The 55,800-nt window shown below is 64.0% G+C and carries 60 protein-coding genes, 1 pseudogene and 1 riboswitch (1 of these 62 only partly in view); of the genes and pseudogenes, 25 read left to right on the forward strand and 36 right to left on the reverse strand.

Features of this window, described 5'->3' with window-relative positions:
• Window positions 1-85: 85 nt before the first annotated feature.
• The 3 genes from V6X63_RS07745 to V6X63_RS07755 form a co-directional block, all read right to left on the reverse strand.
• Complete coding sequence (locus tag V6X63_RS07745; protein WP_367978555.1) at window positions 86-577, reverse strand: transposase; 492 nt, start codon at window positions 575-577, stop codon at window positions 86-88.
• 1,229 nt (window positions 578-1,806) lie between these two features.
• On the reverse strand, window positions 1,807-1,998 hold the full coding sequence (locus tag V6X63_RS07750; RefSeq protein ID WP_367978556.1) for a hypothetical protein: 192 nt from the start codon (window positions 1,996-1,998) through the stop codon (window positions 1,807-1,809).
• A 254-nt stretch (window positions 1,999-2,252) separates the two neighbouring features.
• Window positions 2,253-2,759, reverse strand: coding sequence for a beta-class carbonic anhydrase (locus V6X63_RS07755; RefSeq protein WP_367978557.1), 507 nt, complete (start codon window positions 2,757-2,759; stop codon window positions 2,253-2,255).
• Between the two features lie 110 nt (window positions 2,760-2,869).
• On the opposite strand from V6X63_RS07755, the gene V6X63_RS07760 reads away from it, so the two are divergent.
• Entirely contained in the window at window positions 2,870-3,511 is a 642-nt protein-coding gene (locus tag V6X63_RS07760) for a DsbA family oxidoreductase (RefSeq protein ID WP_367978558.1), read from the forward strand.
• Between the two features lie 89 nt (window positions 3,512-3,600).
• Here V6X63_RS07760 and V6X63_RS07765 read toward each other — a convergent pair whose 3' ends face one another.
• The 6 genes from V6X63_RS07765 to V6X63_RS07790 all read right to left on the reverse strand — a co-directional run bounded on the left by V6X63_RS07765 (window position 3,601) and on the right by V6X63_RS07790 (window position 7,172).
• A complete protein-coding gene (locus V6X63_RS07765; protein WP_367978559.1) occupies window positions 3,601-4,503 on the reverse strand; it encodes a cation diffusion facilitator family transporter in 903 nt (300 codons plus the stop codon).
• Window positions 4,504-4,595: 92 nt separating this feature from the next.
• On the reverse strand, window positions 4,596-5,294 hold the full coding sequence (locus V6X63_RS07770; RefSeq protein ID WP_367978560.1) for a hypothetical protein: 699 nt from the start codon (window positions 5,292-5,294) through the stop codon (window positions 4,596-4,598).
• The gene (locus V6X63_RS07775; protein ID WP_367978561.1) at window positions 5,291-5,629 is read right to left on the reverse strand and encodes a hypothetical protein; all 339 of its coding nucleotides are present in this window, start codon (window positions 5,627-5,629) and stop codon (window positions 5,291-5,293) included. The genes V6X63_RS07770 and V6X63_RS07775 overlap by 4 nt, the downstream gene beginning before the upstream one ends.
• Window positions 5,630-6,004: 375 nt before the next feature.
• Complete coding sequence (locus V6X63_RS07780) at window positions 6,005-6,292, reverse strand: HigA family addiction module antitoxin (RefSeq protein ID WP_367966493.1); 288 nt, start codon at window positions 6,290-6,292, stop codon at window positions 6,005-6,007.
• Window positions 6,293-6,302: 10 nt separating this feature from the next.
• The gene (locus V6X63_RS07785) at window positions 6,303-6,581 is read right to left on the reverse strand and encodes a type II toxin-antitoxin system RelE/ParE family toxin (protein WP_367978562.1); all 279 of its coding nucleotides are present in this window, start codon (window positions 6,579-6,581) and stop codon (window positions 6,303-6,305) included.
• A 345-nt stretch (window positions 6,582-6,926) separates the two neighbouring features.
• Window positions 6,927-7,172, reverse strand: coding sequence for a hypothetical protein (locus V6X63_RS07790; protein WP_367966491.1), 246 nt, complete (start codon window positions 7,170-7,172; stop codon window positions 6,927-6,929).
• Here V6X63_RS07790 and V6X63_RS07795 point away from each other — a divergent pair.
• Window positions 7,056-7,358 carry an integrase core domain-containing protein gene (locus tag V6X63_RS07795; protein WP_367967827.1) on the forward strand — a complete coding sequence of 101 codons (303 nt, stop codon included), beginning with the start codon at window positions 7,056-7,058 and terminating at the stop codon, window positions 7,356-7,358. The genes V6X63_RS07790 and V6X63_RS07795 overlap by 117 nt on opposite strands.
• Here the strand turns inward: V6X63_RS07795 and V6X63_RS07800 are convergent.
• From V6X63_RS07800 to V6X63_RS07845, 10 genes and pseudogenes are all read right to left on the reverse strand, one after another.
• Window positions 7,278-7,517 (reverse strand): hypothetical protein, encoded by a 240-nt coding sequence (locus tag V6X63_RS07800; protein ID WP_367966490.1) that lies wholly within the window; start codon window positions 7,515-7,517, stop codon window positions 7,278-7,280. The genes V6X63_RS07795 and V6X63_RS07800 overlap by 81 nt on opposite strands.
• Window positions 7,514-7,711, reverse strand: a complete 198-nt coding sequence (locus V6X63_RS07805) for a type II toxin-antitoxin system HicA family toxin (protein ID WP_367966489.1) — start codon at window positions 7,709-7,711, stop codon at window positions 7,514-7,516. Before V6X63_RS07805 ends, V6X63_RS07800 begins: the two co-directional genes overlap by 4 nt.
• Before the next feature lie 257 nt (window positions 7,712-7,968).
• A complete protein-coding gene (locus V6X63_RS07810) occupies window positions 7,969-8,676 on the reverse strand; it encodes an alpha/beta fold hydrolase (RefSeq protein WP_367966488.1) in 708 nt (235 codons plus the stop codon).
• A gap of 121 nt (window positions 8,677-8,797) precedes the next feature.
• The gene (locus V6X63_RS07815; protein ID WP_367966487.1) at window positions 8,798-9,310 is read right to left on the reverse strand and encodes an HD domain-containing protein; all 513 of its coding nucleotides are present in this window, start codon (window positions 9,308-9,310) and stop codon (window positions 8,798-8,800) included.
• Between the two features lie 140 nt (window positions 9,311-9,450).
• Entirely contained in the window at window positions 9,451-9,744 is a 294-nt protein-coding gene (locus V6X63_RS07820; protein ID WP_367966486.1) for a hypothetical protein, read from the reverse strand.
• 279 nt (window positions 9,745-10,023) lie between these two features.
• The gene (locus V6X63_RS07825; protein WP_367978563.1) at window positions 10,024-11,070 is read right to left on the reverse strand and encodes a hypothetical protein; all 1,047 of its coding nucleotides are present in this window, start codon (window positions 11,068-11,070) and stop codon (window positions 10,024-10,026) included.
• 14 nt (window positions 11,071-11,084) lie between these two features.
• The gene (locus V6X63_RS07830; protein ID WP_367966484.1) at window positions 11,085-11,855 is read right to left on the reverse strand and encodes a hypothetical protein; all 771 of its coding nucleotides are present in this window, start codon (window positions 11,853-11,855) and stop codon (window positions 11,085-11,087) included.
• 151 nt (window positions 11,856-12,006) lie between these two features.
• Window positions 12,007-12,927, reverse strand: a complete 921-nt coding sequence (locus V6X63_RS07835) for a hypothetical protein (RefSeq protein ID WP_367967880.1) — start codon at window positions 12,925-12,927, stop codon at window positions 12,007-12,009.
• A 45-nt stretch (window positions 12,928-12,972) separates the two neighbouring features.
• A pseudogene (locus V6X63_RS07840) lies at window positions 12,973-13,047 on the reverse strand (SEC-C metal-binding domain-containing protein); the annotation flags it as partial.
• Window positions 13,048-13,095: 48 nt separating this feature from the next.
• Window positions 13,096-13,308: a type II toxin-antitoxin system Phd/YefM family antitoxin gene (locus V6X63_RS07845; RefSeq protein WP_367978564.1), complete on the reverse strand. Its 213-nt coding sequence runs from the start codon at window positions 13,306-13,308 to the stop codon at window positions 13,096-13,098.
• Window positions 13,309-13,458: 150 nt separating this feature from the next.
• Here V6X63_RS07845 and V6X63_RS07850 point away from each other — a divergent pair, with 150 nt between their 5' ends.
• Entirely contained in the window at window positions 13,459-14,205 is a 747-nt protein-coding gene (locus tag V6X63_RS07850; RefSeq protein ID WP_367978565.1) for an SIMPL domain-containing protein, read from the forward strand.
• A gap of 1 nt (window position 14,206) precedes the next feature.
• On the opposite strand, the gene V6X63_RS07855 is transcribed toward V6X63_RS07850, so the two are convergent.
• Entirely contained in the window at window positions 14,207-14,794 is a 588-nt protein-coding gene (locus tag V6X63_RS07855; RefSeq protein ID WP_367978566.1) for a YqiA/YcfP family alpha/beta fold hydrolase, read from the reverse strand.
• A gap of 230 nt (window positions 14,795-15,024) precedes the next feature.
• Here V6X63_RS07855 and ggt point away from each other — a divergent pair, with 230 nt between their 5' ends.
• From ggt to V6X63_RS07870, 3 genes are all read left to right on the forward strand, one after another.
• Entirely contained in the window at window positions 15,025-16,638 is a 1,614-nt protein-coding gene (ggt, locus tag V6X63_RS07860) for a gamma-glutamyltransferase (RefSeq protein ID WP_367978567.1), read from the forward strand.
• Window positions 16,639-16,833: 195 nt separating this feature from the next.
• Window positions 16,834-17,505 carry a GNAT family N-acetyltransferase gene (locus V6X63_RS07865; protein WP_367966479.1) on the forward strand — a complete coding sequence of 224 codons (672 nt, stop codon included), beginning with the start codon at window positions 16,834-16,836 and terminating at the stop codon, window positions 17,503-17,505.
• Between the two features lie 95 nt (window positions 17,506-17,600).
• Window positions 17,601-18,719: a hypothetical protein gene (locus V6X63_RS07870; RefSeq protein ID WP_367966478.1), complete on the forward strand. Its 1,119-nt coding sequence runs from the start codon at window positions 17,601-17,603 to the stop codon at window positions 18,717-18,719.
• A 21-nt stretch (window positions 18,720-18,740) separates the two neighbouring features.
• Here the strand turns inward: V6X63_RS07870 and V6X63_RS07875 are convergent, their stop codons facing one another.
• The 3 genes from V6X63_RS07875 to V6X63_RS07885 are packed head-to-tail and all read right to left on the reverse strand — an operon-like array spanning window position 18,741 to window position 20,757.
• The gene (locus V6X63_RS07875) at window positions 18,741-19,601 is read right to left on the reverse strand and encodes a CopD family protein (RefSeq protein WP_367966477.1); all 861 of its coding nucleotides are present in this window, start codon (window positions 19,599-19,601) and stop codon (window positions 18,741-18,743) included.
• On the reverse strand, window positions 19,601-19,954 hold the full coding sequence (locus V6X63_RS07880; RefSeq protein ID WP_367966476.1) for a copper resistance CopC family protein: 354 nt from the start codon (window positions 19,952-19,954) through the stop codon (window positions 19,601-19,603). Before V6X63_RS07880 ends, V6X63_RS07875 begins: the two co-directional genes overlap by 1 nt.
• 8 nt (window positions 19,955-19,962) lie before the next feature.
• Window positions 19,963-20,757, reverse strand: coding sequence for a hypothetical protein (locus tag V6X63_RS07885; RefSeq protein ID WP_367966475.1), 795 nt, complete (start codon window positions 20,755-20,757; stop codon window positions 19,963-19,965).
• Between the two features lie 281 nt (window positions 20,758-21,038).
• Here V6X63_RS07885 and V6X63_RS07890 point away from each other — a divergent pair, with 281 nt between their 5' ends.
• Entirely contained in the window at window positions 21,039-21,377 is a 339-nt protein-coding gene (locus V6X63_RS07890; protein ID WP_367966474.1) for a tRNA-binding protein, read from the forward strand.
• 43 nt (window positions 21,378-21,420) lie between these two features.
• On the opposite strand, the gene V6X63_RS07895 is transcribed toward V6X63_RS07890, so the two are convergent.
• Entirely contained in the window at window positions 21,421-21,765 is a 345-nt protein-coding gene (locus V6X63_RS07895; protein WP_367966473.1) for a hypothetical protein, read from the reverse strand.
• Between the two features lie 152 nt (window positions 21,766-21,917).
• Here V6X63_RS07895 and V6X63_RS07900 point away from each other — a divergent pair, with 152 nt between their 5' ends.
• Window positions 21,918-22,370, forward strand: coding sequence for a phasin family protein (locus V6X63_RS07900; RefSeq protein ID WP_367966472.1), 453 nt, complete (start codon window positions 21,918-21,920; stop codon window positions 22,368-22,370).
• 92 nt (window positions 22,371-22,462) lie between these two features.
• On the opposite strand, the gene V6X63_RS07905 is transcribed toward V6X63_RS07900, so the two are convergent.
• Window positions 22,463-22,693, reverse strand: coding sequence for a hypothetical protein (locus V6X63_RS07905; protein WP_367966471.1), 231 nt, complete (start codon window positions 22,691-22,693; stop codon window positions 22,463-22,465).
• A 263-nt stretch (window positions 22,694-22,956) separates the two neighbouring features.
• On the opposite strand from V6X63_RS07905, the gene V6X63_RS07910 reads away from it, so the two are divergent.
• Complete coding sequence (locus V6X63_RS07910; RefSeq protein ID WP_367978568.1) at window positions 22,957-23,508, forward strand: histidine phosphatase family protein; 552 nt, start codon at window positions 22,957-22,959, stop codon at window positions 23,506-23,508.
• A gap of 19 nt (window positions 23,509-23,527) precedes the next feature.
• Here the strand turns inward: V6X63_RS07910 and V6X63_RS07915 are convergent, their stop codons facing one another.
• Window positions 23,528-23,914 (reverse strand): DUF302 domain-containing protein, encoded by a 387-nt coding sequence (locus V6X63_RS07915; protein WP_367978569.1) that lies wholly within the window; start codon window positions 23,912-23,914, stop codon window positions 23,528-23,530.
• 150 nt (window positions 23,915-24,064) lie between these two features.
• Here V6X63_RS07915 and V6X63_RS07920 point away from each other — a divergent pair, with 150 nt between their 5' ends.
• Both V6X63_RS07920 and V6X63_RS07925 read left to right on the forward strand, forming a co-directional pair.
• Complete coding sequence (locus tag V6X63_RS07920) at window positions 24,065-24,709, forward strand: class I SAM-dependent DNA methyltransferase (RefSeq protein WP_367978570.1); 645 nt, start codon at window positions 24,065-24,067, stop codon at window positions 24,707-24,709.
• A 7-nt stretch (window positions 24,710-24,716) separates the two neighbouring features.
• Complete coding sequence (locus tag V6X63_RS07925) at window positions 24,717-25,946, forward strand: MFS transporter (protein WP_367978571.1); 1,230 nt, start codon at window positions 24,717-24,719, stop codon at window positions 25,944-25,946.
• Here V6X63_RS07925 and V6X63_RS07930 read toward each other — a convergent pair.
• The 4 genes from V6X63_RS07930 to V6X63_RS07945 are packed head-to-tail and all read right to left on the reverse strand — an operon-like array spanning window position 25,933 to window position 29,394.
• A complete protein-coding gene (locus V6X63_RS07930) occupies window positions 25,933-26,478 on the reverse strand; it encodes an OsmC family protein (protein WP_367978572.1) in 546 nt (181 codons plus the stop codon). The two genes, V6X63_RS07925 and V6X63_RS07930, sit on opposite strands and share 14 nt — an antisense overlap.
• A 30-nt stretch (window positions 26,479-26,508) precedes the next feature.
• Window positions 26,509-27,321, reverse strand: a complete 813-nt coding sequence (locus V6X63_RS07935) for an ABC transporter permease (RefSeq protein ID WP_367978573.1) — start codon at window positions 27,319-27,321, stop codon at window positions 26,509-26,511.
• Window positions 27,318-28,574, reverse strand: a complete 1,257-nt coding sequence (locus tag V6X63_RS07940) for an ABC transporter substrate-binding protein (protein WP_367978574.1) — start codon at window positions 28,572-28,574, stop codon at window positions 27,318-27,320. The genes V6X63_RS07935 and V6X63_RS07940 overlap by 4 nt, the downstream gene beginning before the upstream one ends.
• A gap of 19 nt (window positions 28,575-28,593) precedes the next feature.
• Window positions 28,594-29,394 (reverse strand): ABC transporter ATP-binding protein, encoded by an 801-nt coding sequence (locus tag V6X63_RS07945; protein WP_367966463.1) that lies wholly within the window; start codon window positions 29,392-29,394, stop codon window positions 28,594-28,596.
• Between the two features lie 204 nt (window positions 29,395-29,598).
• On the opposite strand from V6X63_RS07945, the gene V6X63_RS07950 reads away from it, so the two are divergent.
• From V6X63_RS07950 to recD, 7 genes are all read left to right on the forward strand, one after another.
• Entirely contained in the window at window positions 29,599-30,696 is a 1,098-nt protein-coding gene (locus V6X63_RS07950; protein WP_367978575.1) for an acyl-CoA dehydrogenase family protein, read from the forward strand.
• Between the two features lie 3 nt (window positions 30,697-30,699).
• Window positions 30,700-32,073, forward strand: a complete 1,374-nt coding sequence (locus V6X63_RS07955) for an FAD-dependent oxidoreductase (RefSeq protein ID WP_367978576.1) — start codon at window positions 30,700-30,702, stop codon at window positions 32,071-32,073.
• A gap of 78 nt (window positions 32,074-32,151) precedes the next feature.
• Entirely contained in the window at window positions 32,152-33,132 is a 981-nt protein-coding gene (locus V6X63_RS07960) for a sodium-dependent bicarbonate transport family permease (RefSeq protein WP_367966460.1), read from the forward strand.
• A 4-nt stretch (window positions 33,133-33,136) separates the two neighbouring features.
• Window positions 33,137-33,448 carry a P-II family nitrogen regulator gene (locus tag V6X63_RS07965; protein WP_367966459.1) on the forward strand — a complete coding sequence of 104 codons (312 nt, stop codon included), beginning with the start codon at window positions 33,137-33,139 and terminating at the stop codon, window positions 33,446-33,448.
• Between the two features lie 90 nt (window positions 33,449-33,538).
• Window positions 33,539-37,036: an exodeoxyribonuclease V subunit gamma gene (gene recC, locus V6X63_RS07970; protein WP_367978577.1), complete on the forward strand. Its 3,498-nt coding sequence runs from the start codon at window positions 33,539-33,541 to the stop codon at window positions 37,034-37,036.
• Window positions 37,033-40,794: an exodeoxyribonuclease V subunit beta gene (recB, locus tag V6X63_RS07975; protein WP_367966457.1), complete on the forward strand. Its 3,762-nt coding sequence runs from the start codon at window positions 37,033-37,035 to the stop codon at window positions 40,792-40,794. The genes recC and recB overlap by 4 nt, the downstream gene beginning before the upstream one ends.
• Window positions 40,784-42,685, forward strand: coding sequence for an exodeoxyribonuclease V subunit alpha (recD, locus tag V6X63_RS07980; protein WP_367966456.1), 1,902 nt, complete (start codon window positions 40,784-40,786; stop codon window positions 42,683-42,685). Before recB ends, recD begins: the two co-directional genes overlap by 11 nt.
• Here the strand turns inward: recD and V6X63_RS07985 are convergent.
• On the reverse strand, window positions 42,680-43,690 hold the full coding sequence (locus V6X63_RS07985) for a helix-turn-helix transcriptional regulator (RefSeq protein WP_367978578.1): 1,011 nt from the start codon (window positions 43,688-43,690) through the stop codon (window positions 42,680-42,682). The two genes, recD and V6X63_RS07985, sit on opposite strands and share 6 nt — an antisense overlap.
• A 142-nt stretch (window positions 43,691-43,832) precedes the next feature.
• Here V6X63_RS07985 and V6X63_RS07990 point away from each other — a divergent pair, with 142 nt between their 5' ends.
• The gene (locus V6X63_RS07990; RefSeq protein WP_367978579.1) at window positions 43,833-44,336 is read left to right on the forward strand and encodes a DUF1289 domain-containing protein; all 504 of its coding nucleotides are present in this window, start codon (window positions 43,833-43,835) and stop codon (window positions 44,334-44,336) included.
• 21 nt (window positions 44,337-44,357) lie between these two features.
• On the opposite strand, the gene V6X63_RS07995 is transcribed toward V6X63_RS07990, so the two are convergent.
• Window positions 44,358-45,407 (reverse strand): alpha/beta hydrolase, encoded by a 1,050-nt coding sequence (locus V6X63_RS07995; RefSeq protein WP_367966453.1) that lies wholly within the window; start codon window positions 45,405-45,407, stop codon window positions 44,358-44,360.
• A 31-nt stretch (window positions 45,408-45,438) separates the two neighbouring features.
• Window positions 45,439-46,674 carry a D-amino acid dehydrogenase gene (locus tag V6X63_RS08000; protein WP_367966451.1) on the reverse strand — a complete coding sequence of 412 codons (1,236 nt, stop codon included), beginning with the start codon at window positions 46,672-46,674 and terminating at the stop codon, window positions 45,439-45,441.
• Window positions 46,675-46,831: 157 nt separating this feature from the next.
• Window positions 46,832-46,922: riboswitch (glycine riboswitch) on the reverse strand.
• A gap of 88 nt (window positions 46,923-47,010) precedes the next feature.
• Here V6X63_RS08000 and V6X63_RS08005 point away from each other — a divergent pair.
• The 5 genes from V6X63_RS08005 to V6X63_RS08025 are packed head-to-tail and all read left to right on the forward strand — an operon-like array spanning window position 47,011 to window position 51,279.
• The gene (locus tag V6X63_RS08005; RefSeq protein WP_367966450.1) at window positions 47,011-47,397 is read left to right on the forward strand and encodes a DUF2237 family protein; all 387 of its coding nucleotides are present in this window, start codon (window positions 47,011-47,013) and stop codon (window positions 47,395-47,397) included.
• Window positions 47,398-47,850, forward strand: a complete 453-nt coding sequence (locus V6X63_RS08010; RefSeq protein ID WP_367966449.1) for a YbhB/YbcL family Raf kinase inhibitor-like protein — start codon at window positions 47,398-47,400, stop codon at window positions 47,848-47,850.
• A gap of 60 nt (window positions 47,851-47,910) precedes the next feature.
• Window positions 47,911-49,401, forward strand: coding sequence for a BCCT family transporter (locus V6X63_RS08015; RefSeq protein ID WP_367967825.1), 1,491 nt, complete (start codon window positions 47,911-47,913; stop codon window positions 49,399-49,401).
• Between the two features lie 9 nt (window positions 49,402-49,410).
• Window positions 49,411-50,490: a flavin monoamine oxidase family protein gene (locus tag V6X63_RS08020; protein WP_367978580.1), complete on the forward strand. Its 1,080-nt coding sequence runs from the start codon at window positions 49,411-49,413 to the stop codon at window positions 50,488-50,490.
• A gap of 3 nt (window positions 50,491-50,493) precedes the next feature.
• Entirely contained in the window at window positions 50,494-51,279 is a 786-nt protein-coding gene (locus V6X63_RS08025) for a hypothetical protein (protein WP_367978581.1), read from the forward strand.
• A gap of 6 nt (window positions 51,280-51,285) precedes the next feature.
• On the opposite strand, the gene V6X63_RS08030 is transcribed toward V6X63_RS08025, so the two are convergent.
• From V6X63_RS08030 to V6X63_RS08040, 3 genes are read right to left on the reverse strand one after another with little or no spacing between them, the layout of a single operon-like run.
• Window positions 51,286-53,166 carry a propionyl-CoA synthetase gene (locus V6X63_RS08030; RefSeq protein ID WP_367966446.1) on the reverse strand — a complete coding sequence of 627 codons (1,881 nt, stop codon included), beginning with the start codon at window positions 53,164-53,166 and terminating at the stop codon, window positions 51,286-51,288.
• Window positions 53,167-53,201: 35 nt separating this feature from the next.
• Window positions 53,202-54,155, reverse strand: coding sequence for an MBL fold metallo-hydrolase (locus V6X63_RS08035; RefSeq protein WP_367966445.1), 954 nt, complete (start codon window positions 54,153-54,155; stop codon window positions 53,202-53,204).
• A 48-nt stretch (window positions 54,156-54,203) separates the two neighbouring features.
• A complete protein-coding gene (locus V6X63_RS08040; RefSeq protein WP_367966444.1) occupies window positions 54,204-54,770 on the reverse strand; it encodes a biotin transporter BioY in 567 nt (188 codons plus the stop codon).
• A 126-nt stretch (window positions 54,771-54,896) separates the two neighbouring features.
• Here V6X63_RS08040 and V6X63_RS08045 point away from each other — a divergent pair, with 126 nt between their 5' ends.
• On the forward strand, window positions 54,897-55,800 hold the 5' portion of the coding sequence (locus V6X63_RS08045; protein WP_367978582.1) for a TRAP transporter substrate-binding protein. 182 nt of this gene lie beyond the right edge of the window; 904 of the gene's 1,086 nt are visible here — the first part of the coding sequence; it begins with the start codon at window positions 54,897-54,899; its stop codon lies off the right edge, out of view.

Here is a 55,800-nt window from a genome sequence, read left to right on the forward strand (position 1 = left end):
TCGGCACAGGCCGCTGCCTGCCTGGCACCGGCCTGGCGGGCTTCGTCGACCAGCTCAGTGGCTCTTTCGCGATCCGGGATGCTGGTCATTTGTCCTCGTCCCCCCAGATCGCGGCCGCTTTTTTTCGCAAAGTCAGCAGCGCGGCGGTCTCCGCCAGTGCCGCCTCCTTCCGGCGGAGCTCGCGCTCCAGTGCCTTGCTGCGCTGGCGCTCGGTCTTCATGGCGTCGCTGTCCTCGCGGGCCTTGCCATCGGCGAGGTCATTGGCCTGCCCGCAGGCAGCCCGCCAGCGCCGGATCCGCTCGGGGTACAGACCGCGGCGGCGGCAGTACTCGGCAAGCTCTGCTTCAGCGAGCGCGGCGGTCTCCAGCACCGCGTTGAACTTATCCTGCGTCGACCAGCCCTCGGGCTCGGCGCTATTCTCGGGCAGCAACTGGCCCTTGGCCCGTGTCGCCTTGCGCCATTGATAGATCGCCGCCGTCGAGACGCCTTCTTCCTTGGCCAGATCCGCTACCGTCCGGTTATACGGTGGCAGCAGCTTGCGCAGCACCGCCTGCTTGCGCTCGGTTGAGTAACCCATTGAAACCCTCACTCAGCCCCCCGGGTGCGGATTCCAAGAATCCCACACCCAACCATCGGGAAACTAGGATGACGGTGGGGATCCTAAATCGTCCACGAATCGTGAGTTTCTAACCGTCGGGCCCCGAGCACAAGCCTCGGTGCTGGAATCGGGTCAGGAAACGCTTCGACAACTGTTGAGGATGAGCTGGCGGTCAATCCCCGGCGATGGGCTGACCGCAACCGCACCTGGCACCCCGTCGGTGTTGTCTCGCTGACCTTGGACGAAACCTTGGAAATGGCCTAGCAATACGAAAGCTTTGTTGACGCACACCGCTACCCATGTTGATCGACTTTAAACCCACACGGCGACAAAGGGTGTCGCATGAAGTAGCCGATCTTACCGAGTCACCTTCCTGAGGTTTGATCCGGCAACAGATGCCCCATCATGGTATCCGGACTGGTTTATTTTTTGCCATGCGTCGCTTCTTTTTGCGATGGAACTGCGGCTCCTGGGGAGCGCATATATACTGCTTGCGTTACTTCGCTTCCGTTGAAATTTAAGTCTGCGATTTTTTCTCTGCCGTTGTTTACCGTGAGCGACTGCAGCGCCACTCTTCCTACCAGCTCCTTGAGTAGCGGACCACCTCCTGCTATGGACCCTTCGCATATGCCTCGAAATATTCTTGCTCTTCAGCTCTTGCCCACATTGTCTACACTTAACAAAACTTGGTTTTGCAAACCCCGGATCGGTTGCGTTTGTAACAAAACGCTTCTCCGCATCATAGGGTTCCACTGTAGATAGGGATTCCTTTAGAGGAGCAAGCTGTTCAGCGAGGGTAAGGTTATTCGACATTCGCTCTGTGCTCCTCGAACCGTTGGGCCGTTGAATATTAAGCAAGATTCCGACGATGAGGATTCGGACTGCAATGCGACCTAAAGGTTTCCGAAATAAACCGTCATAAACTTTCTATATAACATCCACTCTTCCTTAAGACTTTTAGGTTGCGGGTTGCATAGCTCACTCCATGCGCGCAGCGACAAAGTCGCATGACCGCGAGGCGACCGCTATTGAGCTCAGCCCGGGACCGCCGGCACCGTCGAAGAGCGTGACAATCCCCCAATATCAAATCCGATAGCACCCATCGTGCCTGAAAACAGCCAGGAGGCGCGCTGAAAGAGCAGATAGACAAAACCTACCAGCAATAAAAGACAGAGCACTTCCGAAGGCAGGCCTCATCAACGCTGCGACTAGCCATTGCCGACGCCGTGCTCGTTTTCCGTATGGGTTGCCTCAACGAAATTGTCGAACGGAGTCTCGCGCAAATAGGCATTGATCTCGTCTAACGAGTACCCGAGGCGCGTCATCCGGTCCGAGGCAAGGATCGCGTGCAGCGGATTGCTTTTGCCCTGGCGTTGGATGTTACTCAAGGCGATCTCCACGGCGGCTGCTCTTTACTGGGCAAGAGATAGTGGCCTTCCCTGGCCAGATCCGGCCGTACAAACCGGGGCGCTCCCTGCCAGCACCAATCTAGTCGCATGTGGCGTCATATGGTGTCGCAGACGGTCCTAGTCCAGCGCCGCGGAATGCCTCGCATGGTCCCCTCGAGAATAGGGGCATTCGGCGGCACCGGGCGGTTATAGCGATAGACCGGCACTCAGGCCCCGCATCGTCCGCTGCACCGAGCGCCCGCGAGTCATCCGTCTGACGACTCGCTCACAGGCTCCAGCGTTCCGTTACCGACGTTGTAGACAAACCCACTGATAGCCTCACGATTGGGCAGGTACGGGACGGCTTTTAACCGCCGGATCGACTGGCGGACATCCGCATGGGGGTCATCGAATGCATCGAGCGCGAACGCCGGCCGATGGCCCGTCTCCTCTTCGATGTCGGCTTTTACCGCGTCATCCTTGAACGTCAGCATGCCGCAGTCGGTGTGGTGGATCAGGACGATTTCCGTGGTCCCGAGCAGACGCTGCGAAATGAGGAGTGACCGGACAACATCATCGGTGACCACGCCGCCCGCATTACGGATGACATGCGCCTCGCCGAGGCCGAGACCTAACAGGCGATAGACATCGAGGCGGGCATCCATGCAGGCGACGACTGCGACCTGGCGCCCGGGGGGCATGGGCAGGTCGCCCTGCGTGAACTGGCTGGCGTACTGCTGGTTCGCTTCAATAAACTCGTCGGCTCGACTCATGGCGATCTGTTCCTGAAATAATTGAGTTTGCGAGCGTATCAGCCAGCGTTTCAGGCCAGTAATACCGAGTATTCATCCGCTTATTCCAGGCGCGTCTAAGGAGATAGATCATGCAGAACCTTCGAATCGATCTGGTTTCTGACATCGCCTGCCCGTGGTGTGCGATTGGCTACCGACGCCTTGAACAGGCGCTGGAGATGCTCGACGGCGAGATCGAAGTCGAGCTCGCATGGCAGCCGTTCGAGCTCAATCCGGACATGCCACCCGAAGGTGAGCCGATACTCGATCATCCATGCCGGAAATACGGCCAGGACGCCGACAGTGTTGAGCGCACTCAGGACGAAATGATCAAGCTCGCCAGCGACCTGGGCCTGAATTTCGATGGTGCGAGGGCGCGTCGTGCGCACAATACGTTCGACGCCCACCGCGTGCTCGCCTGGGCCGCGGAACAGGGCCGCGAAACCGCATTGCAGCAGGCGCTCTTCGATGCCTATTTCGGTGAAGCGAAGCGCCCATCAGATCCGGTGGTCCTGCGCGAGGCGGCGCAGCAGGTTGGCCTGGACGGTGAAGCTGCCGAGGCCGTCGCCCGCTCCGATCGCTACGCCGAGACCGTCCGGGCGGCCGAGCAACGATTCATGCAGGCAGGCGTCAGTGCCGTGCCGGGTTTTGTCATCGACGGACGCTATCTGATTTCGGGCGCTCAGCCGCCCGACCGCCTCGCCGATGCGATCCGACAGATCGCCGACACCTAACGATGCAGGCCACATTCCCAAAAATGGCCCTGGGCGCGCATGCGCAGGATCGCGAACGATTATCGGCTTCATGACGCCCACGCGATCACTCAACAACCGCCACCGGTCGGGCACTGTCGATGGTCCCGCTCGTACTGGATGGTGGTGTGCTGGATGTTGAAGTCCTCGGCCAGTAGGGCCGAAGCCTCGCTGAGGAGCCTGTCGTCGCCCTCGGGATCGGGTTTGACGAGATGGACGGTGAGCGCGTTTTCGGTCGTGCTCAGCGCCCAGATATGTAAATGATGGGCGGAACTCACACCGGGTAGCGCCTCGAGCCGGGCCCGTACCGCGGCCGGATCTATGCCCCGGGGCACGGCGTCGATGGCGAGCGCTAACGAATCCTTGAGCAGCTGCCAGGTGCCGGTGAAGATCACCGCCGCAATGACGAGGCTCACCACGGGATCGATCCAGGCGAGCCCGGTCAGCACCAGCAGCGTGCCAGAGACCACAACACCAACCGACACCGCCGTGTCGGCGGCCATATGCAGGAATGCCCCGCGGATATTGATATCCCGTCGCTGACCCTTGAGGAACAGCAGCATGGTGATGGCGTTGATCAGCACTCCGATTGCCGCCACCCCAATGACGGTGAGTCCGGCGACATCGGCCGGATCGGTCAGCCGGCCCACGGCCTCCCAGGTGATCCCGCCGACCGCTGCGATGAGGATCAGCGCATTGAATAGGGCCGCCAGAATCGTCGTCTTTTTCAGGCCATAGGTCTTAGCGTTGGTGGCGGCCCTGCTCGCCATCCAGCTGGCCGCCCAGGCCATGGTGAGCCCCATGACGTCGCTGAGGTTATGACCGGCATCGGCGATGAGCGCGAGCGACCCGGCTATCACGCCGTAAACCGCCTCAATCACCACGAAGAGCGTATTGAGCCCCACTGCGATGGCGAATGAGCGGTTATGGGCGGCGAAATGCGCGCTATGGTCGTGGCTATGATCGTGTGACATCAGGTGTTGACGGTAACGTAGTCACCCGAAGCGCGTCGCCACCGCCTCCCTACGTCATATCGTGTCGCAGGCGACGTCACCCTCGCTCAAGATCAGTCTTCTTCCTCTTCTTCCTCCTCTTCCTCGCACCACACCTCATCCGCCCAGCGCTCCGCGTCGCCGTTGATCAGCCCCACGCCGGTCAGCTCCTCCCAGCGTTCCTGCAGACACGAGGCCTGAGCCTGCCACCAGTCAACGATGATCGCCCTGATGCCCGCCTCGACATCACCGGCGGCCGGAAACCAGCCGATGGCCTGGTCGTGGTACGCGTAGACATCGGTTGATGGCTGCGAGGCGGTGACCACGAGCACATCGAAGCCGGGCAGATAGCCCATGTGATAGTCCTCGGGCCAGTCGAGGCCCGGGCCGGTGCTCGCCCAGTTGATGCTGAAAAGGTACGTCGGCAGCAGTGGCACACCGCTCGAGCGCCCGGACTGGGATTCGCGGGAGCTCACCAGTTCGCCATCATCCCTGCGCGCGAACCACTGCGGCAGGCGATCCTCGATCGCATTGAGGGCGAGCCGGGCGACGCAGTTCTCGATCAGCAGTATGTCCGAACCCCCGGCGCCGATCACCGGCCGGATGAACCCCTCCGGACTCTGGCCGACCCGATCATCAAGCCGGACCTCGAATGGCCGCGATTTAAGCGCATCCGGCCGCGGCATGCGCAGGTAATCGCAGAGAAAACAGATCTCCACCGGATCGTAGTAATGGTGGATGCTCGCATAGTCCGGTGCATTGCCCAGGCTCATCGCTCCCCCTCCCTGGTGAAGATGATGCCGCCGGCCTCGATCCGGAACGGATGATGACCACCCCGAGTATCTTCCGCCCAGCCGCGGCGGTCCGCGTCATCAAGGAACCGCTGCTGGAAAGCCAGAAGGTCGTCGACATGACGGCACTCGAGGATCAGGCCGTTGCTGCCGCCACCGTCGAAGGTGTCGAACAGTCGAGCCTCAATCCCGTTCTCGCGAACCCAGGCGATGACGGTATCGATATCAGGCCCCGGCGGCATGGGGTGGAAACGGATGTTGTAGTTGGCATGGACGACCCGGTTGGGCCCGTCGAAAGGCAGGTTGTCGGATGACATATAAAGCGCCTCCGCTTTAGCCGCATTTGCCGGAATGGCGGGGGCGGCAAGCTGGATCAAATCCCCCCCGGCCCGTGAGTGGGCCAGACTGGCTGCGACTATCGGCCGAACGCCGATCACCGTCAAGTGATGTGTTCGGCGCAGCTCATATCATGCCCATCGACTGAACCAGCTCCTCGAACGAGATCTCGCGCAGATAGGCATTGACCTCGTCCAGCGAGTATCCGGGCCGGATCCGGTATTTGGCACCGGCGCAGTCCATGCGAACCCCACCCTATTGGTGAAGGCCGTCATATGGTGTCGGAGGGAAGGCGCTGCCGGCGCGACGTTTGAACATGCATCCGAGCCAGCCTGCTCCAACCGATTTAGGCTTGCTCAGGCGGCGACAAGCTTCTTTACCTTAAGCGCTTTACGGTGCTGTTCGGCATGCCAGAGCTCATACTGAGACTGCTGGTTCAACCAACTCTCTGCCGAAGTGTCAAACGCAATTGAAAGCCGGATAGCCATCTCTGGACTAATGCCAGCCTTGCCGTTCAACACAGCACTCAGAGTTTTCCGACTGACGCCCAATGCTTCTGCCGCGGCCGTTACAGAGAGCCCCATGGGCTCCAGACAAAGCTCACGCAACACTTCACCAGGATGGGGCGGGTTGTGCATCAACATAGGTGCTACCTCAGTGATAATCCTCGTAGTTCACTATCTCGGCGTCTCCGTCCTCGAACCGGAAGGTCACTCGCCAGTTCCCACTGACCGACACTGACCAAGTTCCAGCGCGATTGCCCGAGAGCTCGTGCAGCCGAAGGCCTGGCAAGTCCATATCATTGACGTTTGAGGCTGCATTCAGCCTACCGAGAATCAGTCGAAGCCTATTCGCATGAGCGGCCTGTATGCCGGCGGTGCTGCCGGAACTAAAAAATTTGGCCAAGCCTTTGTGCTTGAAGCTTCGAATCATGTAGCGATTGTAACCTGTAACGTTTCGGGTATCAACTATGCGTTAGGGTGCATGGGCCACCTTCACACTGATCGCCTATGGCGATTCATGCGTAACTTGCCAGCGCTATCCAGTCATTCAGCGGAGCCGCGGTCCAGCGGCGTCGGGGGGCGGCACTTTTTTGCTGCATTACGCCAGCCAGCCAGCCAGCCAGCCAGCCAGATGGCGGGCAATGAACTCCAGAAAGTTCGGCAGATCAGGCGTTGCTTTAGTAGTGAGAACGCAGCTGATCAATGAGCAAGGCGTTGTCCATGAACTTATATACGATGCGGTGCTCATCGTTGCTGAGCGCTGGCTGATCACATCTCAGTCAGGCTGAATGCGGCCCTCGATCAGGGTCAGCCGCTGATCTTCAATACCGATCAGGGCGCGCAGTTCACCAGCACCGAGTGGATCGAGCGACTGTGGCGAACGCTGAAGTACGAGGACATCTACCTGCGGAGCTACGACAGCCCGACTGCCCTGGAGCGAGGGCTCGGCAGTTACATCGACTTCTACAACACAGAGCGGCCACATACCGCGCTTGATCAAAGAACCCCGGCTGAGGTCCACCTCAGGCTCCTCTGCAATGGGCCGAGGATAGCCTCCGAGTCTTTACTTCTCACCTGGTCCGAAATCCGGGGTCCACTTCATTGCCCGCGTCCGGTTAACCTGTTGTTATGCGATTTGCTGCAAGGCATTGGCAAGATCACGGCCAGCGGTAGGGGGCGGAAGTGGTTTGCCTTCTTGGTGGTATAGCTCGATGGCTTCGTCTACGATCTGGCAAAGCTCGGCGAAAACCTCCTTTTCATCTGTGCCATGGCACCCGCCATATAGCAAACCCGGTGCGCTGCCCACAAAACACTGGTCCTCCTCGGACCACTCGACAATCTTGGCGTAAAGGGCGCTTTCCTTCATTTCTGGGCCTCCTGGACCGCCTTTTCTACGGCCCGTATCTGGTACTTCTTGGCATCGTCTCCAAGCTTGCCAGAAATCGTCACAGGCTTTGACACATTCGGGTGGACGAAATTCCGATGGCTCCCCTTACCGCCGCGATTATCAAAGCCCGCCTGCTTGAGTGATTTAATCAGCTCCCTGACTTTTGGCGGCACGGCGCCTCCCCGGCTGGTTCATTCAATCGCATAACAGTGAATGGACCGCTTCCACCCTGATTGGATCACTTTGACGGCGCGTTTTCGTGCCATAACCGTACTGGACAAATAATCAGTTGGCATGGAGGTCACCCAACCAATGAACACGCCGGAGCGCCCGCGTCGACTGCGGGATGTCGTCAGGGATGTCATACGCACTCGGCGCTATAGCCGTCGTTGCCATGGTTCACCTCCAGTCTACTAACTTACTGAGGTGTTCACTGCCGGTGGGAAAGATCAGTGCGGCGGATGGTCTCGGCGACGAGTTCGGGATCCGCGTGGTGCGGCATATGACCCATCCCTTTGACGCGAGTGAGGTTGACGCTGTCGACCTCCGCCTCGAGGCGCTCGGCATGGTATTTCAAACCAACGGTTCGATCGGCCCGCCCATGCACGACCTCAATGGGCACAGTCAGCGTGGGATAGCTCGGGACCATGTCCTCCAGATAGCCCTCCAGACGGTCGATCTGCAGGCCATTGATCTGCATCTGGCGGGTCCTGAGCGTGAGTTCGAACCCCAGATGATCCAGATACCCGTCGGGCACCTCGTTGGGATGGAAAATGCGCTCAAGCGACCCCTCCACCACGCGCTGTGGAACCACATGCGAGATCATCGGCAAAACGACATGCTGCCCAAGGGCCGAGGCAGAGAACTGGTACCAGAATCCAAGCTCACCGGGCCATGGATGGGACGCGGGCGCGAGCAGCGTCAGACCAGCAATCTCATCATCTGCGCGTAACGCCCAAGCCAGCGCCACGGCGCCGCCATAGGAATGACCGAGCACGATGGGCTGATCAACCTCGAGCTCCTGCGCGGCACTGCGAAGGAGCTCAGCCTGCTTCATCGGGCTGAGCGGCTCGCCGAGGCTGTCCGAATACCCGAATCCGGGCCGATCAAAGGCGATCACCCGGAATTCATCAGCCATACGGTCCTCCATCCCCAGCGAACAGGCGGTTTCATGCCCCCGGGGCCACTCCAGGACGCGGTTATTCCTGCCGCTGAAGCGGATTTGATGCCCGACGTGGATAACGGGATAGCGGAGCCTTTTAACGGCTTCCCAACGCCCTCTCCTCTGCCTCACGGATAAGCATCGGGTCCTTGGCGGCGTCGGTACATAGATAAGCCGGATCAACGGTTATCCCCACCCGCGGCAAATCCAGGCGATCGGCGTCCCAGCAGGTCGCGATCGTGGCATCAGCATGCGTGCGCTCGACGGTATGGCCGCGACAGGCAATCACCAACAGATCGAGTTCCGCCTCACTGGCCGGCAGCAGACCGTCGGCATGGTAGGCAAGCGCCAGCTCGGCGCCCTTCGGCCCGTGTTCGATATCCCAGCCATCGGTCTCGCGACAGCTGTCGTGGAAAAAGGCGAACAGCTCGATGACCCGCCGATTGGCACCCGTTGCCTCAGCCAATAACAGACCGTTGTAGCGCACCCGCTGCCAGTGATCGGGCCCATGCGGGCTGTGGGCGGGCAACACGAAACAGCCGCTGGTGTACTCAAGAACGGCCTCGCGCTCTGCGGCGGAGAGCGCCTCGGCGATGGTCAATTGATTCAAGTCGGGCCTCGCTTCAAGAAACGTCGTTGCCTGAAGACCCTGCAGCGCAATCGTGGACCATTCAACCCTCACCTGAGCAGTCTGCCGACAATCCGGGGCATGACGGTCACCTCCGTGCTGGCAAGGTGCCGGCGCACCGGCTAATCCTTATCGTCCCCGTCATCCTTGCTTTCCGCATCGCTCGGCCCGGCCGACGAGCGCATGATCGCCTCCGCCAGCTCCCGCCGCTCCCGGGCCTCTTCACTGTCGCCAGCCGCCTCGGCGGCGAAGCGCGCCTCCAGCGCCTCGAAGTTGGACTGGACGAGCTCGTCGAACGGCGTCTCGCGCAGATAGGCATTAACCTCTTCCAGCGAGTACCCGAGGCGCGTCATCCGGTCTGAGGCAAGAATCGCATGCAGCGGATTGCTTTTGCCCTGTCGGTTGGTGGTACTCAAGATGACCTCCGGTGCTGGTGCTGTGTATCGGGCGATGGAGGGTGGCCTTCCCTGGCCGAACCCGGCATTACAGACCGGGGTGCTCCCTGCAGACGTCATCCTAGTGGCCATCGGCGTCATCTGGTGTCGCAGACGGCGTCAACTTGACGCCGCTCCGCCGCTGGGCTCGTGGGTGCGGTTGGCCAGGCCTGCACCTGGCCCAGGTTGCGGCGCAGCCGCCGTGTCCGATGAGGGCCGATTTATGCGTCGGCATGGTCGTATCCCTCTCGTGTAGGCCGATTAATCGCCCCCCAGAAAAAACGGCGATATAGAGAGCCCACCTGTAAACCCCGCATAATCGAAGAAGTTGATCGTGCTGTCACTCTTTGTGTAGCCCAGTTCAAGGTCCACGCGCTCAGACAAGCTGAATTTCACCATGATCTGGTCGGTACGATCCGCCCGCTCGTAGCCCAGAAACGTTGTCTCGTTGGTTTCACTGCGTGTCGCTGTCAGGCCGACCAATAGGCCAGCCACCCAACCCTGATAGCCGACGCGGGCCTGATGCCGGGTCGCCACATGCGCGTCCTTATCCTCTCCATACAGAAAGGAGATATTGGTCATGCTGCCATTGCCGTAAACGGTCTCGAGGGATGCTCGTATCTGGTTTTGCCGATAGTCATCAGTGATTATTCGGCCTGGTTCAAGCGAGACGATGTGATGCGTACGCCCGTTGGAGCTGAGCATCTGGCTCAGGGAGACGGTAACCCGGTCGACTTCGGCATCCGACAGCCGCTTTTCCTCGCCGTACCGTCTCGCGCATGCGTCGATATAGCGCCATGAACCGATATGATTTTTGCTGCAGATCGATAAGAAGCGCCCGTCAATATTCAGGTTGTGGTCGACTGCTTCTCTCCTTGTGGCGATCGCCGAGTAGTCAAGGTATCGCCCTTCACCGACCAGCCAACGGCCGGCCAGACCAACGCCCGCTCCGTATACAAGACCGTCTTTCCGCTCGAGATCCGGGTCGCCGATCAGTGTCACGTTGCCGAGTTCCAGGGGCTCCGCCGGATTGCCGCCGTTGATGTTCCTTTCATATTCGAAAAACGGCATGAATAGCGGCGAGAACCGGCGCGGGGCCACCACTTGCTCAAAACCGAGCCCGTCGTCATAGCCTTCATACTTGATCCGCGCGTCAATCACCTTTGCCAGGTCGAGCGGGATCGCCGCATCGGCTGAACGCGCACTCAGGCAATAGTTGGTCAGCCGCTCATTACCATCAACCGCAAGACAGCTCGCGTTGACGGCCGGCATGGCCATCAACGCGAGTAGCCCGAGGAGGGACTTCAACACCTTCAATGGGATTATTTTTTCGAACCGGCCGCGGCCCCATCAAATAAGGGAGTACTCTCGTTTGTGTGGAATATCGCTGATACGCCCTCGGCATCCTCGCCATGCAGGAGCCCGCGCATTGATGCCGTCTGACTATAGCCATTCGCCGTGAATGACAGGTTCGATGAGGCAAACCGTGCGTTTTCGACATCGACGCTCCCCGTGCCGTCGAGCGTACTGCTCGCGGTGTCGCCGTCATAAACGAAGGTGCCGCTGTCGAAATCGATCGTCATGTCGAATGTACCGATCTCGATGGCATCGGTTCTCCGATTTCGAGCGCCATGCGTGCCGACATAGTCAAAGGTGCCGGTCGGACTGCCGGTCATCCGGGTCCCGGTGACGAGCCCCAGCCTTGCCAGTCCGGGAAGCTCGAATAGCGCAATTCCAGAGACACCGCTGTTGTCCTCGTAGAAGGTGACGTTGGCCGTCGTTCCATCGACGGTCACGGTACCCTCACGCACCGTTGAATACTGCAGCGTGTTGACCTTGGCAAAGTCACTGTATGTGGCGATGGAGTCATCAACTTCGTCGTCATTGGCGGCCTCGACGATCGATGTGATGTTCGGGCCGATTAAAAGCGCCTGACTGCCGTTTTCGGAGTCCACGAGCCGTGCAACACCCGCGCCGTCGCCGAAGACCTTGAGCGTGCTCCAGTCAACTGGGTCGGCTGAACCACCACCGCCACTGCTGCATCCATAGGCAAGAAATGCGCCTGCGATTGAAACGAGCACCACCTTGTGCATTGCATCACTCCTTCGATGATTTGACGTGCGGGCTGTTGTCGAAGGAAACCGTAGTGGGTGCCTGCGTCAGGTGATGTCGCAGAGAAATCCTTGGCCGTACGTGAAGTGATCCTGCTGGATCCACGTCGATGCGGCCGGTCAGCCGGTTGGATTATCCGCGCTGGACGGAAGGAAAGTGAGTCAGCCTGCTTAGCAGCGGCGTCGCCTGCACATTGATCATCTTCGGATACGTCAGGATATCGCCGCGCTCAATATCGACCGTGGCGATGCCCGTGAAATCGGCGAAGCGCTCAAGACTCCGCACGGTGTAGAGGAAACGCCAGGTATCCTCCAGGGAGCGGTACAGCAGGTCCTCTTCCAGTTCGATGTCGACGGCCGGAAACGCCTGGCGGAAGGCGTCGGCATACAAGGTGGCGGGTTGCTGCTGGTGGCCCCAGAGATGAAGCAGGTAGACCGTGAACGCCCAGCCCTGCTGGACGAAAGGCATTGATGCAAAGCCGTCGCGATACGCCCAGTTGAACTCGGTGGCGTAGGTCCGGAAAAGCTGGGGGTAGAGTTCACGCTGCCCCGTGGCGGCCAGCATGGCGCGCGCCGGGCGGGAGAGGATGAACCGGCCGCGATACTTGCGCACGAACCCGGCCAACTCGGCGACAACGCGGGTGGCGTGCAGCTCAGGCGCGTCATCCTCCCGATTAATGCCCCCATAGCGCGTGTAATTGGCGTAACCGCGCTCGCCAAGCCGAGCCTGCATGATCTCGCGGCAGGCATTGCGCGGGAGGTTGCCCTTGGCGGTGGGCTTGAGCCCCTTCTCGCCGATAGCCTCGGCCAGCAGGCCGAACAGCCGCGCTAGCGGGGCCTCCGGCTCACTTCCAAGCACGGTGCTGACCTGAAGCTCGTCGGGTGAGTCCAGCGGAAAGTGCAGGAGCCGATGCACCTGGTGAGCGGATAAGCCGCGGAAATCATCGACGGGGCGATGGTTGCGTTCTTCCTGAAACGACTTCACGAACGCCTGCGCCTCTTCAATGGAGGCGAACTGCCGGTCGCCAATGGCCTGCTGGAGCTCCTCTGTCACCAAACTGGCCGGCCCGCCCGGTCGCTGCGCCGGGCTGTTGTGCAGACAGCACCGCTTGTACTTAAGCCCGCTGCCGCACGGGCATGGATCATTCCGGCCGATCTTGTCTACGGACATCATTGCCTCCGCAGCTGGTCATTCATAGTGGCTCTCCTGCATCGCATCCATTCACCGGGTATCCATCCCCTCATGAATGGATTCCCGCATACCGGGTATGGAAAGCAGGAACAGTGTCTCCTGAATTGCAGACCAGTCTTCTTCGGAAACCAGGACGGCGCTGTTTCGCTTGCCCGTAATAATAACGGGCTGATGGGACTCGGCGGTCTCCTCAATCAATTGAGAAAGCCTGCTGCACGCCTCAGTTGCTGTAATCCCGGCCATGACGCATCCCTCACGTATGGGACCCCCAATTGTGCGCTATTCCACGAGTACGGCAAATGGGCCGTCAGGCAATTTCCAATCCTGCCTTGCGTCCCGGCCCGCACCCCACGAGGATAAGCGCTATCAGCGTCACGGAAAGGCACCGGTCTCATGCATCGCATCAACTGCCGTCATCGCTTCTGGATCGCCATGGCCGCCCTCCTCGGCCTTGGGAACGCCGTGCAGGCCCAGCCCGCCACGCAGTGCGTCGATGACGTCACAACGCTGACGGCGCAAGGCGAGGCACGGATCGAACGCCCGGCCACCCATGTCGATATTCATGCCCGCTTTATGGAGCGCGCCCAGACAAGCGCCGCGGCCAGCAATGCCCTCGAGGCACGCTTTGGACCACTGCTCGATCGCCTGCGCGCAGACACGGAAAAGCCCATCCGCCTGGTCGCCGCCAACGCCTCAATCACCCCGCAGTGGCGCTATGACGATGGGGACAGGACCCTTGCCGGCTTTGTGGCAACGCGGATGCTTCGTCTCACCGATGTGCCGGTGGACGAGGCGGGCGCGTGGATGCAGACGCTGACCGATGCCGAACCGGATTCGCTGTCGCTCGAGAACTACACGGCGCGACCCGAGGGCGGCGCGGATGCTCATCCGGCCCTCGCCGCGGCGATCAGGAACGCCCGGACCCGGGCGGAGACCATGGCCGACGCACTCGGCCAGTCCATTGGCGAGGCGCTCTGCATCCACGAAGTGAGTGCACCCTCGCCCCGTCCCATGCGTTCGGCGACGCTCGCCGCCACCGGGCCAGACGATGCGACACGCGAACCCTCAATCGAGCCCGATACCGTGACCGACCATGCCCGGGTGACGGTGGTCTTTTTCCTCGAACCACCCTCAGCGTGAATCAACGGCGGGAGAGATAATCCTGTATCGGCCCGAGTGCCTCGGCCATGTGCTCAAAGCGATGCGAACCGCCCTCGAACGCCAGAGGCTCACCCAGCCCGCCGTGCGCCCGCAGCGTGGCGCGGTTATCCAGCAGCTCATCCGCCAGGTCAACGATCAGCTTCGGCGGGATGGCGTAGTCGTCCGGATCCGGGCATAGCGCGTGCCCGGCGTATGAAGCCACGGCCTCTGGCGTCAGCCGGCGCGGGGGGAGATCCGGCAGCTTGGGGTTTGGCAGCCATTGATCCAGGTAATGACTCAGACCCCAATGGGGATCCGTGCTGGGATTGATCATGACCGACGGGCAGCCATGGCGGGCTCCCATCATCGCTGCGTAGTAGCCGCCCAGCGAAGTCCCGATGAACGCGACCGGGCCCTGCGCTCGCATGGCCGCCTCGATCTGCTCGATGATGGCATCCCTCGGCGCAAAACTGTCGTAGTTGATCAGCCGCACGGCAAACCGGCGCCGCAGCTCGATGACCTTTGTGTCCGTCTGGAGCGCGGCGGAGTTGAAGCCGTGCAGGTACTGCAGTTCGATATCCAGCGTCATGCGATGCATTGTGCCTTGCCCACCCCCGTCCTGTCCGCCCGTTGCGCCGGGCAACAGGGGTGCGCGACGCTAGCAGCTGATTGACGAACAACTTGCCGGACCGATCCGGTGATTCAGTGGTAGTGCCCATGACCTCAAAGCCCCTTACCCGCTGGCGCCTCATCCTTCTTTGTTGCAGCTTACTGCTCGTCGCGGCGACGACTCAGGCCGACGAGAGACCGCAGCCCGGGATGGTTGCGGCGGCCCATCCGCTGGCCACGGCGGCGGGTGTCGAGGTGCTCGAGGCCGGCGGCGCCGCCATTGATGCGGCAATCGCCATACAGGCCGTGCTGACCCTGGTGGAACCGCAGTCAAGCGGCATTGGCGGCGGCGCTTTTCTGCTGCATTACGACAGCGAAACGGCCGACGTGCAGGCCTATGATGGGCGCGAGACGGCGCCTGCCGCAGTGAGGGCCGACCACTTTCTCACCGAAGACGGCACGCCGATGGACTTCCTGGAGGCGGTCCCCGGCGGGCAGTCGGTTGGCGTACCCGGGAGCCTGCGGATGCTCGAGCTGGTGCATGAGCAGCATGGCGAACTGCCATGGAGAACGCTCTTTCAGCCAGCGATCTGCCTGGCCGAAGCGGGTTTTGAGGTCACACCCCGCCTCGCTGAAATGCTGCGCATTGACCTGCGGCTGGATCTGTTCGAGCCAATGGCCGGGTATTTCTTCCCCGATGGCGCGCCCTTGCGCGCGGGGACGCGACTGACCAATCCCGCCCTCGCGGAGACGCTCACCGAGATTGCCAACCAGGGTGCGGATGCTTTCTACGAGGGCGCCATCGCCGATGACATCGTGGCGACGGTTCAGGCCCACGGCGGCGAGCTCACCCGTGAGGACATGGCGGACTACCGGGCGGTTGAGCGGGCGCCGGTCTGCCGATCCATCGCGGGGTACGAGATCTGCGGCATGCCGCTGCCGAGCAGTGGCGGCATGACCGTCTTACAGATCCTCAGCCTGCTGGAGATCGCGAGCGCCGGGACCGAGGACATGAGCCGGCTGACCTGGGCGCACTTACTGCTCGAGGCCTCACGCCTCGGCTTTGCGGATCGGAATGAATACCTCGGTGATGCCGAATTCGTCGAGGTCCCGGTGGAGACCCTGCTGAGTGAGCGCTATCTGACCGAGCGCGCGGCGTTGATATCACCGACGCAATCGATGGGTAAGGCGGCCCCGGGCCTGAGCGAGCCGGACAGCGCCATGAGCGATGGCAAGTTGATCAAACACTCGACCAGTCATTTCAGTGTGCTCGATACTCAGGGCAATGCGGTCTCGATGACCAGTTCCATTGAAATGCCCTTCGGCTCCCGCCTCATGGTGGACGGATTTCTGCTGAACAATCAGCTGACGGATTTCCGCTTCGACCCCCTTGCGGCCGATGGACGGCTTCACCCGAACCGGATCCAGCCCGGCAAGCGGCCCCTCTCATCAATGTCTCCGATGATCGCGTTTAACGCGGACAAGCAGCCGCGGCTGATCATCGGTTCACCGGGGGGCACGCGCATCATTGGCTATGTGGCGCAGCGCGTTGCCGATGTCCTGATGCAGGGCCATGACGTTGAAGCGGCGATCAGGAGCGGGAGTCTGGTCAACCGCAATGGCAGGACGGAGATCGAGGCCGATACCGACGCCGAAGCTTTGGTCCCCGGCCTGGAGGCGCTGGGCCATGAGATCGAGATCGACTCCATGACCAGCGGACTCCATGGCATCGAGCGCCTGCCCGATGGCGACATCCGCGGCGCCGCCGATCCGCGCCGGGAGGGGACGGTCGGTGGGGCACAGCCGCCATCCCAGGGAGAGTAGCGGCCGTTGGGCACGCGGCTGCCACCCCCTCTCCTCCTGCTACTACTAGTACTGCTACTGCTACTGGCCGGCAGATCCGCGCCGAGGATGCGGATCAGGGTCTGCTAGGGCGCCTTGACAAAAATCGGCCGCCACAACATATTCCGCCGGATAATTTCACTGGTCTCCCGGCACCAAGCGGTCTCCAACAATCAAATGATCACGATTCGAACGGTTCCTTCATCGGAGAAAGACCAGGCCCTGTCAAAAATCCTGGCGCTGGTGGAGGCGGAGAGAGACCGGCCCGGCTACCTGTATCTGCGCGACCCTGACTTCTACGCAGATTTCTTCTCCGATCGGGGTATGATCACCGCTGCCTGGAATGATGGAGCACTCATCGGGTTCCTGCTCCTTGGCTTCGAATCGACCACGATCGAATTCTGGCATGAATACATTGACCGGATGGGCGCCGACCCAGACCGGTGTTGCTACGGCCGGCACGCACTGATTGCGCCAGGTTACCGCGGCATCGGCATCGGGCGGCAAATGATGATCCATCGGAGCAACGCCGCAAGATCACTGGGGTATCACCTGTGCTTTGCAACCACGCACCCCCACAATGTGGCGATTGAGCGGGTCTACAAGGATAGCGGCTTTGTCAGGATCGACCGGAGAGTGGTCTTCGACCGCCAGCTTCTTCGCTCCCTTTGGGTCTGTCGTCTGACCCAGGAACCCACGCTGGCGAATGCCACGCAGATCCCGCCATCTTCGCGTTCCCTCCTTACGAGTCCGGATGACCTGACAGTCCTCAATGCCGCATTGGCGCCTCAAATGGCCGCCGATCCCCAGATTATGGCCGATTCCGACCTCGAGGACGCGCATCAGTGAACCGGCCTACTTCGCGGGGCAGCCTCATTGTCAATCGGGCTGGCGAGAATGCGGGATGGAACCTGCTGAGTCCCCGTGTTTTTCTCCCCTGGCTGATGGGTTCACTTGGATCGCCTTACCTGCTTACTGCGCTCGCACTTCCACTCTGGGATGTGGCGCTGCTTCTCTCGCGCAAGACCCTGGCGAGCTGGATCGATGCTCGGGGCCGCTTGAAACCCGTGTTGATCACCGCGCAGCTTTCCTGGCTTCTGGTCTGGATCGCGCTGGGTTTGCTGGCGACTGTTCTCAGCGGATATCCGATCTATATCGCATTGCTGATCGGTGTCACCCTCCTCGGCTTTGCCGATGGCACCGCCGGCAGTGCCTCCCGCCTGCTGATGGCAAGGATCGTCGGCCGCGAGCGGGTCTCCGGGCTGGTTTCCACCTACCTTATGTATGCAGGACTACTGACCGTGCTGATCGCTGCCGTTCAGTTCGCGGCGGTCGGTGGCCAGCACGGGGGTACGAGTGCGATTTTTCACGTTGTCTTTGGCGGGATCGCGGCGCTCGGATCAATCCTTGCGCTTATGCCTCTGGCTGAACCCCTCGGGCAGATCAAGGCGCCGAGCCGGCAGATACATGACACGGACGGAACGCTATCCCTGGTCAAGGACCGCTCCCTGAGGAGACTCGCAACGGCGAACGCACTGCTACCGTCCGTCTATCTGGCCCCCGCCTTTCTGGCCATGTTCATCGCCTCCGGAAAGACCTCGAGCGCGCATATCCTTATCTGCATCGCGAGCCTGACGCTGGGCAAGGTCTCCGGCAGTCGGCTTTTCCGGCTTCTCGATCATCAACGCAAAGGGCTCATTGTCGCTGTCTCGTCGGTCACCGCGATCGGCTCCAGTGCAGCGCTTTTATATGCATGCCTGGCTGGAATGACGGGCTCCTTCTGGCTCGGGATGCTTGCCTTTGCTCTGATCGGCGTGGCCATTAACGGCTTGAAGGCCATCGAATCCGCCGCGCTTTTCGGTTTTTCCAGAGAGGGCGATACCGCACAGGTATTTGCGGGACTCACCCTTGTGCAGAGGGTCGCCAGTATCGTGCTCTCTCTGGGCGTGGCCGGCCTTGCCCATGCCCTCGGCGAAGCGATGGCCATGGGCACTTTGCTTCTCCTGCAGCTGATGGGCGGTGCCGCCTGGACGCTGATCGTCAGGACCCCCGCCGTTCGCTGACAACCGCATCCCGCGGCCTCGTCACATGGACGCGCCGGGCCCGGTCACTGTGGTCACGGTGGCGGTCACGAACAGAATCCCGAGCAGCAGGACCGACTCCAGCATCAGTGAGCCGCGCAGATGGTCCGCGGCCGCCGACTCACCTCGCATCAGCGCCGGCGTGAGCCGGAGGCGGTTATAGGCCGCAAAGCCCATGACCAGCACGAAGAGAGAAAGCTTTACCGCAAAGATCTGGCCGTAGAGCGTTGCCAGTGCGGCGACCAGCCCGCCCGTCAGCTGGTGCAGGGTAATCAGCCCGGCGACCGCGAGCCCGGCAACGGCCCAGACCGCCTGACGCCCGAATTGATGCGCCACCGCACCGGCCCGCACCAGATCGCCGTGGCTCATCCGGTAGAGCGGGATAAAGACGCCCAGCCAGAACGAGAGCAGGAGCATATGCAGGGTGACAAGGGCATTCAGAAGGAGGCCCGGTGCGGTCCAGGTATGACCGGTGAGCCCGAAGCTCACGGCGATGGCGAATACACCGGCGAGCGCCAGCCAGTCGGCCGCCAGACGCCGGAGCCAGATGAGCGAGCTCAGCATAAGCCCCGCAAGGAGAACAGCGAGCGAGAGTCCCTTTGGCCCATCGAGAATGAACCCGATGAGCTCGCCATCCAGTGCAGCGGTCCAGTCATTCCCCGCGAGGAAGACCGCCTCCAGCGCCACGCCCGACCCGGCCGCGATAAGGGCCACGAGCCCGGCAATCGGCGTGACCACCCGCAGTCTCTGTCGCACCTGGGTGGGCAATGTTGACAGCAGCCAAAGACACAGCACCGAGCCGGCCGCGAGCAGCGCACCGGCGTAGAAGGCGGCGCGGACCAGCACCGCCAGCCCATCCAACATCAATGATCCATGACCGAAAACTTGAGTTCACCAGACATCGCATGCCCGTCCGTGGCAAGCCCTCGCCATTCGAGAATATAGTCGCCTGCCGGCAGCTCCGGCGGGTCCACCGTCAGCGTATCGGTGGCGGACCGCCCGCTGCGCGGCTCAATGTCATATGCCTCACCGGCGGCGCTTGTCAGCGTGACGCTGATGATCCGCATCTCGCCATCAAAACCGATCTCGATGACCGGTGGTGGCGCCTTCAGCTGTGCTCCATCCGCCGGCACGGTGGCGCGCTGCTCGGAATGAGCGAGCGCCACCGGGCCCCATGCGACCGCCACGGTGATAAAAAGCGCTGCGAGTGTTCTCATCGCTGACCTCATCGGTTGCTCGTCGGACCACGGCCGTGACGCCACAGTCTTGACTCACCGTGCCGTTCACACAACCCCGCGCGCTGTCGGGCAATATCGAATTCGTAATGCATCCAGTGCTCATTCCGGGCGTTGTACTCAATGACCCGCCATTCTCCCACGCGATTCCAGCAGATGATGAACGACCGCAGCTTCGAGGCGTGCGGGCCGAGTAGCCTCTCGAACTGCCTGCTGCTTCGAATATCTCCATCGGAGGGTGTTGTGCTGCCCTCGTGGACAGGGTGATTGTGGTACTGGCGCACCTCATCACACCGCAGACGGTCGACGTGATCGCGCCACTTCGCCGGATCATCCGCCGGCCGGCACCGGTACGAGGAGCCGATCGAGGCGGTGACACGCACGACCACACCCGAGCGCATGAAGGCGGTGACGAAGACCTCGCGTCGCTCGCGGTACATCCCGACGGCGAGGGCCTCCTCCAGGCTGCGCATATCGCGCCCGGCAAGACCATACGCCTTCTTGAACGACTCACCCCTCGCCCGGACACGGAACGCGTCAAAGCGGTCGGCCAACGCCTGCTGCAGCCGAATCCGTTCGGCGCGAACCTGACACGATCGCCGCCATGCAACCCGATATTTCACTGATCCTAACAGCAGCAACGCGTGGAGGCTGACCGGTGTGAGCACCAGCGCCAGGGAAGCCGACATGAGTCCATTGGCAGGACTCTCCGACAGCGCATAGGCCGCGACGGCGAACAGGAGGGTAGGCGCGCCCAGCAGAAGGACCTGCTGTCGGCGCAGCACGTCGCCCTCTGTGATGAGCCGTTCGTATCGAGACAATTCGATGACGTCGCTTCAGCCGGACCCGTTCCGCTGACGGTCACCCGCGAAGGTGATCACCAGCGTTCGGGGACGGGCAACCTGTATTTCGCGCTGAATCCACATGCCGGTAATGATACCAGTGGCAGCGCCTTGCTCTGCGTCCTAAGCGGCAGGGCCCTGGCGTCTCGTCCAGCATCGTCTACTTGTGACACCTCGCCGCACTGATTAGGCTTTGATCCGTCCACCCCACCGAGACCGCCCCCATGCAGACCATTGAGTTCAAAGACTTCGCCCGCGTCGAACTGCGGGTCGGCACTGTCATTGGTGTCGAGGGATTCCCGGAGGCCCGGCGTCCCGCCTGGAGAATGCGCATCGACTTCGGCCCGGAGATCGGCGAGCGCAAGTCTAGCGCCCAGATCACGGACCTCTATGACCCCGAGAGCCTGATGGGTCGACAGGTGCTTGCGGTCGTCAACTTCTCGCCCAAGCAGATCGGGCCTTTCATGTCCGAATGCCTGGTCACCGGATTTCATCGCGAGGACGGAGCCATCGTGCTCTGCGGCCCTGACACCGTCGTCCCCAACGGAAACCGCCTCATCTGAACGGCCGATGAGCATGGAGGCATCGACCGAGGCGATTCCGGGATCAGGCGGACCGGCGCGCGGCAATGAACGAGCGGATCATCTGAACCAGCAGTACCGCAGAGAGCCCCAGCATCCCGACATTGACCAACAGCGCCAGCGGACTCATCTGCGCCGCCCTCACCACTAATGCGGATGCGGGCGCAAGTGCCCCCAGCAAGGCAACGGCAGCGGCTGCATGCATCCAGTGGCGCCGGGCATTCTGAAAAGCGCCTGCGAGCGCACCCAGGACCACAAGCAGGAGGCCCGGATACGCCGGCATGAGCGCCGTCTGGCTGCCGGAGAAGAAATAGGCGCCGACCCCGAGAATGATCAGTAGCACACCGAAGACAATGGTCTGTTTGGGCATCAGGTTGCGATCCAGTTTAGAAGTGGCTGTTCGGAATTCCGCTCAAGGCTTGATTGGAACACATCCGACGATGCCGGTCGCTACCAACGCGTCGCGAAAAAAATGTTGCGTCGCACAAGCGGCCTTGATATATTGCGCTGCAACAAGACGGAATGGCCGTCTTAACATGCAGCAAGACCGATGAGGGCAATACGATGAACGACTTCATGATGAACAACGAGATGTTTACCAAGTACACCGAGCAGGCCGAGAAGATGTTCATGGCGCCGACGCGCGATTACGCCAAGCTGGCCATGGACTATGCCGAGAAGATGATCGAGGCGCAGATCGAAGCCGCCCGCACCTACAGCGAGATCGGCCTCCAGCAGGCCCGCGCCGCGCTCGACATCAAGGACACCACGGCACTCCAGCAGTACGCCGAGAAGCAGCAGGCCGTGGCCAAGGATCTGGGCGAGCGCGTCAAGGGCGATGCCGAGAAGGTCGTCGCGATGAACCAGGACTTCGTCAACGAGACCCGCAAGCTCGTCGAGTCCAGTGTCCAGACCGTCTCCGAGACCGCGGCAAAGAAGGCTGCTCCGGCCCGGAAGACGGCCAAGGCCGGCTAACAGCCGCCTGCCCAGCCGGACATGAGTCCGGACCTTCTGAACCGCCGGTCATCGACCGGCGGTTTTTTATATGCACATGCCGGATCAGGCCTTCAGGACAACGAAAGCTCGATCACCACCACGCCCAGCAGGCCGGCCGCAGCGGGCCAGGGGCTGCGCAGCGCGACGCCAAAGAAAACCCCCGGGATGAGCAGGGTCAGTGCCGCCAGGATATGCGGCAATGCGGCCACGCCCGTGGAGGCCATGACCCAGATGCGCACACCGCCCAGGACACCCAGGAGCAGCGCCAGCCAGACGCTGCGGTTATAGATGAGCGATGTCACGATGCCCTCCCGATCCTGGAAAGACGGGCAAGCTCTATTTCGCATTGCCTCCACATGTCACTAGCCTATCGCCGTGAACCCGTCGCAGCCAGCAGGCTCCGCGGTCAGCACCGACCAGCGAGCCGTTGTTGCTACCGCTTGACTGATGGAATACATCGGGCGCCTCTAGGCGAATGCGAGGGTCTGGAAAGCCGCCCACGGTAATCTGAGCTCTGGCATGATGACCACTCTCAGGCATAGGCAGCGACGGCGGGTGGCTTGCAATGAAATACCTCGCCTTCTTATTGGTGGCAGCGCTGGCAAGCACCAGCGTCACGGCTGACGACGACGTATTCGAGGCACTTCGGGAAGATGGGCATGTCCTGCTGCTTCGCCATGCCATCGCGCCCGGATTTGGCGATCCGGCAGGATTCGATGTGGCGGATTGCACCACCCAGAGGAACCTCTCCGAACAGGGCCGCCAGCAGGCTCGGGCCATTGGCGCGCAGCTCCGCGACGAAGGCCTGAAAGACGCCGTTGTGTACACGAGTTACTGGTGCCGCTGCCGGGACACGGCCGATGAGATGGCACTGACAGAGGCGCAGCCCCACCCGGGGCTGAACAGCTTTTTCCAGGCCCGCGAGCGGCGCGACGAAATCGTCTCCGACCTGCGCCACCTACTTGGCGAGCTCGCCAACGGCCCACCGGCGGTTCTTGTGACTCACCAGGTGAATATCCGGGCGATCACCGGACAGGGCGTGCGCTCTGGTGAGGGGGTCGTTGTCCGTCCCGATCAGACCGGCTCAGTGAGTGTCATCGGGTCATTTCCGCCCTGAGTCCGCGCCACTTGCCGGGTCAGATCGCCTCAACAACCACCGCCAGCCGGTCCCGGACCTCTCCGGCGATCTTTGTAAGCTCGGGGTTATCGATCCCGGACATGGACGAGACCGGATCGACAGCGCTGACTTCGATCCCCTCCGCCACCTCGCGCAGAATGACATTGCACGGCAGCATCGCACCCACCCGCGGCTCGACGCCGATGGCCTCCCAGGCCATGGCCGGGTTGCAGGCGCCAAGGATCCGATAGCCCGCCATGTCGTTATCCAGCTTCTTCTTCATGGTGCCCTGGACGTCAATTTCCGTCAGCACACCGAAGCTGTGATCGGCGAGCGCCTTGCGGGTGCGCTCATCGACGGCCTCGAAATCGGCATCCTCGATGACCCGGTTAATCGTGTAGGACATGCTTGTCTCCATTATTGGTGCGGACTGGGATGCTATCACCTGCGGCACGCTGGACCTGACCGCGGAGAAATTACCGAGGCGGGGCACCCCGTGAAAAGCCTGAAACGATCGCGGTACAGTCGTCCGATCGAAGCTTGAGACAGGAGCGGTATGAGCGAGCGGAAGATCACTGAGACGGAGATCCTCAACCGGGTCTATAACGCCACCGATCACGAGGCGCTGATGAGCGCCTACCGCGACTGGGCCGAGCAATACGACAGCGACCTGCTGGATCGGTTTGGCTATGTCGCTCATGTTGCCACGGCCAAGGCTCTCCACGAGGCCCTGGGTGGCTCGACCGACGCACGAATCCTCGATGCCGGCTGCGGCACCGGCCTGGTGGGCGAGGAGCTGGTCAAGCTGGGTTACCGCCACATCGACGCCCTCGACTACTCCGCGGACATGCTCGCCCAGGCGCAGCGTAAAGGGATTTACGGTGAACGCATGCAGGCCGACATGAAACAGCACCTGCCCGTCGACGACGACGCCTATGACGCGGTTGTGTGTACCGGCACCTTCACCTACGGCCATGTCACCGGCGATGCCTTCGACGAGTTGGTGCGCATCGTCCGCCCCGGTGGCGTGATCGTCTTCACCATTCGGGAAGGGGCCTACGAGGAGTACGGCTACCGTCGCCGCATGCTTGATCTGGAGACGGCCGATGCATGGGAGCTGGTGAGCTTCTATGACACGCCCTACCAGCTCGAGGAAGGCAACACGTGCAAGATGTGCACCTACCGCATACCGCGCGACTGAGGGATCTGTGACCGCAACCAACCTGCCCCGCGAGAAGACCAACGTAGCAATCCTCGCCGCCAGCCAGGCGCTGTTTCTCATCGCCGCAATCACGGTGATGACACTGAGCGGTGTGGTCGGTCAGCAACTGACCCCTGAGCCAGCACTGGCAACCCTGCCGGTGGCACTGATGCAGGTTGGCGCGCTGCTCGCCACCTTCCCCGCCTCCATGCTGATGAAGCGCATCGGGCGGCGACCCGGCTTTTTGCTGGGCACCACGCTGGGCGGCATCGCCGGGGGCGGACTGGCGGCATTGGGGGTGGCCGAGGGGAGTTTTCTGCTTTTCAACCTCGGTAATCTACTGCTGGGCGTCTATCAGGGCTTCGCCATGTACTACCGCTTTGCGGCGGCTGACTGCGCCGGGGAGGACTTTCGAAGCAAGGCCATTTCCCTCGTGCTGGCGGGCGGTGTCGTAGCGGCGGTTCTGGGGCCGTGGAACGCAAATTACGGGCAGGCGCTATGGGCAGCACACCCGGCGGCCGGTCCCTATCTGATGGTCATAGCGCTTGCCGTGGCGGCCACGGTGCTGGTCGGCATGCTGCGGGTTCCGCGGGCACGGGAACCACACGGAGCCGCCGCGCAGCGCCATCTGCCAGAGATCATCAGCCAGCCCCGGTTCATTGTGGCGCTGATGGCTGCCGCCATCGGGTATGCCGTCATGGTGCTCGTCATGACCGCGACACCACTCGCCATGCGCCAGAGCGGCTTTGACATGGGCCAGGCCGCCTTTGTCATGCAATGGCATGTACTCGGAATGTTCGCCCCTTCATTCATCACCGGCTCGCTCATCGCCCGCTTCGGTGTACTCAATGTCCTGCTCGCCGGCGGGCTCGTGCTGTTGATGAGTGCTGGCATTGCTGTTGGTGGCCAGACCCTCCCGCACTACTGGGCGGCGCTGGTTCTGTTGGGAGTGGGCTGGAACTTTCTGTTCATCGGTGGCAGCACGCTGGTCACTGAGACCCATACACCCGAGGAACGCGGCAAGGTCCAGGGGCTCAACGATCTGGTCGTCTTCGGCCTTGTCTCGATTGGCTCCTTGATGGCCGGCGCCCTGCTCTATCACCTCGGCTGGGTGGGTCTGAATCTAACGGTGATGCCATTCATTGCACTGACGCTCAGCGCCACCGCATGGCTGCGGTTCGCGGCGCCCACTGGCCTGAACCCGGAGGACGCCGCGACGGACCTCAGAGCAGACTGATCTCGAAATCGATGGGATTGCGGATGGTGTTGCCGATGGGCGAGAAGTAATTCGCCCGCTGGACGATTTCATCCAGCGTCTCCCGCGGGGCGTCGCCCTCGATATCGACGCGCACACGGACGGCCTGGATGCCCATTTCCTCCGGCGATGGCTCGTGGCCACCGGCGCCCCAGGCCGCGGGATTGCCGATATCGCCCTCAAGGTGGAGCTCAACTTTACTCAGGGAAACCTGCTTCCAGGTGGCGACCGCGGTGATGCCGACGGCAAGACAGCCTCCGAGGGCGGACAGGACGATCTCCGCCGGCGCGGGCGCCGTATCCTGGCCAAACAGATGCAGGGGCTCGTCAACAACCACCTCGTGGCCACGGACATGGCTGATGGTCCTGTACTGGCCTTCCACCACGGTGTGCACCGTGTTCGTGCCGCGTGCTCCCGGGTTGTTCCGGCCTTTCTCGGCGAAACCGAGGAGGCCCTCCCGATCGATGGGCCGCAGGTCTGCCTTGGTGGTGGATTCGTTGGTGACGCTACTCATCGGCTCATCTCCCTTGTCAGTATTGAGTGATTAAGCGGTTTGCCGCCATGCGACACGCCGCATGAAAAAGACCACGAGGCTATCCAGCAGATAACCGATAATTCCGATCCACAGGACCAGAGCGGCGAGTCGGTCATAGGCCAGAATGTCCCGGGCATCGTTGATGGCGTAACCAAGCCCGCTGGTCACGCCCAGATATTCCGCCGGCACGAGCACCACCCAGGCCACGCCCAGCGCAAGCCGCAGTCCCGCGAGGACATCTGGTGCGATGGCCGGCAGGATGAGGCGTCGCAACCGGCCCGCGAAGGAGGCACCGAGATTGCGCGCCACGCGGGCATGCAGGGGGTCGATGCGCTGGACCGCGAAGGCGGTCGAGAAAAGCACCGGCCAGACAGCGGCCATGACGATCAGGAAAATGATCGCGCCGTCCCAGGTGGCGAAGACCATCACCGCAATCGGCATCCACGCCAGCGGGCTTACCATGCGCAGGAGCTGGAAAGGGAACGAAGTCGCGCGTTGAAGCACCGCGGAGAGCCCCACAAGGATACCGACCGGCACAGCGATCAGCGTCGCGATCAACATCCCCCAACCAATACGCTGAAGACTCGCCGCGGCGGCATCGAGCAGATCACCGCTCACAAGCAACTGCCATGCCGCCGGCAAAGCGGCCGAGGGAGCAAATCGCGTGAAGGCGAAGAGATCGGGCTGGGCGGCGATGTAAGCGCCGCCAATCCACCAGAAAAACAACAGGCCTCCCGCACCGGCAAGCGGATAGCCGATCCGCTGCAGCCAGTGCATCAGGCCGGCATACCGCGGGAGTGTTGCGCCCCGGGCCGTGCTCACAGCGCCAGTCGCTCCCGTCGTTTGCGACTGCCCAGATAATCGGCCTCTGGATACCGCCGCAGCGCCTCGTCGATAAAGCGGTAGTCGACCAGATCATCGGCGACAAATTCAGGATCCAGTCCATTCAGAAAAGTCCGATCGCCTTCGACGAGCGTCTGGTTCATCTCCCGGACGAGCCGCCTGGTCGCCGAGGGATAAGGATAGGGCGAGAAGTCGATCCGCCCTGTCGCCCAGTCCGGGTGCTGAACCGCGCCCGTCTCCCGATATTCAGGCGTGTCGTAGTGGGTCATGGCCCGGCGCACCACCTCCGCGGGCATCGGCAGATACCCCTCTCCGTCGCGCGAGAGCATCTCCGCGACCTCCGCCTTGTGGTTCTGTGCATACTGCGCACCGCGGACCACCGCGTTGATGACCCGTTGCGTCCATTGCGGATTGGCGTTGACCTGATGCTCATGCATGCAGACCACACAGCAGGGGTGGTTTTCCCACATATCGCCGGTAAACCGGAGCAATCGACCGCCCGCCAGCAACTCGCCGGCGGCATTGAAGGGCTCGGCAACGATGTAGCCGTCAATCTGCCCTGCCGCGAGGCTCGCCGGCATCTCCGGCGGAGGCAGGATCAGCAGATTGACCTGCTGCGGGCCGAGCGATGCGTCCTGAGCCTGAATGACCGGCTCCAGACCTGCTTTGCGGAGTGCCATCTGCAAGAGCGTATTGTGCACCGAGTACCAGTACGGCACGGCGATCTGCGTGCCGCCAAGGTCGGCGAAGCTCTCGATATCGGAGCGCCCGCCCACGACCAGCCCCGAGCCATTCACATGCGCCCAGGCCATGATCTTGACCGGAAAGTCGTTGTTGTAGCGCATCCACACCGGAATGGGCTTGAGGAGATGCACGAGGTTGAAACGGTCGCGTGCAAAGCCTTCTACCAATGACGACCAGCTTCGGATCAATTCAGGCTTTTCGGCCTGGACGCCCTCATCCTCGTAATACCCCATGGCATAGGCGGTAAGCAGCGAGGTGGCATCGGTAATGGGCAGATAGCCGATTCTCAGAGTCGGCTCAGCCTCGGCCCGGGCGGGCGAAAACCCCGCCGGCAGCGTCATCGCGGCGGCGAGCCCGCCCATGGCGGCAAGACCATCGAGCATGAACCGGCGCCTCCCGGCGCGGACCTCATAATCGGGCGTCAGCACCCGGCTGCAGCCGCAGCCCGACTGACTCTGCGGGCGCTCCGACGGGTCTTCTTCTGCCATATTTCCTCCCTTCGAATGGTCAGGCATTGACGGCGACCGGCGCTTCGCTGAGCCGGATGTCAGCACTCAGCGGATTCCGGCGCGCACGACCGAACGCGGCGAGCAACTCGTCGCGCATTTCCGCGAAACCAGGCCGTCCGGGTTGCCGCGGGGCAGACATGCGGTTTTCGATCACGCCGTGGATCCGCCCAGGGTTACGCTCCATGACAGCGATTCGATCACCCATGATCACTGCCTCGTCCAGGTCATGAGTCACCTGGACCAGCGTGATCTCCTGCTCGGCGACGATCGACAGCACCTCGGCCTGGAGATCACTGCGAGTAAACGTATCCAGCGCCGAAAACGGCTCATCCAAAAGAATCACGGAGGGTGAGACCACTAACGACCTTGCCAGGGCGACGCGCTGCTGCTGTCCTCCGGAAAGGTCCTGGGGGTGCGCATCCGCCCGATCAGCAAGCCCCACCCGCTCGAGCATCGCCAGGGCGCGGGCCCGCCTGCCCTCTCGGACACCGGCAAACTCCAGCCCCAACGCGACATTCTTCACGACGGTGAGCCAAGGGTAGAGTGCGGAGCGTTGAAACATGATGTTCCAGCGCGGGTTGGGTGCCAGGGCCGGCTGACCGCCTAGGTAAACCCGGCCCGTCCGCGGCTGCAGCATGCCCGCGATCATATGCAGCAGCGTGGACTTGCCACAGCCGCTCTCGCCGACGATTGACAGTGTCTGTCCGGCCTCGAGGTTGAGATTCACCCCGTCGAGCACCGGTGCCTCGGGCGAGGTAAACCAGTGCGACACGCCGGCGATCCGAATATCGATACTCAAGCCCTGCCCCTTACCGTTCGCTTGACCAATGGCGCCGCACGGTACGGAACCAGCTCCGGCATCGGAACGAATTTTTCGGCATATCCTTATAAACGCCTTTGGATATTTCCATCTGGAATATCGCCAGCTGGATTCGATATTTCTGTTCCAGGGCGGTCATCGCTAGCCTTATCGAGCTGTCACGGCCGCACAGGGAGATCAGAAATGGAAGCCATACACGCAGTCGACGACGCAGGGACGAGTAATCCCCGCGACCTTGCTGCAAGGGAGCTTGCGCCGCTCGCAGCGACGATTGATCGGGATGGGCTTTATCCCGAGGGGTTCATGCGAACACTGGGCGATCATGGGCTCTATAACCGCCACACGGCGGCCGGAGGGCATGACTTCGCGGGTGCCATCGATGCCATGGCCGAGGTGTCCCGCATCTGCATGTCGACCGGTTTTTGCCACTGGTGCCATGACGCACTGACCTGGTACTTGGACAACGCGGAGGAGGCGGCGACACGGGATAAGTGGCTCGAGCCCGTCGCCAGCGGGCGGCTGCTGGGCGGCACCGGGCTCTCGAATGGCATGAAAAACGTCGCCGCCATTGAGGAGCTCAAAATCCGCGCCAGACGGGTGGAGGGTGGTTATCTCGCCAATGGAACCCTGCCGTGGGTCTCCAACCTCGCAAGTCATCATGTCTTCGCGGCCGTGTTCCTCGAACCCGACAGCGAACGTCGCGTCATGGCGCTGATCGACTGCGCTCAGACAGGCTTTTCCCTGAAACAATGCGCCGAGTTCATCGCGCTTGAGGGCAGCGGCACCTACGCATGCCATTTCGAAGACGTTTTCATCCCGGATGATCAGGTGATCAGTCACGACGCCGCCGCCTTTCTGCCGCGCATCCGCGCGGGGTTCGTGCTGTTACAGATGGGTATGCCGCTTGGCGTCATTGAGGCATGCATCGAGATCATGGAAGACATGAGCCGGACGCATGCGCATGTCAACGCATTCCTCGATGAGCAGCCGGATAACCTGCGTACGGAGCTCGAAGACCTGCGGGGTGCCGTGAACGCCCTGGCCGCGGAGGTTGCGTCGGGATCCGACGATCGTCTGTTCCGGGATGTACTCCAGGTCCGGGAGCGGGCATCGGTGCTGAGCCTCAGGGCCTCGCAGGCCGCGATGCTGCACGCCGGCGCGCGTGGGTACCTGGCAGACTCCGCCGTGCAGCGGAAATTGCGAGAGTCGTATTTCGTCGCCATTGTCACGCCAGCGATCAAGCATATCCGCAAGGAGCTGGCGCGGCTGGAGGCCGCGTGAGGCATGACCGCGGGTAAACGCGAGACGCCCTATCGCCAGTACCTGTGTGTGGTCTGCGGCTACATCTACGATGAGGCCGTGGGCGACCCGGACGGTGGCCTGGCACCGGGAACCCGATTCGAAGACATTCCGGATGACTGGGCCTGTCCCGACTGCGGCGTCACCAAGGCGGATTTCGTTCCGCTTGAAGAGGCAATCAAGGAGCGACCGGCCAATGCGCCGCAAACCCCCCAGCTCGCCGAAAATGCCGCTCAGACCGTGATCATTGGTGCGGGCATGGGCGGTTGGGCCGTCGCGGAGGCATTGCGTCGCGTCGACCCGGAGCGGGCGATTGTCATGATCACCTCAGACGATGGCGCCTTCTACCCCAAGCCGCGACTCTCGACCGCGGCGGGGGAAGGGCTCACACCCGATGAGTTGGTGATGAATGATGGCACAGCGCAGGCAGCCAGGCTCGGCGTGACATTAATGGCTCACACCCGCGCACTGCGCATCGACCGGGAGCGACGCCGGGTGCTGACGCCGAGGGGTGGCGTCCCCTACGCGCAGTTGATTCTGGCACTGGGCGCCACGCAGCGCCCACTCCCGCTACCACCAGGAAGCAGCGGCCAGCCGATGAGCGTAAACGCGCTGAATGATTACCGCCAACTTCGCTCGACGATTGATGACGGAACAGCATCGGTGCTGATCATTGGTGGCGGGCTGATCGGCTGCGAGTTTGCCAACGACCTCACCGTCGCCGGCCATGAAGTCACCCTGGTTGAGCGGTCAGACCGGCTGCTGGCATCACTCATTCCGCACGGAGCGTCGGAGGCACTGCGCTCGCATCTGACCTCCGCGGATGTCCGAATCCATACCGGGCGAACCATCCAGAACCTGGTGGGCAATACCGAGCAGGGTTTTTCCGCCCGCCTCGACGACGGCGGCCATTGGCAAGGCGACATCGTGATCAGTGCACTGGGTCTGGCTCCCAGCACGGGGCTGGCCGACGCGGCCAGGCTACGGACCTCGCGCGGCATCGTTGTCGACTCAAAGCTGCGCACCAGCGACCCGCACATTCATGCCATTGGTGACTGCGTTGAGTACCAGGGTGCGGTCCGGCCCTACGTCCGGGCCCTTCGCCGCCAGGCAGGGATCATCGCGGCGTCATTGACCGGCGGCGAGGCCACCTACGACGGGACACCGGATACCATCAACATCAAGACCACGCTCTACCCTATTGCCGTCCGTGAACCAGTAGAAGCCGGGGAATGGCGCCAGCTCGATACCGATCGCTGGATCCATTACGCAGGCGACCGTTGCGATGGATTCGCCCTGGGCGGTCCGGCGGTGGCCGACAGCAAACGGGCCGAGCAGTGGCTCGGCGGCGAAGCCTGACGGCCACGGCCCGATCGGTTACCCTCTGACCCCGTTCATTCAGGCGATCATCGACCTTAGAAAAACAACGGGGCAGACATGGAAGGCACACTGGCGCTGGCGGCGGACAACCTGTCCTCGCCGATCATTCTTTTCTTTGTGCTCGGCGTTCTTGCGGCGTTCGCACGTTCGGACCTCTCGATTCCCGAGGCCATCGCCAAGGGTCTGTCGATCTATCTTCTGTTCGCCATCGGCTTCAAGGGGGGCGCCAGCGTGGCCTCGCATGGCGTCGATGCCACACTGATCCTGTCTTTGATCGCAGGCATCATCCTCTCATTTGCCATTCCACTGGTGGCCTTTGGGCTGCTCCGTGTGATGTCGAAACTCTCAGTGACTGACGCTGCAGCCGTGGCTGGCCATTATGGCTCCATCTCCATCGTCACCTTCGTCGCCGCCACCTCCGTGGCGCAGTCCGCCGGGCTCTCGCCGGAGGGCTACATGGTGGCGGTGGCGGCGGTGATGGAGGCACCCGCGATCCTCTCGGCACTATGGATCATCGCGCGTTTCGGCAAGCAGTCCGCGGAAATGGAGGAAGGCCTTGTCCGGGAGATCCTGCTGAACGGCTCCATCGTGCTGCTGGTGGGCTCGTTCCTGATCGGCTGGATCACCGGTGACGAGGGCATGAACATGATCGCCCCGTTCATCCAGGCGCCGTTCCAGGGCGTGCTATGCCTCTTCCTGCTCGACATGGGGCTGGTGGCCGGACGCGGTCTGCGCGAGGCGAAATCGGTACTCACCCCCGGTCTGTTCGCTTTCGGGGTGGTCATGCCGCCCATCGGTTCCGTTTTCGGCCTCGCGGCAGGCCTCCTGCTCGGGCTGAGCACGGGGGGCGTACTGCTCTTCATGACCCTGGCGGCCTCGGCCTCCTACATCGCGGTGCCGGCGGCCATGCGCGTGGCGCTCCCTGAGGCGAATCCGTCCATCTACCTGACCCTGTCATTGGGTGTAACCTTCCCGTTCAACCTCACCCTCGGCATCCCGATCTATCTCGCGGTGTCGCAGACGCTGACCGGAGGCTGATGCCATGCAGACCCACAAGGCGAAACGCGTCGAGATCATCATCGAGTCGATCATGGAAGAGCGCCTCAGTGCGGCCCTGATCAAGGCCGGCGTGACCGGATTCAGCGTGCTGCCGGTGCTGGGTGGCTCGGGCCGGTCCGGCCACTGGAGCGGTGAGGGCCAGATCAGCCGCGTGGGCGGGATGGTCAACGTGGTCTGCATCGTCCGGCCGGAGCGTGTGGACACCCTGCTTGATGCCGCCTTCGCCGTCGTTGAGCGGCATATCGGCGTCGTCAGCGTAGTCGACTGCGAGGTGCTGCGCGCCGAACGCTTCTAGACCGGCACGCCGTCACCCGACTGCGTCAGCAGTTGTCGCGCGGGACGATTAGGATGGACGCATGACGCGCTGGCATGGAACGCTTTTCCGATGAACGACGCCTTTCCGCCCGGCTTTGCCCAGATCCACGCCAACCGGCTCGAGACGCTGCGGGATCTGGCGGTCACTCACCTGCATGATCATCCGCTCGACCCGCTGGAGCACGAGACCGTGCTCATCCAGTCCAATGGCATGGCGCAGTGGCTCAAGCTCGCCTTTGCCGCCGAGGAAACCCCCGAGGCGGTGGGCTGCGGCATCGCCGCGGCACAGCGCTTCGTCCTCCCGCAGTCCTTCCTGTGGCAGTGCTATCGCGCCGTGCTGGGGCCCACCGAAGTCCCGGAGACCTCGCCATTCGACAAGGAGCGTCTGCAGTGGCGGATCTACCGGCTGCTACCCGGCCTTCTCGACACCGATCCCGAGACGTTCGTCCCGCTGATCCGCTTCCTCACCGGGGACACGGACCAGCGCAAACGCCATCAGCTCGCCCGGCGCCTGGCCGATCTCTACGACCAGTACCAGGTCTATCGGCCGGACTGGCTCGCTGACTGGCTGGAGGGGCGTGACGCGCTCCGCAATCCCCGGGGTGAGACCCTCTCACTCGCTGCCGACCAGCAGTGGCAACCGGGGCTGTGGCGGGCCCTGCACGCCGACATGGGCGAAGCCGCCCGCCGACTCTCTCGCCCCGGCATCCAGACACGATTCATCGCCGCCCTTGATGCCGCGGAGCCGGGTCATTTCGCCGCGCTGCCGCGCCGGGTGACGGTCTTCGGGATCACCTCCATGCCCCGCCCGGTCCTGGAGGCGCTGCATGCCCTCTCCCGTCACACCCAGATCCTGCAACTGATCCAGAACCCGTCGGGGTATTTCTGGGCGGATCTGATCGAGGATCGCGAACTGCTCAGGCTCGACCGGCAACGTCATCCGCGCAGGACGGGCACACCCGGCCACCCGCTGCTCGCCGCCTGGGGAAAGCAGGGTCGTGACTTCATCGGACTGCTCGCCGAGCTGGACGAGCCTGAACGCTACCGGGGCTGGTTCCAGTCCATTGATCTTTTCGAGCCCCCGATCGGCGACACCACCGATATCGAATCCGCGCCACTTCTCCAGCAGCTCCAGCAGGACATCTACGCGCTGACACCACTGCCTGCACCGGGCGAAGAACGCCCACTGGGCATGGACGACTCCATCCGTTTTCATCGCGCCCACAGTCGCCAGCGCGAAGTCGAGGTGCTCCACGATCGCCTGCTGGACGCCTTCGAGCGGGCCGACCGCGAAGGCCGCCCCCTTCGCCCGCGGGACATTATCGTCATGGTCCCGGATGTCGATGCCTACGCCCCGGCGGTCGAGGCGGTATTCGGCACGGTGGACAGCCGGGACGCGCGCTATATCCCCTATACCATCGGCGACCGCCGCAGTCGCAGTGAAGCGCCGGTGGCCGCCGCCATCGCTCAGCTCAGCGACCTGCCGAACGCGCGGCTCACCCTGGGCGACGTACTGGACCTGCTCGAGGTGGCGCCATTCCGCCGGCGCTTCGGCCTGGCCGAGGACGACGTCGCGCTGCTGCGACGGTGGTGTCGGGAGGCCGGCATCCGCTGGGGGCTTGATGGCCAGCAGCGCCAGCGGCTCGATCTGCCTGGCGCATTCGAGCAGAACAGCTGGCGGTTCGGCCTGCGCCGCCTGCTGCTCGGTTATGCCGTGGGCAGCGGTGATACCTGGCAGGGCGTTGAGCCCTACCCCGAGGTGGGCAGTCTGGATGCCGCGCTGCTTGGCCCCCTGCGCGCCCTGCTGGATACCCTTGAGGCCCAGCTCGCCGCCTTCAGCGAGCCAGCCCGGCCAGCCGAGTGGGCTCAGCGCGTGGAGACCCTGCTCGCCGACTGCTTCGCCCTGGAGGAGACCGACGACCTTGCGCTGGAAGCGCGTATGACGGACGCACTGCAGCAATGGGTCGCGGCCTGTGCGGAGGCGCAGTTCGACGAACCCGTCCCGCTCGTGGTGGCCCGCGATGCCTGGCTTGGCGCGCTGGAGGATGAGGGCCCGACCCAGCGCTTCCTGGCCGGGCGCGTGAATATCTGCACCATGATGCCGATGCGCAGCATCCCCTTCCGCATGGTCTGCCTGCTCGGGATGAACGAGGGCGACTATCCGCGCACGCGCCCGCCGGCGGATTTCGACCTGATGGCAGCGTCGGGACAGTACCGCCCGGGCGATCGCTCGGGCCGCGAGGACGATCGCTATCTCTTTCTCGAGGCGCTGCTCGCCGCCCGTGAGCGTCTTCATCTGAGCTGGATCGGACGCAACCCGCGGGACGACAGCGAACTGCCGCCGTCGGTGCTGGTCAGCCAGCTGCGTGATCATCTGGATCGCGGCTGGCGCCTGTACGGGCCCGACGGGAACAGGAGCGGACGGGTTACAGCGAGCACTGCGCTTACCGTGGATCATCCCCTGCAGCCCTTCAGCGCGCGTTATACCGGCGAGGGTGAATATTTCACCTATGCCCGGGAGTGGGAGACGGCGGCGACCGACAAGGCAGCGCTGCCCGGGGATGCCACCGGCTCCGATACGCTCCCGCCGCCGGCGCTGTCCGACCCCCACCCCATCAGCCTGCGGGATCTGAGCCGTTTCCTCCGCGATCCGGCCGGGCACTTCCTCGCCGAACGGCTCAAACTGCGCTTTGATGAAACCGGCGAGGTGACACCGGAGACGGAACCCTTCGAACTCGACGGGCTGGATGCGCATGCGCTGAATGAGGCGCTGCTTGCCCCTCTGAGACAAGACCCGCTGCCGGATGACCCGGCGGCGGCGATCGAGACCGCTGGCGAGCGGCTGCGGCGCGCCGGTCGGCTACCAGTGGGCGGTATGGGCCATCTGCTCCTGGACGAGGCCAGGAACGGCGCGCAGCAGGCGGCCGCTCGCTGGCAGCGCTGGATGGCGGAAGTCGCCGGGCATGAGCCTGCGCAGGAACTCCAGCTGCTTCGACAAGTGAGCGGGCAGGTCTTCCGGGTCGAGGACTGGGCAACGGGTATCTGCCGCCTGGCAGACGGTCGTCTGGTCCGACTCATCCTGAAGGCGGGCGATACCCGCAAAGACGGCAACCCCCACTACCCGAGACTCATACCGGAATGGCTGGCCCATGTGGCCATGAACGCCGGCGCGATCAACTGCGAGACCATCATTGTGGGGCATGATGGCGAGTATCCCTTCCCGGCCCTCGATACCGAGACGGCCACGGAGAGGCTTGACTGGCTGCTCGCCGGCTGGCTCGCCGCACTCGAGCGCCCCCTCCCCCTGCCCCAGCGCACGGTTTTCCGGTATCTCGCCGAAGCGCACAAAAAGCCACTCTCGGCGGAATCCATCGCGCCGTTCTACGAAGGCAACCCAAACCAGGCCGGTGAGGTGGATTACGCGGGTAGTGGCGCACTACGCCGCTGCTTCCCGGACGCCGCCTCGCTGCTCGAGCCGGGCAACGGCGAAGAGACGCTTTTCGCTTACTGGGCCGCTCGGCTCCATCAGCCCCTGATCGATCATCTCGGCCGGGAGGGCGAAGGATGACGCACCCGATCCCCCTCGACCCGCTCACGACACCCCTCGATGGCCGACATCTCATCGAGGCAAGTGCCGGCACCGGCAAGACCTTCACCCTGGCCGCGCTCTACCTGCGCCTGGTCCTCGGCCACGATCCGGCCAACCCCGACCGCGCCCCCATGTTGCCGCCGCAGATCCTGGTGATGACCTTCACCCGGGATGCCACCAAGGAGCTGCGCGAGCGCATTCGCGATCGCCTCGCCCAGGCGGCGCGCTGCTTTGCAGGTGTGGAGGCGCCCGATCCGGCGGATGCCATATTGCTGGGACTGCTGGCCGCCTACCCGGATGCGCCGGAGCGCGAGCGCCATGCCGATCACCTGCGCGCCGCCGCTGACTGGATGGACGAGGCCGCCATCTACACCATTCATGGCTTCTGTCAGCGGATGCTCCGGCAACACGCCTTTGACTCGGGAAACGCCTTCGACCTTGAGCTCTCCACCGACGACTCACTGATCGAGCGTGAGGCGATCGAGGATTACTGGCGTATCCATGTCTATCCGCTCGATGGCGATGCCCTGGTGGCACTGGGCGTCGTGCTCTCCGCCGGTCAGGGCGGTTCGGCGCGCTCGCCGGGCGCCCTCGCCCGCAGACTCCGCCCGCTGCTGGGCCGCAGCGAAATACTCGCCGAGACGCCGGCGGACGCCCCCACCAGGGCGATACAGACCACGGCCACCGACTGGCGAGCCGCGATCGATGGGCTGCGCCGCGCACTCGGCCCGAATGGCGAGGAATTGGACAGCCTCAGCGAGGCGCTGGAGTCGGCATGGGAGGCTAAGATTCTCTCGCGAGGCAACCGCCCGAAGCCGGATACCTGGCGCAATCGTCTCGAGCCGGCGCTTCGGAAATGGCTCAGCAGCGACGGCCCCCGGCTACCCGATATCGACCTCAGCCAGCTTGGCACCGAGGCGCTCAGCAAGGCCTGCCGGAGAAACCAGACACTGCCAGAGACACTCGCCGGGCATCCGGCAGTCGAGGCGATTGATGCACTCAACGCGCTTCAGACTGACCTGGCGGGCATGGCGCCGGCGCTTTACGCTCATGCCGCGCGATGGGTCGATCATCGGATGGAAGAGACCCGCCGCCAACGCGGCATCATCGGTTTCAGCGACATGCTCACCCGCCTGCGCGATGCCCTCGAGGGATCCACGGGCGGGGCGCGACTGGCGCGCGTCATCCGCGAGCAGTTCCCGGTCGCACTGGTGGACGAGTTCCAGGACACCGACCGCGTGCAGTACGCGATCCTCAATACCGTCTACCGGGACGATGCCGATGGCGAGTCCACCCACAGCGCCACCGGCCTGTTCCTGATCGGAGACCCCAAGCAGGCGATCTATGGCTTCCGCGGCGCGGATCTCGCGACCTACCTCGCGGCGGCGGAGGACGTGCCCGACGCGCAACGCCATACCCTCGCCCGCAACTACCGCTCAAGCGCCGACATGGTCAATGCGGTCAATGCGCTTTTCGGTGACTCGCCGCTGGCTCCCGGCCAGTTTCTGGAGAAGGGCATTGGTTTCCACCGCGTGGCGGCCAAGGGTCGCCAGGATCGGCTTGAGATCGACGGACAGCAGCCGCCGGCACTGACATTCTGGCACCTCGAGGCCCACGGCGAGGATGGCAGCGCGGAGAGCATCCCCATTCCGCAGTATCGCCGGGAGATGGCGGAAGTCGGCGCCGAGAGGATCCAGGCGCTCCTCGAGAAAGGCCGTCGGGGCGAGGCCGGGTTCCGTGGCGATGGGCCACCCCGGCCGGTGCGTCCGGCGGATATCGCGATCCTGGTGCGTACCGGCAAGGAGGCCGAGCTCATCCGCGCCGCCCTGAACCGCCGCGGCCTGACCTCGGTCTATCTCTCCGACCGCGACAATGTCCTGCAGACCCCCGAGGCACAGGATGTGCTGCGCTGGCTGCAGGCGATGGCCGAGCCGGAGTCGGAACGGCAGGTCCGCACCGCGCTCGGCACGGCCAGCCTGGCATGGGACTGGAAAACACTGGATGCGCTGTTCAGCAGCGATGCCCGCTGGGAGGCGGCCCTTGAGCAGTTCCACGACTATGCGGCCTTGTGGCAGCGGCGCGGCATCCTCCCGGCGCTACGCCGACTGATCCACGACTATGCCGTGGCACCGCGCCTGCTGGCGCGTCCCGGCGGCGAGCGCCGGCTGAGCAACCTCCTGCAGATCAGCGAGCTGCTGCAGGATGCGGCGGCGGGGCTGGATGGGCCGGCCAGTGTCATCCGCTGGCTCGAGGAGGCCATTAACGACGACGGCGAGACCACTCCCGACGAGCGGATCCTGCGCCTCGAGAGCGATGCCGCGCTCATTAAGGTCATCACGCTGCACAAGTCGAAGGGCCTGGAGTACCCGCTGGTGTTCATGCCGTTCGTCTGCGCCTACCGGACGAAGCAGGACGGCGCACCCTGGCTGGATCATGACGGAGATGAGGCCACTATCACCTTCGAGCCAACGCAGGAAGACGAGGATGCGGCCGAGCACCGTCGTCTCGCCGAGGATATGCGGCTGCTCTACGTCGGCATCACCCGCGCCATCCATGCCTGCTGGCTGGGTATGGCCGCCGTACGCCCGAGCGCCCGATCCGGCGCCAGAAAAGTCGTGCTGGACCGCTCGGCCATCGGCTGCCTGATCGGTTGTCCGGAGAAGGCCGCTCCCGAGGCGGTGGCAGACTGTCTCGACAGGGCCACCCAGGGCGATGCCGGCATGGCCACCGAAGGGGTCACGCCACCCGGCCGCATGGAATGCCATGAGGCGGCGACCGATGTGAGGCCGGCAATGGCCTCGGCCCGGCGCTACCATGGCCAGCCCCCCGGTTCGGAGAATTGGTGGATCGCCAGTTACAGCGCGCTGGTGGCCGAGGGGCCGAAGGCCTGGACGCCCGGGAGTGCGCAGGAGGCGGTGCTGGAAGAAGCGGTCGCCGATGAACGCCACCCAACGGCTCCAGCAAAACCGCCCGGACCCCTCGTGCCCGACCCGGAAAGCCCCCACGCCGTTCCCTCCGGCCCGACCACCGGCACGCTGGTCCACAATCTCCTCGAGTCGCTGGCGGCACGACAATTCCCCGCCGTGGATGAACCGCCGTTTCGGCAGGTGCTCGAGCGCAGGCTCAACACAGGGCGCTGGCAGGAGTGGCGGCCGGTCATCCAGCAATGGCTTGGTCAGGTCACCGGGTTGGCGCTGCCCCTGCCGGATAGTCCGGGGCTTCGCCTTGCCGATCTGGGACCAGATGATTACATCGCCGAACTGGAGTTCCTCGTCTCAGTCGGCAATGTCCGCGCCCTCGATATCGACACCATCATCCGCCGTCACACACTGGATGACGCCGGCCGGCCCGCCCTTGGCGAGAATGACCTCAATGGCATGATCAAGGGCTATATCGATCTTGTTTTCGTGCACGACGGCCGATATTGGGTGATGGATTACAAGTCGAACCACCTCGGCCCTGCCGATCGCGACTACGATGCGGACAGCCTGCGCGCCGCCGTCATGGACAAGCGCTATGACGCCCAGTACGCCCTCTACCTGCTGGCGCTGCATCGCCTGCTGCGCGCTCGGCTGGGGGATGAATACGACTATGACCAGCATGTCGGCGGTGCCATCTGCTGGTTCCTGCGCGGCATCCACCATCCGGGCCGCGGGCTGCATGCCGAGCGACCGGAACGCGCGATGGTCGAGGAACTGGATGCCCTGTTCCGCCACGAGGTGCGCCATGACCAATGAGGCCCTACCCCGCAGCGGGCGACTTCCCGGCTGGCTCCAGCGCTGGGTGGCCGACGGCTGGCTGCGTGGCACGGATACCGCCTTTGCCGCGCTCCTGGCCGAGGACGGCGCCGAGCGCAGCGAAACCGTCCTGAGCCTGGCGGCCCTCGCGAGCCGCCAGGTGGGCGAGGGGCATACCCGGCTGGATCTGGAAGCGGCCCTGCGCGAACCGGAGAGCCTCTGGCCGGAACCACCCGACGACACCCGTGAAGCCGACGGCCCGACATGCTGGCTGCATGGACTGGACCTGACAGACGCCCTACAGGCGCTGACCGGCTCGGCCGTCGTCGATATGCCCGATCCCGACGCGGCAGAGGACACCGGGACCGCACCGCTTGTACTGGACGGCCATCATCTCTACCTGCGCCGCTACTGGGCCAACGAGCAGCTCATCCGAGCGGCGCTGGATGCCCGCCTCCACGCCCCGAAAGAGACGCTGCCCGGTCTTCGCAGTCGACTGGATACGCTCTTCCCGCCGCAGGAGAAGCAGCCTGACTGGCAGCGGGTGGCCTGCGCGCTGGCGAGTCGGTCGCGCTTTACTCTCATCACCGGCGGGCCAGGCACCGGAAAGACGCGTACCGTCCTGCGCCTGCTCGGTCTGCTGCAGGGCCAGCGCATGGATACCGAGCCGGATCAGCCTCTGCGCATCCGTCTTGCCGCCCCCACGGGCAAGGCCGCGGCACGGCTCGGTGAGTCCATCAGCGGCGAGATCGACGCCTTACCCCTCCCCGAATCCATCCGCGCGGCCATTCCCCGCGAAGTCAGCACTCTGCATCGGCTGCTCGGGCCGCGCCCCGGCAGCCGGCTGTTCCGGCATGACCGTTACAACCCCCTGCATGCGGATCTGATCGTGGTCGACGAGGCGTCGATGATCGACCAGGAACTCACCGCCCGACTGTTCGACGCCCTCCGGCCAGAGACCACACTGGTGCTGCTGGGTGACAAGGACCAGCTCGCCTCCGTGGAGGCCGGCGCGGTGCTCGGTGAACTCTGCAGGGGCGCCGATGACGGCGACTACACTGCGGAGACCATCGCCTGGGTGGCCAATGCCAGTGGTGATGACATCAGCGCGTGGCAGGGCAGCGGCACGGCGCTGCAGCAGCATGTCGTCAAGCTTCGCGAGAGCCGGCGATTCAGCGCCGAGAGCGGCATCGGCGCCTTCGCCGAATCCGTTCGGCTGGGAGATTATCGGCGCGCCGCCGCCGTGCTGGATGGCGGTGACGATGATATCCGGCGCACGCCACTGCGCGACGCCACCGATCCCCGAATCGACGCCGCCGGCGCCGAGGGCTATCACGCGTACCTGGACCGATTGCACGGCACACGCCCGGCGACGGATGACTGGGAGGCAACCAGCGCCTGGGCTCGGGACGTCCTCCAGGCCTTCGCGGCTTTTCAGGTGCTCGCCGTTATCCGCCACGGACGGCTGGGTGTCAGCGGGCTCAATGAACGCATTGCCCGGCGGCTCAAGGCCGATGGCTGGATCGCCCGGGATACGGGATGGTTTGAGGGCCGTCCAGTCATGGTGGTGCGCAATGATTATGAGCTGGGTCTCATGAACGGTGACGTGGGGATCTGCCTGGAGACGCGCCTGCCCGGCGAGGACGAACCACGCCTGCGCGTCGCCTTCGATCTACCGGATCAGGGCATCCGGCTCTTTCTCCCCAGTCGACTGGAGGCCGTGGAGACGGTGTTCGCCATGACCGTGCATAAGTCCCAGGGATCGGAATTCGAGGACGTTCTGATCGTCCTGCCCCGGCCGGAACTGCGGCTGGCCGGCCGCGAGCTGCTCTACACGGCGGTCACCCGGGCCAGGCGCCATTCGGTGATCGCACACCCGGGCCCGTCATAAGCCATCGGAGCGGCGATACTGCCCCGCCGCCCGATTGAGTCGCTCGGCGATCTCATCGCGGAGCGTCTCCGGCGCGATCACTTCGACCTGATCACCGAGCCCCAGCAGCCACCAGCGGATCTGGGCGGTGTCCGCCACCGTCGCCCGGAGCTGCATTCGCCCATCAGCGGACCCGGTCATTCGCTGGTCATCGCTCAAGGGCGTTTCCGCGAGGTGAACGGCCGTCTCCGGTGTGAGCATCAGTTCAAGGTGCAGCGGCTGCGATCCCATCCTGAAATCCAGGCCGCCATCTTTCACATAGCGCTGCAAGTCAAAGTCCGCCGGACGTTCCGCCGGTGCATCCAGCGGCTCCGCCGACTGCATCCGATGCAGCGCCATCTGCGCGATCCCCTCCCGGCCGTCCCGCATGCAGATCAGGTAAACCACCCCATCGCGGAAGACGATGCCGAGCGGATGAATGACATAGTCCTGAACACTATCGTCATAACGACGGTGATATCGCGCGCGGAACTGCCGGTCATTGAAGAGCGCGTCGTAAACCGTCTCGAGGATGACCGGGTCGATGGTGGGCGCGATGAGTGTCTGGCCACGGGTCACGGTCTGGATCTTCTCCGGCCAGGCGCTGACCGGGCTCTCCATGTCGGCGAGGATCGCACCGGCGCGCTGGAAATAAGGCGCCAATGCATTCAGGGTCGCCGGCGCCATGAGTTGCCCGGAGAAATGCTCCGCGAGCTTGAATGCGAGCGCGGTCTGCGGCTCCATGCCAGGGATGTCCAGCTGCGCGGCCTGCCGGTCCCATGACCAACCATGGGGTCGGCTGCGGTCGTCCAGCAAGAGACCAAACAGCGCGCCGGACAGGCGCAGCAGGTCACGCTGAATGGTGCGTTCGGTGACGGTATAGCCCTGCTCGAGAAGCTGTGTCCGCAATGCCCGCACGGTGACCTTTCGCGGGTAGCGCGGGATCTGCCGCAGCATTACCCACTGGCGCAGCAGTGTGTCCGTCATGGCTTCCTCATCCCTGAATGCCCGTACTGCGCCGATGCTACTGCGCAGGGCGCGGGAATTGGAAATCCGCGGCGCCCGGAGCGTCTTGACCCGTGGCATCCATCGCCACACAATCAGGAATCATTCTCAACGAGGAGCCAGGATGGCGTCAGCGTCCAATCCCTGCACCGGTGTCTGCAAGTTCCAGCAGCAGGTCTGCCTATCCTGCGGACGGCTGCGTGTCGAGAAAAAGCGCTGGAAAAAGATGAACAAGGCAAAGCGTCGCGAGGTGGTCAGCCAGTCCGCCGTCCGACTGGCCGCGCTGGGCGATCGCGCTATTCCCAGCAAGAAAGCCCGTCGCAAGGCGAAGAAGCAGGCCGCCGCGGTACCGACACATCCGCCGGCGACGCCGGTGCGCGTCAAACCCGAATCCCTTGACCTCGGCGAGCCCATCCTCGGGCGGGACGCGCCACTACCGATCGTCGATGCCGATGCCGCCAGAGATGCGAGAAAGGCCTGGAAGAAAGCCCGCAAGCTCGCCAGAAAGGCGAAGAAGACCGCACGTCGGGCGCGCGAGGCCGAAGCCCGCGCCCGTGGCCTGCCGCCCGAGGAACACGCCCGGGCGCTCAACCCCTCGCGCCAGCCTGCCGCCCGGGGTGTTCATTAAGCGGCTCAGCAGCCGGCGCACTCAACCGTCGCACACCGCCTGACGGGCCGCTTGCTGTCCAATCCCTCGACCCGAGGGCAGGACCGACCCCGAGTTGGTGAGAAAAGCGCGGATATCGCCGAGCACGGCCGGCGATCCACTGTAGCGCGTGAGCATGTGATAACCATCCGGATAGAATGCGGCCCGCCACGGCGTCCCGGCTGGGAGCGCACTGAACATGGCGCAGGCCGCCTCCGGGGGAATCACCTCGTCCATCCCGCCATACTGAATCAGCGTGGGTGGGCCATCGAAACGCGGTAGCGCCTGCAGCGCCTGGTCCATCAGATCAGCAATCCCCGCCATTGCGTCGACGCTGGGCGCCCGGATCCAGCGCGGGTCGTTGCGCAGTGCCTCCATCACCGTCGGTTCGTCTGTCGGCTCGATGTCCAGGTTCTGACTGCTGAGCGTGAGGTCGGGCGCGACCTGCTCACCCGCCCATAGAGCGAAGCGCTGATACCAGGGCATGACACCCCGGCCCCAGAATGCCGGTGCGACCAGCACCGCGCTTTTCACGTCGGGCGACGGCGAACGATCCATGAGCAGGCTGGCCACCGCGCCCCCCATGCTCAGGCCGATGAGATGGATGGGTGTCTGCGGATAACGTTGTCGTAGCCGGTTGAGTGCCCAGCGCGCGTCCGAGATGAGCTGGCCGGCGCCTGGCCAGGCGCCGCGCTGATCGGATCCACCAAAGCCACGCTGGTCATAGGCATAAACCGCGATATCCGCTGCGCTCATCGCCCGCGCCACGGCGATGAACCCGCCCGCATGGTCGTTGAAGCCGTGGAGTCCCAGGATGACCGCCGAGGGTGAGCCGCCGGCCTCCGGCGCCGGCCCCCAGCGCCGGAGCGGTAGTGCCGTCCCGTCGGGCATGACCAGACGATGAGGGGTCGGCCCATGGACGGTTGATTGATCCGCTGCCGGGGCCACCGACGTCTCGAGGGCATCCAGATCGAGATGGAGGCCACGTCCCGCCGGCATGGACTCAAGGGCCATGGCGGACGTCGTCATCGCCGTGATGAGCCCCATGATCATCCGGGCCATCCGGCGGCGGGTCAGCCGGGCCTCAAGGAGCAGGGCTGGCGACCAGACTATTGGCTAATGAGGTCTGGACGACTCCGGCGATCTGCTCCGCGGTCACTGCGGAAAGGGTCCAGCCCAGATGACCATGGCCGGTGTTGTAGAACACTCCGGAATGCCGGCCTTGGCCCACCCGCGGCATCATGTTCGGCATCATCGGCCGCAGACCCGCCCAGGGGATGGCCTGCCGGGTGCTGACATCGGGGAAGCACTGCTTGACCCAGTCCAGCAGCGGCTGGATGCGATCATCCCGGATATCCCGGTTGTAGCCGTTGAACTCCGCGGTACCGGCCACCCGGAAGCGATCTGCACCAAGCCGGCTCGAGACGAGCTTGGTCTCGTCATCGAGCAGGCTCATCCAGGGGGCGGCATCCCGGGAGAGTTCGTCCTCGAGCTCGACAGTGATGGAATAGCCCTTGACGGGATAGACGTTGAGGCGGTCGCCGAACCGCGCCGCGAGACCCCGGCTGCCGACGCCGGCACAGACCACGACGCCATCGAACGACTCCCGCCCCCCGGCGGATTCCACCCAGGCGCCATCGGCCGCCGTACCGACATCGCGGATGGCGCAGTCGTAGCGCATATGGGCACCGCGGCGCTCAATGGCCTGCGCGAGGCCATGGGTGAACTTGTGGATATCCCCAGTGCTGTCACTCTCGGTGTAGAAGCCGCCGTAATAGTCACCCCGCAGGTTGGGCTCCAGCGCCCGCATCTCCTCCGGTGAAACGGCACGACGATCGAGCCCACCTTCAGCCAGCAGCCGAGTGACTTCGGTTGCATGATCGAAGCCCGCCTTGTCGCGGTAGATGTGGAGAATGCCGCGCTGTTCGAGATCGAAATCGATGCCCTCCCGGCGCCCCCAGTCAAAGAGGTAGTCCCGCGCAGCGATCGCCAGGCGCGCGGTCTCGGTGGTGTTATCCGCGTAGTGCCTTGTGGCGGCGACGAACTCGGCGAACCATGAGAGCTTGTGCCAGGACGGCTTCGGGTTGACCAGCAGCGGGGCATCGGCCCTCAGCATCCAGCGCAGCCCCTTCATGATGGTGGGCCAGTGGTTCCAGACCTCGGCGTTGGAGGCCGAGAGCTGGCCGCCGTTGGCAAAGGAGGTCTCCATTGCCGCGTAGCGGTTGCGCTCGAATACGGTGACCTCGAAGCCGCGGTTGATCAGCGCATAGGCCGTGGTGATGCCAGTGATTCCGCCGCCGATGACTGCAATGTGGTTCATCGTCGATCTCCCAGTCCGGTCGCGTGCACCCGTCGCCCTGCGGCGACCCGTGCCCCTTCCGTCCTGGTGCCTGAGAGATTCACGGCGCGACCCGGGCCACGTCCGCTTGCTCCTTCGGCGAGCCGGTATTGGTTGCCGGCTGCTTTTCGGAATGTTCAGCACGCAGGCGGTCCGGGTGCCTGAGAGATTCCGGGGCGGTTGCTCCTTCGGCGCCGGCATCGAATGCCGGACTCTCCCGCCTGCGCTGAATTATGAGTCTCCGGGATTCCTCTTGACATTTCAACAGATCAACCATCGCTTGGTGACCGGATGACCATGAGGCGTATACTCATGGCCATGGGAAAGTTCAACAGTACCAACGTCTTCGGTGAGGAACTGCAGCCCTGCGGTCAGGATCCGATCACGGGTTTTTTCCGCGATGGCTGCTGCAATACTGGTCATGAGGATGGTGGCATGCATACCGTGTGCGCGATTGTCACCGAGGCCTTCCTCTCCTTCTCCCGCAGCCGCGGCAACGATCTCACCGCTCCCGTACCATTCGCGGATTTCCCGGGCCTCGAGCCCGGTGACCGCTGGTGTCTGTGCGCCGGCCGCTGGCTGGAAGCCTACCGGGCCGGCGTGGCGCCGCCCGTGGACCTGGCCGCAACCCATGAAGAGACGCTGGCCGTGATTGATCTCGCGACACTGCAGCGTTTCGACCAGAACGCGCCGGACGGCGGCTAGATGCGTCTCAGCAGTCCGGAATTCTCCGACGGCGGCGAACTGCCCTGGAGCATGTCCGCAGCCAACGAGAACCGCATGCCGCCGCTGGAGCTCCATGAAGTCCCCGGCACGGCGGCGAGCCTCGCATTGCTGCTGGAGGACCTGGATTCGCCGGTGGGCGAGCTCACCCACTGGCTCGCCTGGAACCTGCCACCCGCGACATCCCGCATCAGTGCAGTGGACCTGCCGGATGAGGCGATCGTGGGCATGAACGGCTTCGGCAAGACCGGCTACAAGGGGCCAATCCCGCCCGAGGGGCGGCATGTCTATCGCTTTACGCTGCTGGCGCTCGACCGGGCCCTTGAGCTGACCACGGGCGCGACGCGGCGCCAGTTTGATACCGCCATCCGGGGCCATGTCCTGGCGACGGCGACACTGGAGGGCGGTATTTCCCGAACGCGGGAGGGGGGCTAGGTCGTGGCGCGCCACTACCGCGCGGACGCGTTCTTCGCCACCGTCAATCCGACCGTCTTCATGGCCTCGGCGCTGATCATCGGCGGTTTCGTCGCCTTCGGGGTCCTGCTCCCGGATACCGCCAGCCTGGCATTCTCGGGCCTGAATGCGTTCATCACCGAATACCTGGGCTGGAGCTATCTCCTGGCGGCCACGTTTTTTGTCGGCTTTCTGCTCTGGCTCGGCTTCAGCCGCTACGGCAGCATACGGCTCGGCCAGCCGAACGACCGCCCGCAGTTCCGCTTCACTGCCTGGTTCGCCATGCTCTTCAGCGCGGGCATGGGCATCGGCCTGGTGTTCTGGAGCATTGCCGAGCCGATTCTGCACTACCAGAATCCGCCAAGCGGTCCCGGCGAGACGCCACAGGCCGCACGGCAGGCGATGATCTATACCTTCTATCACTGGGGGCTGCATGCCTGGGCGGTCTATGTGGTCCTGGGGCTCTCGGTGGCCTACTTCAGCTTCCGCCACCGCTTGCCGCTGACCATCCGCTCCATCTTCTATCCCCTGCTCGGCGACCGCATCTACGGGCCCATCGGCCATGTCATCGACATCCTGGCCGTATTCGGCACGCTCTTCGGACTGGCCACCTCGCTCGGGTTCGGCGCCATGCAGCTCAACACCGGCCTTAACATTCTGGTGGGCATGCCGGTGGGGCCGATCTGGCAGGTGGCCATCATCGCCACAATCACCGGCTTTGCGGTCATCTCCGTGATCTCGGGGATCGATCGGGGGCTGAAATGGCTGAGCATGTTCAACCTGGGCCTGGCGCTGATCTTCATGGCCTTCATCTTCCTTGCCGGCCCCACGCTCTTTCTCATCCGCTTTCTGCTGGACTCCACCGGGGGCTACCTGCAGCAGATCGTCGGGATGAGCCTGCATACCGGCGCAATCAACGGCAGTGAATGGCAGAAAGACTGGACCATGTTCTATTGGGGCTGGTGGATTGCCTGGTCACCGTTTGTTGGCATTTTCATCGCGCGCATATCCCGCGGCCGGACGATTCGCGAGTTCATCATCGGCGTGCTCGCCCTGCCGACGCTGTTCGTCTTTGCCTGGCTGACCGTCTTCGGGGGAACCGCGCTATACATGGAAGTCTTCGGCACGGCCCAGGGGCTCGCTGCCGCGGTCAACGAAGACACCACGGTGGCGCTCTACCGCACGCTGGCGGAACTGCCCTGGACGACCGTCTCATCCGCCCTCGCGACGTTGCTGATCGCCACCTACTTCGTGACGTCGTCCGACTCCGGGACCTTCGTGGTCGACTCGCTGATCTCGCGGGGCGCAAAGCACTCACCCCGTCGGCAGCGGGTGATCTGGGGTATTACCGAAGGTGCCATCGCCGCCACACTGCTGCTGGTCGGCGGAGAGGAGGCCTTGCAGAGCCTGCAGACCGGCGCGCTGACCGCCGGATTCCCGGTCGCGATCATTCTGATGATCTGTTGCATCAGCCTGTTAAAGGCGCTCCGCCGCGAGTACCGTGTCCCAGGCGTCAAACCCTCACTTGAATAACGGACCCGCATGACCGACACGCCACTCGCGATTATCGGCGCCGGCCTCGCCGGCCTGACCGCCGCTCGTATCGCCTACGAAGCCGGCATTCGCCCGCAGGTTCTCGAGGCCAGCGACCGCATTGGCGGTCGTATCGACAGTATTCGCGGGTCCGACGGGCAGATCGTCGGCGACCTCGGTCCCACCTGGGTGTGGCCACCGTTCCAGCCCGGTGTGCCGCGCTGGCTGGAGCGGCTCGGCCTTGGCACCTTCGAGCAGTACGACAGCGGCGAGGCGGTACTGGATGGGTTTGCCGAACGACCTGTGTGTCAGCCACTGCCGGGCCAGTACGGAATGGCCCGGATCGCCGCCGGACCCGGCAGCCTTGTCGACGCGATGGCCGCTGAACTCCCCGACGACGCCATCCAGACCGGACATGCCGTCAACGCAGTTCGGCATCACGACGACGGCCGGCTGCGCATTGAGGCGGCCGGACGCGAGCCACTGATCGCCGAGCGGGTGCTGATCGCCGCGCCACTGCGCATCGTTGCCGAACGAATCCAGCTGCCAGCGGACATCGGTGCGCCGCTGCAGGACATGCTTCGAGCCATGCCGACCTGGATGGCCGCTCAGGCGAAGGCGGTGATCCGTTACCCGCGCCCGTTCTGGCGTGAGTCCGGTCTCTCGGGCCGGATCGCCAGCCGCCTCGGGCCGCTGTTCGAAGCCCATGACCACACCAGCCTCGATGGCGAGGCGGCCCTGTTCGGCTTCGTGGCGACCCCGCCGGTGCAGCGCGGGGCCGAGACGCTGCGCAAGGCCATCATCGATCAGTTGACCCGGTGCCTGGGCCCTCAGGCTGCGGCGCCCACCGACGTCGTCATCCGCGACTGGGCCGACGCGCCGTGGATCTGCGCCGACGCCGATCGTCATGGCCCACCGGAACACCCGCGGGTCGGACCGGAGCGCCTGCGCTCGGCGCATCTCGACGGGCGCTTGTGGTTCTGCGGCGCCGAGACCGCCGCACAGAGCCCGGGACTGATCGAGGGCGCCCTGCTTGCCGGCGAAGCGGCGGCACAGGCGGCCGTCCAGCGTCTACAAGGGGCGGCCTGAGCCTTGCCAACGCCGGGCTTCCAGCGCTATGTCGGCATCGACTACTCCGGTGCCGCGACGCCGGAGAAGGGTCTGACCGGACTGCGTGCTTACAGCGCCGACGGTGACGGATCACCGCAGGAACAACGGCCAGGCGCCGACGGGCGCCACCACTGGAGCCGTCGGTCGCTGGCCGAATGGCTGCTCAATATGCTGGACGACGAAGTACCGACCCTTGTCGGAATCGATCACGGGTTCGCCTTCCCCGTCGCCTGGCATGCAGCCCATGCCGTTGCCGGCGGATGGGACGGTTTCCTGGCGGATTTCCGCACCCACCATCCGACCGATAGGCCCGGCGTGACCGTGCAACAGGTGCGCGACGGCTTGATCGGGAGCGGACCGGCCCGAGCCGGAGATGCCCGCTGGCGCCGCCGCGCGGAGATCCGGGTCGGCGCCAAGTCGGTATTCCACTTCGACGTGCCCGGCTCGGTTGCCAAATCCACCTATGCCGGACTGCCCTGGCTATGGCATCTACGGCAGCGGCATGGCGATCGCCTGCATGTCTGGCCCTTTGACGGCTGGCGAATCACACCAGGGCATTCCGCCGTGGCCGAGATCTACCCTTCCATCTGGTCCGCCGATTATCCCCGCGATGACCGGACGCCGGATCAGCATGACGCCTATGTCGTCGCGCGGACCCTGCAGCGCGGCGACCGCGAAGGATGGCTCCAGCCGCTGCTGGAGCCATCACTCGATGCCGGGAGCCGGGCTGCGGCCGCCCGGGAGGGCTGGATACTCGGCGTCAACTAGGGCCGCTTACCGTTTGAGATAGCCCGCGATTTCATCAAGAACGGCCGGGTCATCGATGGTCGCCGGCATATTCCATTCTTCGCCGTTGGCGATACTGCGCATGGTGCCGCGCAGGGTCTTACCCGAGCGCGTCTTGGGCAGGCGTTTGACCACCACGCACTGACGGAAGGCGGCGACCGGTCCGACCTCCTCGCGGACACGCTGGACGAGCTCCGCCACCAGGGCCTTGTCGTCGCCGTCGAAAGCGCTGCCGGGGACCACCAGCCCCATCGGCAGCTGCCCCTTGGTGGCATCCCTGACCCCGAATACGGCGGCTTCCACCACCGCCGGATGGTCGCTCAGCACCTCCTCGAGGCGCCCGGTCGATAGGCGATGCCCGGCGACGTTAATCACATCGTCAATCCGGCTCATGATATGGACATAGCCGTCTTCGTCGACCACGCCGGAGTCGCCGGTGAGATAGTGGCCGGGGTAACGCATCAGGTATCCGTCGCGATGGCGTTCGCGATTACCCCACAGCGTCAGCATCGTCCCCGGCGGCATCGGGAGGCGGATGACGATGTTGCCGAGCTCGCCGCGGGGCATCTCCTCGCCCTCCTCGTCCAGCACGCGCACGTCGTAGCCCGGCATGGGCCGTCCGGCGGTACCGATTTTCACGGGCATCTCCTCGAGACCGTATGGATAGCCCGCAATCGCCCAGCCCGTCTCGGTCTGCCACCAGTGATCGAGGATGGGCACACCCAGGTGGCGGTCGGCCCAGCGGACGCTATCGGGATCGGAACGCTCCCCTGCCAGAAAGAAGGCCCTGAGCTTGCTGAGGTCGTAGCGACGGATGAACTCGCCCTCCGGGTCTTCTTTCTTAATGGCCCGCAGCGCCGTAGGGGCCGTGAACAGCGCCCGTGCGCCGTAGGTCTCGCAGATCCGCCAGAACGCGCCGGCGTCCGGTGTACCGATGGGCTTGCCCTCGTAGATGATGGTCGTGGAGCCATTCAGCAAGGGGCCGTAGACGATATAGGAGTGCCCTACAACCCAGCCGACATCCGAGGCAGTGAACATGACCTCCCCGGGGGCGACGCCGTAGATGTTGCGCATGGTCCAGAGCAGCGCGACGGCATGCCCTCCGTGGTCGCGGACGATGCCCTTGGGCCGTCCGGTGGTCCCGGAGGTATACAGGATGTAGAGCGGGTGGTTGGCATCCACCGGCACGCATGCCGCCGGTGCCGCCTCGGCCATGGCCGCCTCCCAGTCGAGATCCCGGTCCGCGTCGAGTTCGCAACGGTGGACCTCGCGCTGCAGGATCAGGCACCGCTCAACGGCATGATCCGAGCGCTCCAGTGCCTCATCGAGCAGGGACTTGTAGTCCACCATGCCGCTCGGCTCGATGCCGCAGGACGCCGAGAGAATCACCCGCGGTTCGGCATCGTCGATGCGCTTGGCGAGCTCCGGCCCGGCAAAACCGCCAAAGACCACGGAGTGGATGGCGCCGATCCGTGCGCAGGCCAGCATCGCCATGGCCGCCTCGGGCACCATCGGCATGTAGACGATCACGCGATCCCCGGTCTCCACGCCCAGATCCCTGAGCACGCCGGCCAGCCTGGACACCTGATCCTGAAGTTCGGCGTAACTGTAGCGGCGGGTCTGCCCGGTAACCGGGCTATCCCAGACCAGCGCATCCTGCTCGCCGCGACCGGCATCGACATGCCGGTCCACCGCGTTATGGCAGGTATTGAGCTGGCCGCCGGAGAACCAGCGATAGAACGGGGCGTCGCTGTCGTCGAGGACCCGATCCCACGGCCGGTCCCAGTCCACCGCGCCGGCCTGTTCCGCCCAGAAGCCCTCTGGGTTATCAAGCGACTCGTGGTACAGCGAATTGTAGTCTTGACTCATTGCGGCCACTCTCCTCCTTTTGCAGCCGCACCGTTTCAGCGTGCGGCCTTTCTTTCCTGTTTACTGCGCCAGAGCCACAGGCCTTCGGACGTCAGCCAGATATCGAGCCCGAAATCCCGCTCGAGCTGTTCCCGCGTGGCATCCGGTGGCAGCCAGCGGCACCAGCCATCCAGCAGGCGCTGATTGAGATCCGCCGCCGAAGCGGCCTGCCAGGTCCATTCGATGGCGGCATCCAGCATCTCCTCGAGTAGCGATGCCGCTGTCTCGACCTGATCGATGGCGGGGAAATGCGCCGGAGCAACCCGGCGGGGCGCCAGCGCGATGATCCTCGCCAGCGTGGCGCGATAGGCCTCCGGATTGAACTGCGGCGGTGGCACCACCGGAACCAGGAACAGGCTGCGCTCCTGGATATAGCCCGGGTAGCTGGCGCCAAAGGCATCACCGGCAATCAGCACCGCGGAGTCCACATCATAGAGACTCAGGTGATGCCAGGCGTGCCCGGGGGTGTGCAGCACCTCAAGCGGACGCTGGCCGACAAAGACCGTTTCGCCGTCGTCCAGCGTCGCCATTCGCTCGCGGGCAACCGGGGTGAGCGGTGCATACTCGCGATCGAAGAATTCATCGCCGTAGAGCGCCCGGACGCCCGCCTCGAGCCGGCTGGGATCGGCCATATGCTCCGCGCCCGAGGGATGGATACCGAGCCGTGCGTTCGGCAGGGCCTGCATCAGGGCACCGGCACCGCCGGCATGGTCAAGATGAACATGACTGGGGATGACCCAGTCGACGGCGTCCCGGGCTATATCCAGTCTGGCGAGGGCATCGAGAATGCCGGGTATGCTCGCCCCGACACCGGTGTCGATGATGGCGGCGTGGCCGCCGTTGAAGAGCAGATAGCAGGCCGTATGACCGGAACGCAGATACCCTGTGTCGCACCGCATGAGTCCCGGCGCGATCTCGGTGAGAGGATCCGCGTTGGAACGCTCGCTCACTGCTCTCCTCCTCTCGGCGCGGTCCCGCCCAGCGGGTACCGGGTCGGTCTATTCGCGTTTTCCGGCGCAGCGCGTCAGGCCCCAGACCAGTAGGCCTGCACCGGCGACCTTCATGGCCGCACCGGGGAGGAATGGCAGCAGTCCGACGGTGACTGCCTGAGACACGCTGCCGAGCCACACCGCCAGCCAGGTCACGCCGAGGACATAGACCGCCATGTTACCCGCCGCCGCAGCCGCGACCGCGCGGATCGGGTCGGCGCCCCAGCCACGGCGGACCAGCTCACCGGCCACCCATGCCGCCGGGACCATGCCCAGCAGGTAACCGCCCGTTGGGCCGGCGAGATAGGCGGGTCCGCCGCCAGCCACGAACACCGGCAGACCGACAAGACCCTGCCCGAGATAGGCCAGCACCGTCGCGGCGCCCAGAGCAGGCCCGTAGACCATGCCCAGCGCCAGGACAACGAATGTCTGCATGCTGAAGGGAACCGGCCAGAAAGGGATCTGGACCCGCGCCGAGAGCGCCAGTAGCAACGTCCCTGCCAGTACGGACACCACCTGACGGGCGAGGCTCTGCGACGCCCACTCACCGACCATCCACTGTGCTCTCGTTGCCATGACGCTTCCCGTTGGACCTGACAGGTTGAACGTTAGCAGAGCCGCGCCTTCCCGTCAGCCATTGCAGCCCGCTGACCGCCAGCATTAACCTTCCCGCCAGTCGCGATCGGAACAGAAAGGAGAGCAATGATGGATCGTCGCGGATTTCTCAAGGGCGCCGGAACGGGGCTGGTGGCTGCGGGCGGTGTCAATGCCCCCGCCGTCATCGCTCAGCCGCGACGCTTCCGCCTCAACCTGCTCACCTCCTGGCCGGCGGCCCTCGACAACCTCTACGGAACCGCCGAGTACTTCGCCGGACGCATCGAGGAAATGACCGATGGCGATGTTCGCGTGCGGACGTCACCGGGTGGTGCCGAGGTCGGCGCCCTGGAGGTTTATGATGCGGTGTCCAGTGGCGCCTTCGAAGCCTGTCACACCGCCCCCTACTACTTTATCGGCAAGAATCCGGCCCACGGGTTCTTCACCGCCCTGCCTTTCGGCATGACGCTGGAGCAGCAGAACGCCTGGATGACCGCCGGGGATGGTCAGGCGCTCTGGGACGAGCTCAACGCACGGGACAATCTCATTGCCTTTCCCGGCGGTAACACCGGTGCCCAGTGCGGTGGCTGGTTCAATGTCGAGATCAACAGTCCCGAAGATCTGCAGGGGCTGCGAATGCGTTTTCCCGGCCACGGCGGCCGCGTGATGGCGAAGGCCGGGGTCAACATCCAGCAGCTCCCCGGCGGCGAGGTGTTCACCGCGATGGAACGTGGCGCACTGGATGCCGCCGAATGGGTCGGCCCCTACGACGACCAGATTCTGGGCATGCAGGATGTGGCGAAGTACTACTACCTGCCGAGCTGGGCCGAGCCCAGTGCCATGCTGGGCTTTTACTTCAACCTGGAGATCTGGAACACGTTCCCGGCGGATATCCGGGCGCAGATCCAGGCCTGCTGTGCGGAGGCGAACAACTGGATGGCCTCGCAGTACCTGGCGAAGAATCCCCTGGCCCTGGAGGAGCTCAAGGCGGCCGGCGTGCAGATCAAGCACT

The sequence above is a fragment of the Spiribacter onubensis genome (genome assembly GCF_040838425.1).
In the GTDB taxonomy this organism is placed as follows: domain Bacteria; phylum Pseudomonadota; class Gammaproteobacteria; order Nitrococcales; family Nitrococcaceae; genus Spiribacter; species Spiribacter onubensis.

Coding starts and splice junctions, on each gene's coding strand:
- V6X63_RS07745 (WP_367978555.1), bottom strand. CDS start 577: ATGGGTTACTCAACCGAGCGCAAGCAGGCGGTGCTGCGCAAGCTGCTG.
- V6X63_RS07755 (WP_367978557.1), bottom strand. CDS start 2,759: ATGAGTCGAGCCGACGAGTTTATTGAAGCGAACCAGCAGTACGCCAGC.
- V6X63_RS07760 (WP_367978558.1), top strand. CDS start 2,870: ATGCAGAACCTTCGAATCGATCTGGTTTCTGACATCGCCTGCCCGTGG.
- V6X63_RS07765 (WP_367978559.1), bottom strand. CDS start 4,503: ATGTCACACGATCATAGCCACGACCATAGCGCGCATTTCGCCGCCCAT.
- V6X63_RS07770 (WP_367978560.1), bottom strand. CDS start 5,294: ATGAGCCTGGGCAATGCACCGGACTATGCGAGCATCCACCATTACTAC.
- V6X63_RS07775 (WP_367978561.1), bottom strand. CDS start 5,629: ATGTCATCCGACAACCTGCCTTTCGACGGGCCCAACCGGGTCGTCCAT.
- V6X63_RS07780 (WP_367966493.1), bottom strand. CDS start 6,292: ATGTTGATGCACAACCCGCCCCATCCTGGTGAAGTGTTGCGTGAGCTT.
- V6X63_RS07785 (WP_367978562.1), bottom strand. CDS start 6,581: ATGATTCGAAGCTTCAAGCACAAAGGCTTGGCCAAATTTTTTAGTTCC.
- V6X63_RS07800 (WP_367966490.1), bottom strand. CDS start 7,517: ATGAAGGAAAGCGCCCTTTACGCCAAGATTGTCGAGTGGTCCGAGGAG.
- V6X63_RS07810 (WP_367966488.1), bottom strand. CDS start 8,676: ATGGCTGATGAATTCCGGGTGATCGCCTTTGATCGGCCCGGATTCGGG.
- V6X63_RS07830 (WP_367966484.1), bottom strand. CDS start 11,855: ATGCACAAGGTGGTGCTCGTTTCAATCGCAGGCGCATTTCTTGCCTAT.
- V6X63_RS07845 (WP_367978564.1), bottom strand. CDS start 13,308: ATGGCCGGGATTACAGCAACTGAGGCGTGCAGCAGGCTTTCTCAATTG.
- V6X63_RS07850 (WP_367978565.1), top strand. CDS start 13,459: ATGCATCGCATCAACTGCCGTCATCGCTTCTGGATCGCCATGGCCGCC.
- V6X63_RS07855 (WP_367978566.1), bottom strand. CDS start 14,794: ATGACGCTGGATATCGAACTGCAGTACCTGCACGGCTTCAACTCCGCC.
- ggt (WP_367978567.1), top strand. CDS start 15,025: ATGGTTGCGGCGGCCCATCCGCTGGCCACGGCGGCGGGTGTCGAGGTG.
- V6X63_RS07865 (WP_367966479.1), top strand. CDS start 16,834: ATGATCACGATTCGAACGGTTCCTTCATCGGAGAAAGACCAGGCCCTG.
- V6X63_RS07870 (WP_367966478.1), top strand. CDS start 17,601: ATGGGTTCACTTGGATCGCCTTACCTGCTTACTGCGCTCGCACTTCCA.
- V6X63_RS07875 (WP_367966477.1), bottom strand. CDS start 19,601: ATGTTGGATGGGCTGGCGGTGCTGGTCCGCGCCGCCTTCTACGCCGGT.
- V6X63_RS07880 (WP_367966476.1), bottom strand. CDS start 19,954: ATGAGAACACTCGCAGCGCTTTTTATCACCGTGGCGGTCGCATGGGGC.
- V6X63_RS07890 (WP_367966474.1), top strand. CDS start 21,039: ATGCAGACCATTGAGTTCAAAGACTTCGCCCGCGTCGAACTGCGGGTC.
- V6X63_RS07895 (WP_367966473.1), bottom strand. CDS start 21,765: ATGCCCAAACAGACCATTGTCTTCGGTGTGCTACTGATCATTCTCGGG.
- V6X63_RS07900 (WP_367966472.1), top strand. CDS start 21,918: ATGGCCGTCTTAACATGCAGCAAGACCGATGAGGGCAATACGATGAAC.
- V6X63_RS07910 (WP_367978568.1), top strand. CDS start 22,957: ATGAAATACCTCGCCTTCTTATTGGTGGCAGCGCTGGCAAGCACCAGC.
- V6X63_RS07915 (WP_367978569.1), bottom strand. CDS start 23,914: ATGTCCTACACGATTAACCGGGTCATCGAGGATGCCGATTTCGAGGCC.
- V6X63_RS07920 (WP_367978570.1), top strand. CDS start 24,065: ATGAGCGAGCGGAAGATCACTGAGACGGAGATCCTCAACCGGGTCTAT.
- V6X63_RS07930 (WP_367978572.1), bottom strand. CDS start 26,478: ATGAGTAGCGTCACCAACGAATCCACCACCAAGGCAGACCTGCGGCCC.
- V6X63_RS07940 (WP_367978574.1), bottom strand. CDS start 28,574: ATGGCAGAAGAAGACCCGTCGGAGCGCCCGCAGAGTCAGTCGGGCTGC.
- V6X63_RS07950 (WP_367978575.1), top strand. CDS start 29,599: ATGGAAGCCATACACGCAGTCGACGACGCAGGGACGAGTAATCCCCGC.
- V6X63_RS07955 (WP_367978576.1), top strand. CDS start 30,700: ATGACCGCGGGTAAACGCGAGACGCCCTATCGCCAGTACCTGTGTGTG.
- V6X63_RS07960 (WP_367966460.1), top strand. CDS start 32,152: ATGGAAGGCACACTGGCGCTGGCGGCGGACAACCTGTCCTCGCCGATC.
- V6X63_RS07965 (WP_367966459.1), top strand. CDS start 33,137: ATGCAGACCCACAAGGCGAAACGCGTCGAGATCATCATCGAGTCGATC.
- recC (WP_367978577.1), top strand. CDS start 33,539: ATGAACGACGCCTTTCCGCCCGGCTTTGCCCAGATCCACGCCAACCGG.
- recB (WP_367966457.1), top strand. CDS start 37,033: ATGACGCACCCGATCCCCCTCGACCCGCTCACGACACCCCTCGATGGC.
- recD (WP_367966456.1), top strand. CDS start 40,784: ATGACCAATGAGGCCCTACCCCGCAGCGGGCGACTTCCCGGCTGGCTC.
- V6X63_RS07985 (WP_367978578.1), bottom strand. CDS start 43,690: ATGACGGACACACTGCTGCGCCAGTGGGTAATGCTGCGGCAGATCCCG.
- V6X63_RS07990 (WP_367978579.1), top strand. CDS start 43,833: ATGGCGTCAGCGTCCAATCCCTGCACCGGTGTCTGCAAGTTCCAGCAG.
- V6X63_RS07995 (WP_367966453.1), bottom strand. CDS start 45,407: ATGATCATGGGGCTCATCACGGCGATGACGACGTCCGCCATGGCCCTT.
- V6X63_RS08000 (WP_367966451.1), bottom strand. CDS start 46,674: ATGAACCACATTGCAGTCATCGGCGGCGGAATCACTGGCATCACCACG.
- V6X63_RS08005 (WP_367966450.1), top strand. CDS start 47,011: ATGGGAAAGTTCAACAGTACCAACGTCTTCGGTGAGGAACTGCAGCCC.
- V6X63_RS08010 (WP_367966449.1), top strand. CDS start 47,398: ATGCGTCTCAGCAGTCCGGAATTCTCCGACGGCGGCGAACTGCCCTGG.
- V6X63_RS08015 (WP_367967825.1), top strand. CDS start 47,911: ATGGCCTCGGCGCTGATCATCGGCGGTTTCGTCGCCTTCGGGGTCCTG.
- V6X63_RS08020 (WP_367978580.1), top strand. CDS start 49,411: ATGACCGACACGCCACTCGCGATTATCGGCGCCGGCCTCGCCGGCCTG.
- V6X63_RS08030 (WP_367966446.1), bottom strand. CDS start 53,166: ATGAGTCAAGACTACAATTCGCTGTACCACGAGTCGCTTGATAACCCA.
- V6X63_RS08040 (WP_367966444.1), bottom strand. CDS start 54,770: ATGGCAACGAGAGCACAGTGGATGGTCGGTGAGTGGGCGTCGCAGAGC.